The organism is Amycolatopsis stemonae, assembly GCF_054781455.1.
Map to the genome: position 1 here is coordinate 107429 of NZ_BAAGUJ010000001.1, position 55730 is coordinate 163158.

The window sequence follows — 55730 nt, forward strand, 5'->3', positions numbered from 1 at the left end:
TGCGGCAAGCGGGTAAACCTCGCCGCGGGGCAGAACCGGGACAGCGCGGCTCAATACGGTCGATCACCGGGAACCACCATCCCCGTGGGTTCCCAGTGAAGGAGCCGCAGATGCGCCCCAGAACCCCGAAAGCGCTCGCCCTGCTCGCCGCCGTCACCGTCCTCACCGGGCTCGGCACCGGCACCGCCGCCGCCGAACCGCTGACCCGTGGGTGGCCGGCCCCGATCGACGCCGCGCACTGGGAGAACCAGGACCACATGACCTGGTCGGACTACACGAAGGTGCCCGGCACGAACTGGGCGGACCCGAACCTCAAGCCGACGCAGCGCACCTTCAAAGGTGCCGTCGTCCTCGCCGACTACCCGGACCAGGACTTCGTCGTCACGAAGCCCGCGAACTCGACCATCTTCGGCAACCCCGGGCCCGCCGCGGCGAACATCCCGCGGGCGAACGTCGCGAAGTACTACCAGGACTTCCTCAACAAGCCCGAAGCGCTCAACAACGGGCACACCATCAACGAGTACTGGATGGAGGACTCCGGCGGCCGGTTCGGCGTGCAGCTGACCGCGTTCGGGGCGTACCGGATGCCCGGGAAGTCCTACGAGTACGGCATGGAGTTCCAGCCGAGCGCCTGCCCGCCGTCGGCGAACTGCACCCGCGACCTCCGCAAGGACGCCGGGGACGCGTGGCGCGCCGACGTCGGCGGCACCGCGAACCAGTTCGACTTCGTCTTCTACCTGTCGGCCGGCCAGGACGAAAGCTCGACCTGGCAGGAGTTCGGCGAGATGAAGTTCGGCACCAAGGAGAACGTCCCGGACAGCTTCGGCCCGCCGAACCACGACCTGCCGAACTACGCCGCGACGCGGTACGTGCCGTGGACGTCGTGGGCGTCGGCCGCCAGCATCTGGCCGAACGCCGAGAACGGCAGCTCGGTGCAGGCCGAGAGCTCGGGCCAATCCACCTACGCCCACGAGTTCAGCCACATCCTGGGCATCGGCGACAACTACAACAACCCGTTCGGGGTGCCGCCGTCGCGCAGCTACAGCGGACCGTGGGACATGCTTTCGCGCGGCACGTTCAACGGCCCGGGCGGCCCGCACACCCGCTGGCAGATCCCGGCGACGCAGGGCAGCTCGATGGGTGCCCAGCACCAGCTGCGCAACAAGCTGAAGCTCGGCATCGTCGACCCGGCGGACGTCCTGCAGCTGGACCGCGACGCCCTGGCGTCCTCCGGCCCGGTGTCGGCGCGCATCACCGCGCGCGAGGCGGCGGCGCAGCCCGGCGCGTTCACCGGGCTGAACATCAAGCTGACCGGCGGTGACAGGAGCCCGAAGTGCGACCGCGCCAAGGACCCGTTCTGCGACGGGGGCGGCTACGACAACTACACCGTCGAGGTCGTCGACCGGATGGGCTCGGACTCCTTCGCCCCCGACTCGGGCGTGCTGATCACCAAGACGAAGAACAAGGACAACGCCCCCTTCGACTGGGTGATCGACGCGAACCCGCAGGACATCGGCATCACCGACTACACGAAGCCGGACGGCACGCCGGTGAAGATCACTGTCGGCGACTACCGGCAGCTCAACGACGCGCTGTTCAAGGCGGGCACCGAAGCGGCGAGCCCGTACGAGTACACCGACCAGGCGAACCGGCTGCGGTTCCTGATCACGGACGTGGCCCGGGACCGCCGCGGCATCCTGTCGTACACGGTGACGGTCGCGTCCCTGGACGGCGCGGGCAGCCAGGCCCGCGGCGCGGCGGTGACCCCGGCCCCGCCGGCGTTCGCCCGCGGCGGCCTCGCGACCTGCGACTTCGGCCTGCTCAACACGGGCTCGGCCCGCGGCGCGCAGGCCCCGTACGACACGGACACCTACCGGCTGAGCGTGTCGACGGACGCCCGCGGCTGGGAGGTCCGGCTGCCGAACGAGCTGGCAACGGCGAAGTTCGGCGGTCACGTGAAGGTGCCGGCGTACGCGAAGCGGGGGTCGAACGGTGACCTGGCGGCCAGGGTGAAGCTGACGGCGACCTCGGTGAGCGACCCGTCGAAGACCGCGACGGCGAGCTGCACGGCGTTCGGTTTCTAGCCCGCTTTCGGAGGGGGCCGCTCACGCGGGTGGTCCCCTCCGCTCAGCCCAGCCGTCGAGCTGTCACGAACCGCGCCCGCCCGGTCAGGTCGGCGTGGTCCTCGACCCCGGTCAGCACCCGCCGGGCCCGCACCAGTGCCGGCACCGCCGAACCGTGCGTGTCGTCGTGTTCGATCGCCAAGCCGCCGCCCGGGCGCAGCAGGCGGGCGCCCGCCGCGATCGCGTGGCGGATCACCGCCAGGCCGCTCTCCTCGGCGAACACCGCTCGCGGTGGGTCGTGCTCCGCGACCTCCGGCGGCACCGGGGTGCCCTCCGGGACGTACGGCGGGTTGCACAGCACCAGGTCGACCAGGCCGTCGAGCTCGGCGAACATCGTCGGGTCGCCGATGTCACCGGAGTACAGGCGGATCGGGGTGTTGCCCGCGTCGGCGTGGACGTCGGCGTTGTGGCGGGCCCAGGCCAGCGCCTGCGGGTCGACGTCCACCGCGTAGACCACCGCGTCCGGCCGCGCGTGCGCCATCGCCAGGGCCAGCGCCCCCGAGCCGGTGCACAGGTCCACCACGACCGGGAACTCCCGGCCCTGCAGGAACTTCACGCCCCATTCGAGCAGCAGCTCGGTCTCCGGCCGCGGCACGAACACGCCGGCGCCGACCGCGACCGTGATCTCCCCCAGCGCCGCCCAGCCGGTCAGGTACTGCAGCGGGATCCGCTTCGCGCGCTGCTGGACGAGCTGCCCGATCGCCTCGATCACCGGCGGGTCGACCAGCGGCACCATCGGCAGCCGCCCGCGCTCGACGCCCAGCACGTGCGCGGCGATCACCTCGGCGTCGAACCGCGGTGATGCGACGCCCGCGCGTTCGAGGATGCGGGTGGCCTCGATGATGGCCAAGCGCAGCGGCTGCCGATTCACTCGTCGTCCTTCACCTCGTCGAGCCTGGCACACCAGGCGGAGCTCCCCCGTCAGGACACGCGCCGGTCCCGCTCCGCTCAGCGTATCGAGCCCCCCTCACCCGCGTGACAAACAGCCGCGAAACACGGGTCACGGCCAGAATGGATCCGCACGGGGACCCCGCCGGTGCCGCCCCGCGTGGATATCCTGACCGGGGCGCCGCCGATCTTCACGACGCCCGAGACGCCGACCACCCGGGAGCGCCAGTGCCGACCGAGCCGACCACGCGCCGCCGGGTCGCGTTCATCTTCCCCATCTACAACGAGGAAGCGAACATCGACCTGCTGCACCGCACGGTCGACGAGGTCACCGCGCCCCTGGGCGAGCGGTACGAGTTCAGCTTCGTCTACGTCGACGACGGCAGCCGGGACGCCTCCCTGGAGCGGCTCACCGAGCTGGGCGCGCGCGACCCGCGGGTCACGGTCGTGGAGCTGTCCCGCAACTTCGGGCACCAGATGGCCGTCACCGCGGGGCTCGACCTGGTCGACGCCGACGCCGCGATCATCATGGACAGCGATCTGCAGGACCCGCCGCGGGTGGCGCTCGAGCTGCTGGAGAAGTGGGAAGAGGGCTACGAGGTCGTCTACGCGCAGCGCCGGTCGCGCCGCGATTCGCCGTTCAAGCGGTTCACCGCGAGCGCGTTCTACTGGTTCCTGCAGAAGATGGCCGCGGTCGAGATCCCGAAGAACACCGGCGACTTCCGGCTGGTCGACCGCAAGGTCGTCGACGAGCTGCGCAAGTACCGCGAGCGCGACCGGTTCCTGCGCGGCCTGGTCAGCTACGTCGGGTTCAGGCAGACGGCGGTGCTGTTCGACCGCGACCGGCGCCACGCGGGCGTCACCGGCTACCCGCTGACGAAGATGATGCGCTTCGCCGCCGACGGCATCCTCGGGTTCTCGACCACGCCGCTGCGGATGATCACGCGCATGGGGTACCTGATCTCGCTGCTGAGCTTCCTCGGCGTGCTCTACGTGATCGGTGTGAAGCTGTTCGCGCCGCAGACCGCGGTGCCCGGCTGGGCGTTCATCACCATCGCGATGTTCTTCCTCGGCGGCATCCAGATCATCATGCTCGGCGTGCTCGGCAGCTACATCGGCCGCACGTACTCGCAGGTGCAGAACCGGCCGCTGTACACGGTCGCGTCGGTGCGCACCGGTGCCGGCGAGCGGAGCGCCGCGCGATGAGGCTCGTCACGGCCACGCAGCTGCGCTTCGGGATCGTCGGCGTCGGCAACACGCTCGTCGACGCGCTCGGCTACGCGATCCTGGCGTCGGCGGGCGTTCCGACATTCGTCGCCAATTTCCTTTCGACGACGGCCGGCATGCTGCTTTCGTTCACGTTGAACCGGAACTTCACGTTCCGCGCGAAGGACGGCGACATCCGCCGTCAGGCGCTGCTTTTCTTCGCCGTCACGGCGTTCGGGTTGTGGGTGGTGCAGTTCGGGGTCATCACCCTGGTCAGCGCCCTGTTCCCGGGGGTGGGCCTGCTGGTGCCGAAGGGCGCGGCGATCGTCGTCGGGCTGTTCTGGAATTACCTGCTCTACCACTACGTCGTGTTCCGCCACCGGCCCGTTTCGCCGGTTCCCGGTGCACCGCCCGCCGACTCGGCGTGATCTCGTACGCTGGCCGCGTGCGACCCCGTGAACTGCGTTTCGGCCTGGGCGTCTTCGTCCTTTCCCTGGGCGTGCTGCTGATCCGGTTCCTCGTGCCACGACCGGTCGGGATGGCCGACAACGGCGACGGGTGGCGCCTGCTGTGCGACCTCGGCGGCCGGCACCCGGAGCTCGCGTCCGAGTACTACGTGCACTTCAGCTACGGGCCCGGGTCGGCGTGCCGGAGCGACTACATCTCGAGCCAGGCGTGGCTCGACTGGCTCGCGAGCAAGCTGGGGAAGGTGCTCGGCTCGCCGGCGGAGCTCAACCTGCTGGTGCTGGGCGCGATCACGTGCGTGCTGGTCGCGGCCGGCGTCGCGGCGACGGTCCTCGGCCTGGACCTGAGCCGCCGCAACCGCGTCATCGCGGCGGTGCTCCTGCTGCTCGTGATGGCCGACTCGGCGTTCTTCGGCTACTTCGCGTCGGTGCTGAGCGAAGGCGCCGGGTTCGTCGGAATGCTGCTGACGGCGGGCGGCCTGCTGCTGATGAGCCGCACCGGCGCGTGGCGCCACTGGGGTGCGGCGCTGACCGTCGTGGGCGCGCTCATCGGCATCAACGCGAAGTCGCAGACGCTGCTGCTGATCCCGCTGTTCGTGCTGGCGCTGGCCCTGGTCCGCCCGCTGGGCGCACGCGGCCGGGCGCGGTGGCTGCTGCCGCTGGGTGTGCTGGTGGTCGTCGGCGCGGGCACGGCGGCGGTGCAGGCCCACGGCGACCCGGCCAACGCGGAGTACCGCGAGGCGAACATGTTCCACGTCGTGTTCGACAGCATCGTCGACGGAAAGCACGACACGGACGCCGACCTGACGGCCCTGGGCCTGCCCCCGAGCGCGAAGAAGTTCATCGGCAAGGGCTGGTGGGAGGTGAGCCCGTGGACGGACGCGGACTACACCGGCTTCCGGGACAAGATCAGCCGCCGCAACGTCCTGCAGTACTACGCCTCGCACCCGGCGCGCACGCTGCAGATCCTCCAGCAGGGCGCGGTCGACACCCTGACGGCGCGGCCGTCGCGCCTGGGCAGCTTCGCGGAGTCGGAGGGGCTGCCGCGGATGGCCAAGGAGTACCGGGTGCCGGTGTTCTCCGGGCTGTCGGCCCTGGCGGCCCCGCTGGGGCTGTTCGCGCTGGTGCCGTTCTGGCTGCTGATCGGCTGGGCGGGGGTCCGCGCGTTCCGCCGCCACCGGCGCGAGTACGGGATCGTGGTGTTCTTCCTGCTGCTGTTCGCGGTGGGCCAGTTCGGGTTGTCCGCGCTGGGCGAGGGCGTCGAGGGCGTGAAGCACCAGCTGCTGACGCTGTTCCCGACGGTCCTGGCTTGCGTTTTCGCGGTGCTGAGCTTCTTCCCGCGGCCGGCTCGGCCCGTTCCGGAGGAAGACGAGCCGGAACCGGTCACGGAAGTCTTCGACGCGTTCCGCGAGCCGGAGTCACCCGCGGTCCACTGAGCCGCGGCTCAGCCCGCCGAGGCGGCCAGCCGCTCTTCTCGGTCCGCCGTCGCCAGTGCGTCCAGGACGCCGTCCAGGTCGCCGTCCAGGACCTGGTCCAGGTTGTACGCCTTGTAGTTGACGCGGTGGTCCGAAATCCGGTTCTCCGGGAAGTTGTACGTCCGGATCCGCTCGGAGCGGTCGACCGTGCGGACCTGGGACTTGCGGGCGTCGGACGCCTTGGCCGCCGCCTCCTCCTCCGCGATCGCCTGCAGCCGGGCCTGCAGCACCTGCAGGGCCCGCGCGCGGTTCTGGATCTGGGACTTCTCGTTCTGGCACGACACCACGATGCCCGTCGGCAGGTGCGTGATCCGGACCGCCGAGTCGGTCGTGTTGACGCTCTGGCCGCCCGGGCCCGACGAGCGGAAGACGTCGATGCGCAGGTCGTTCGGGTCGATCTCGACCTCGACCTCCTCCGGCTCCGGGTAGATGAGCACCCCGGACGCCGACGTGTGGATCCGGCCCTGGGACTCCGTCGCCGGCACGCGCTGGACGCGGTGCACGCCGCCCTCGAACTTCAGGCGGGACCAGACGCCGTCGACGACGGCCGACTTCGTCTTGATCGACAGCGTGACGTCCTTGAAGCCGCCCAGGTCGGAGTCCACCGAGTCGAGCACTTCGGCCTTCCAGCCGTGGCGCTCGGCGTAGCGCAGGTACATCCGCAGCAGGTCGCCGGCGAACAGGGCCGACTCCTCGCCGCCCTCGCCGGACTTGATCTCCATCACGACGTCGGAGCCGTCGTACGGGTCGCGCGGCAGCAGCAGCTCGGTGAGCTTCGACTCCAGCTCGGGGATCTTCGCGCTCAGCTCTTCGGCTTCCGCGGCGAACTCCGCGTCCTCCGCGGCCATCTCCCGTGCGGCCGCGAGGTCGTCGCGGGCGGTGTCGAGCTCGTGGACCGCGCGGATCACCGGCGTCAGCTCGGCGTAGCGGCGCCCGAGCTTGCGGGCGCGCACCTGGTCGGCGTGCACCGCGGGGTCCGCCAGCTGCTGCTCCAGCTCGGCGTGCTCGGCGAGCAACCCCTTGAGCGAGCTCGAATCCACCTCTGCCACCTCTCAGCCCGGGTCCGTCCAAAACAACGGCGCCCACCCGCGCGTGCGGGTGGGCGCCGTGGAAAAAGCTACTTGGCGTCGGCCTTCTTCTGGCGCTTGCCGTAGCGAGCCTCGAAGCGCGCGACCCGGCCACCGGTGTCCATGATCTTCTGCTTGCCCGTGTAGAACGGGTGGCAGTTCGAGCAGATCTCGACGTGGATGTTGCCGCTGGTCTTGGTGCTGCGCGTGGTGAAGCTGTTGCCGCAGTCGCAGTTCACGTTCGTGACCACGTACTCGGGGTGAATACCGCTCTTCATGGTGTCCTCTCTCGTTGGCTCCGGGTCCCCAGTCGTTCCGCGGGGTGAACCGGTGCCGGACTTCAGCGGGTAATTCTGCCAGACGGGCAGACGGTCACTGGAACGCACCCCGCTGACCAGCTATTCCCGGTGGTTGAAGCGTCAAGTTTGTACGGATCTTGTACACGGCCGGCGCACCCTGGCGATCCTTCGTGATTATCTCACCGCCAGGAGGAGTAATGCGAAATATCTTCACTGCTTTGGCCGTCGCCGCCACCATCGGCACGGCCGCGGTGGTGGCCGCCCCCGTCGCGACCGCGGTACCCGCCGCGTCGATCCAGGCCGCGGGCGACGGCACCCCGGCCGGCGCGGTCCAGTGGTACAAGAACCACCTGGGCAGCACCGCCTACCAGGGGCTCTGCGAGAAGGCGGCCGAGAACGCCTACGGCACCACCGGCGTCTGGGCCTCGGCGAACGCGCACTGGAACGGCGCGAGCCCGAAGCACACCACCGGCACGCCGCCGGCCGGTTCGTTCGTCTACTGGAACATCAGCGCGTACGGGCACGTCGGCATCGCGGACGGCAACGGCGGCTTCTACGCCTCCAGCGTCGGCGGCGCGATCGGCCACGGCTCCAGCGTGAGCTACTTCAGCAACTACCGCGGCTGGACGCCCGCCGCGGTCCCCCACCAGTAACGCGAAAGGGCCCTCCCGGGCGAACCGGGAGGGCCCTTTCTCGGAACGAGACTCAGTCGTCTTCGCCGCCGCCGAGGGCGGTCTTCGAGACCTGCATGAGGAACTCGACGTTCGTCTTCGTCTTGCGCAACCGCGAGATCAGCAGGTCGATGGCCTGCTGCGAGTCGAGCGCGTGCAGCACCCGGCTCAGCTTCACGGTGACCGCGAGCTCGTCCGGCGAGAGCAGCAGCTCGTCCTTGCGGGTACCCGACGGGTTGACGTCGACGGCCGGGAACACCCGGCGCTCGGCGATCTTCCGGTCCAGCTTGAGCTCCGCGTTACCGGTGCCCTTGAACTCCTCGAAGATGACCGTGTCCATCGTCGACCCGGTCTCCACCATCGCCGTGGCGAAGATGGTCAGCGAGCCGCCGTTCTCGATGTTGCGCGCCGCGCCGAGGAACCGCTTCGGCGGGTACAGCGCGGTCGAGTCGACACCACCGGACAGGATCCGGCCGGACGCCGGGGCCGCCAGGTTGTACGCGCGGCCCAGCCGGGTGATCGAGTCGAGCAGCACGACGACGTCGTGGCCCATCTCGACCAGGCGCTTGGCCCGCTCGATCGACAGCTCCGCGACCGACGTGTGGTCCGACGGCGGCCGGTCGAAGGTCGAGGCGATGACCTCGCCCTTCACCGAGCGCTGCATGTCGGTGACCTCTTCCGGACGCTCGTCGACCAGGACGACCATCAGGTGGCACTCGGGGTTGTTCGTGGAGATCGCGTTCGCGATGTCCTGCATGATCGTGGTCTTGCCGGCCTTCGGCGGCGACACGATCAGGGCGCGCTGCCCCTTGCCGACCGGCATGATCAGGTCGATCACGCGGGTCGTGAGCTTGTGCGACTCGGTCTCGAGGCGCAGCCGCTCGTTCGGGTACAGCGGGGTCAGCTTGGTGAAGTCCGGGCGGCGCTTGGCCTCGTCCGGCTCCAGGCCGTTGATGGAGTCGACACGCACCAGCGGGTTGAACTTCTGCCGCTGCTGCTCGCCCTCGCGCGGCTGGCGCACGACACCGGTGATGGCGTCACCGCGGCGCAGGCCGTACTTGCGGACCAGCGAAAGCGAGACGTACACGTCGTTCGGGCCGGCGAGGTAGCCGGAGGTGCGCACGAACGCGTAGTTGTCGAGCACGTCCAGGATGCCCGCGACGGGCAGCAGGACGTCGTCCTCGCGGATCTCGGTGTCCGGCGAACCGCCGTCGCGCTGGCCGCCACCACTGCCCCGGCGGCGACGGTCGCGGAAGCGACGGCCGCGGCGGCCGCCTTCCTCGTCGTCGTCCTGCTGCTGGGCGCGGTTGTCCTGACCGCCGCCGCGGTTGCCGCCCTGCTGGCGGTTCCCGTCCTGCTGGCGGTTGTCGTTGCGGTTGTTGCCGCCCTGGCCCTGCTGGCGGTCGCGGTTGCCCCCGCCGCTCTGGCCCTGCTGGCGGTCGCCCTGCTGCCGGTCGCCCTGCTGCCGGTCGCCCTGCTGCCGGTCGCCCTGCTGGCGGTCACCGCCCTGGCCGTCGCCGGCGGCGCGGTTCGACCCGCGGCGACGCCGGCCGCGGCCGCCCTCTTCGGGCTGGCCGTCCTGGCCCTGCTGGCCGTCCTGCTTGTCCTGCTGCGGGCGCTCGGCCTGCGGCTGGGTGTCCGCCGGCGCGGCGGCCTCGGCCTTGGGCTCCGGCTTGGTCTCGACCGGGGCGGCGGCCGCCTCGGCCTTGGGCTCGGCCTTCGGGGCCGACGCCTTCACCGGCTCGCCGACGCCCTCGAGGGGCAGCGTTTCGGCGGCCGGGCGCTTGCGCGACTTGCCCTGACGCTCGCGGATCGCGGCGATGAGATCGCCCTTGCGCATGCCCGTCGTCTCGCCGACGCCGAGCTCCCCAGCCAGCGAACGCAGTTCCGCCACGGTCTTCCCGGTCAACCCGCCGACCGTCTTCTTGGGGGCGGGGGTGGTGCCGTTCGACTCCGCGGCGCTGCTACCCACGTCGCTCAAAAGATCGGTGTTGCTCACACATGTCCTTCCTGACCGATCCACGCCTCCAGGCGGATCAGCGGACTGCCGCTCGCTTCTGATCGCGAACCGGCGTAACTGCCCCCCGATACGGGAGATGAGCTCTTCGGCCGTGCGAAACACAGCTGGAGCGCCTCCACCACAGGGGTTTGCGTCCTCCATTCGGAGGACACGGAATTCGGCACCGCCGAGACCGGAAACCCGCCTACGTTCCTCCGCGTTACCCCGCTTGCCAGGCGGTGCGGATTCGGCGGATCAACGAAGGATGCGATCCGGAGACCGGCATCGGGTGCGGAAACGCACGGTGATCGAACGCCCCCGAGGGTAGACCGCGCCGGTGCCGGGTGCAACAACCACCCCCCGCGTGGCGGGACCGGCCGCTGCCACGTGACCCAGCCTTTACTGAGCCGCAACCTGCACACCCGTGAGATCCACGGGCAGCTCGAAGACGTCGAAACCGTCAACGTCCACGCCGGGCGGGAGTATTCCCGTGGTGGTCAGCGCGAGCACCGTGGGACCCGCGCCGGAGACGGCGGCGGCCACGCTGCGTGCACGCAGCGTCGCCACCAGCTCGCCGCTCGCCGGGTACGCGGGGGCCCGGTAGTGCTGGTGCAGGCGGTCTTCGGTGGCCGCGAGCAGCAGCTCCGGCTTCGCGGTCAGCGCGTGCACGGCGAGCGCGGCGCGGCCGGCGTTGTGCGCGGCGTCGGCGTGGGGCACGGTCGCGGGCAGCAGGCCGCGGGTGGTCGCGGTGGCCGAGCGCACCGCGGGGACGGCCACGACCGGCCGGATCGACGCGTGCGGCGCGAGCCGCTCGGCGTGGAACTCGCCGCCTTCGCACCAGGCCACGACGAGCCCGCCGAACAGGCTCGCCGCGGCGTTGTCGGCGTGGCCCTCGAAGCCCGCGGCCAGCTGCAACGCGCCGAACGCGTCGATTTCACGGCCCGCCAGCGCGTACCCGGCGGCGACACCGGACACCACCGCGGCCGCCGACGAACCGAGCCCGCGGGCGTGCGGGATCGCGTTGAAGCAGCGCAGGTGCAGGCCGGGCGGTTCGACGCCGAGGTGCGCGCAGGTCCGCCGGATCGCGCGGACCACGAGGTGCGTCTCGTCCGTCGGGACGTCCGCGACACCGCCCGCGCCCGCGTCGATCACCTCGACCTTGAGGCCGGTGTCGGTGACCCGCACCTCGACGACGTCGTGCAGGGCCAGCGCCATGCCGAAGGCGTCGAAGCCCGGCCCGATGTTCGCCGTCGACGCCGGGACGGTGACCTTGAACGCGGTCTTCACCGCAGGTCCAGCGCCGCCGCGACCGCCGAGGGGTCGACGGCCAGCGGCTCGACCTCGACGTTGCCCGCCAGCGCCGTCTGCGGGTCCTTCAGGCCGTGGCCGGTGACGGTGCACACCACGCGGGACCCGCGCGGCAGCCGGCCGTCGGCGGCCGTGGCCAGCAGGCCGGCCACGCTGGTGGCCGACGCCGGCTCGACGAACACGCCCTCGCGCCCGGCGAGCAGCCGGTACGCCTCGAGGATCTTCTCGTCGGTGACGGCGTCGAAGAGCCCTTCGGACTCGTCCTTCGCCTTCACGGCGGCGGTCCACGACGCCGGGCTGCCGATCCGGATCGCCGTCGCGATCGTGTCCGGGTCGCGCACCGGCTCGCCCAGCACGAGCGGCGCCGCGCCGGCGGCCTGGAAGCCGAACATCCGCGGGGTGTTCTTCACCACACCGTCGGCGGCGTACTCCGAATACCCCGCCCAGTAGGCGGTGATGTTCCCCGCGTTGCCGACCGGCAGGCAGTGGATGTCCGGCGCTTCGCCGAGGACGTCGCACACTTCGAAGGCCGCGGTCTTCTGGCCGGCGATGCGCACCGGGTTCACCGAGTTGACCAGGGTGACCGGGTAGTCGTTCGCGGTCTTGCGGGCCAGCTCGAGGCAGTCGTCGAAGTTGCCGTCGACCTGCAGGATCCGCGCGCCGTGCAGCACGGCCTGGGCGAGCTTGCCCAGCGCGATCTTCCCCTGCGGCACCAGCACGGCGCAGGTGAGGCCCGCGCGGGCGGCGTACGCGGCGGCCGAGGCGGAGGTGTTGCCGGTCGACGCGCAGATCACGGCCTTGAGCCCGCTGGCGAGCGCGTGCGTGATGGCCACGGTCATCCCGCGGTCCTTGAACGAGCCCGTCGGGTTCGCGCCCTCGACCTTGAGGTGGACCTCGCAGCCGGTCAGCTCGGACAGGTGCCGCGCGGGCAGCAGCGGCGTGTTGCCCTCCCCGAGCGTCACGACCTGCGCGCCGTCCGGGACCGGGACGCGGTCCCGGTAGGCCTCGATGAGTCCCGGCCAGGGGTGCCTGATCACTGGTCTTCGCCTTCCACCCGCATGACGCTGACAACTTCGTGGACGACGTCGAGCTTCGCGATCTCGTCCACAGTGGACTGCAGGGCCGCGTCCGGGGCCTGGTGCGTCACGACGACCAGGCTCGCGCGGTCGCCGACGTCGCTCTGCCGCACGGCCGCGATGCTCACGCCGTGCGCGGCGAACGCGTTCGCCACCTGCGCGAGCACCCCGGCGCGGTCGGCGACGGAAAGGCTTACGTGGTACCGGGTCGGCGTCTGGCCCATCGGCCGGACCGGCAGCGCGGCGTGCGCGGATTCGCGCGGGCCGCGGCCGCCGGCGACGCGGTTGCGCGCCACCGCGACGAGGTCGCCGAGCACCGCGCTCGCGGTCGGCGCACCACCCGCGCCCTGGCCGTAGAACATCAGCTCGCCCGCGGCGTCGGCCTCGACGTAGACGGCGTTGAACGCGCCGCCGACGCCCGCGAGCTGGTGGCTGCGCGGGATCATCACCGGGTGCACGCGGGCGGAAACCGACTCGACGCCGTCATCGTCGGCCACCCGCTCGCAGATGGCCAGCAGCTTGACCGTGCGGCCGAGCATGCGGGCCGCGGCGAGGTCGGCGGCCGTGACGTCCGCGATGCCCTCGCGGTGCACGTCCGACGCCGTCACGCGGGTGTGGAAGGCCAGCGACGCCAGGATCGCGGCCTTGGACGCGGCGTCGTAGCCGTCGACGTCGGCGGTCGGGTCGGCCTCGGCGTACCCGAGGCGGCTGGCTTCGTCGAGCGTCTCGGCGTAGCCGGCGCCGGTGGTGTCCATCGCGGACAGGATGTAGTTCGTGGTGCCGTTGACGATGCCCATCACGCGGGTGATGCGGTCCCCGGCGAGGGACTCGCGCAGCGGGCGCAGCAGCGGGATGGCCCCGGCCACCGCGGCCTCGAAGTAGAGGTCGGCGCCCGCGGCGTCGGCCGCCTCGAACAGGTCGGCGGAGTGCTCGGCCAGCAGCGCCTTGTTCGCCGTGACCACGGACTTGCCGGCCTTCAGCGCGGCGAGCAGCCAGCCGCGGACCGGCTCGATGCCGCCGACCAGCTCGACCACCACGTCGACGTCGTCGGACGTGACGAGCTTCTCGGCGTCGGCCGTCAGCAGCTCCGGCGGCAGCTCGGGGTGCTTGTCCGGGCGGCGGACCGCGATGCCGGCCAGCTCGACCGGCGCGCCCGCCCGCGCGGCCAGCTCACCGGCCTGCTCGGTGAGCAGCCGGGCGACCTCGCCGCCGACGGTTCCGCAGCCGAGCAGGGCGACCCTGATGGCCTTCTCCTGTGGGGCAGCCACTGTGTTCAGACCTCCAGGCGCAGCATGTCGTCGGTCGTCTCGCGGCGCAGCAGCAGCCGGGAGCTGCCGTTGCGCACGGCGACCACCGCCGGGCGCGGCTGCCGGTTGTACGTGCTCGCCATCGAGTAGCAGTAGGCGCCGGTCGCCGCGATCGCCAGCAGGTCGCCGGGAGCCAGGGTGTCGGGCAGCCAGCAGTCTCGTACGACGATGTCGCCGGATTCACAGTGTTTTCCCACGACCCGGGACAGCACGGCCGGGACCGGCTGGTCGTTGTCGGCCGCGGAGCGGGACACCAGCCGGACGTCGTAGACCGCGTCGTAGAGCGCGGTGCGGATGTTGTCGCTCATCCCGCCGTCGACGCTGACGTACCGGCGCGCCGACTCGTCGCCGAGCGAGACGTCCTTGATCGTCCCGACCTCGTAGAGCGTGATCGTGCCGGGCCCGGCGATCGCGCGGCCCGGCTCGCCCGCGATGCGCGGCACCGGCAGGCCCGCGTACGCGCACTCCTTGCGGACGATCTCGCGGATCTGCGTGATCATCTGCGCCGGCGGGGGCGGGTTGTCCTTCTCGGTGTAGGCGATGCCGAACCCGCCGCCGAGGTCGACCAGGCTCAGCTGGTCCAGCAGCTCGGGCCCGTGCTCCTTGGCCAGGTCGGCGAGCAGCCCGACGACGCGGCGGGCGGCGACCTCGAAGCCGTCGGCGTCGAAGATCTGCGAGCCGATGTGGCTGTGCAGGCCGACCAGCTTGAGCGAACGCGCGTTGAGCACCCGGCGCACCGCTTCGGCGGCGTCGCCGCTCGCGAGGGAGAAGCCGAACTTCTGGTCCTCGTGCGCGGTCGCGATGAACTCGTGGGTGTGCGCCTCGACGCCGACCGTGACCCGGATCAGCACCGCCTGCACGACGTCGTGGCGCGCGGCGATGTCGGCCAGCCGGGCGATCTCGTAGTAGGAGTCGAGCACGATCGTGCCGACCCCCGCGACGACCGCGGCTTCGAGCTCCGCGGGCGACTTGTTGTTGCCGTGGAAGGTGATCCGCTCGGCCGGGAAGTTCGCGCGCTGCGCCACGGCGAGCTCGCCGCCGCTGCAGACGTCGAGGCTCAGCCCCTGCTCGGCCACCCAGCGGGCGATCTCGATGGAGAGGAACGCCTTCGACGCGTAGTGCACGAGCGTCGGGTCGTCGAACGCCTCGGCGTAGTCCGCGCACCGGGACTTGAAGTCGGCCTCGTCGACCACGAACAGCGGCGTGCCGTGCTTCTCGGCGAGCTCGCGGACGTCGACCCCGGCGATCCGCACGACGCCGTCGGCGGCGCGGAAGGTGTTGCGGGGCCACACCTTCGCGGGCAGCTTGTCGAGCTCTTCGGCCCCCGAGGGCTGGAGCCCGGAGGTGTCGGCGTGGGGGTAGACGTCGGCGTGCCTGGGGCCCGCGGGGTGCGCCATTTCTTACATCCGTTCCGGAGCGGAGACACCGACCAGCGCGAGACCGTTGGCGAGCACCACGCGCGCCGCCTCGCAGAGCGCCACCCGGGCGTGGTTGGCCGGCGTGGCCTCCTCGTCGCCCTTGGGCAGCACGCGGGCCTCGCGGACCGCGTAGAACTTGTGGAGCGCGCCCGCCAGCTCCTCCAGGTAGCGCGCGATCCGGTGCGGCTCCCGCATTTCGGCGGCGCGGCGCACGGTCTCCGGGAACTCGCCGATCGTGCGGATCAGGTCGCCTTCGACCGGCAGCGTCAGCAGGCCCAGGTCGACGTCCCCGGCGGACTTGAGGCCGAGGTCGTCGGCCCCGCGGAGCATCGTGCACAGGCGCGCGTGCGCGTACTGGACGTAGTAGACGGGGTTGTCGTTGGAGTGCTTGCGCAGCAGGTCCAGGTCGACGTCCAAAGTGGAGTCCACCGAGTAGCGGATCAGCTCGTAGCGGGCCGGGTCGACGCCGACGGCCTCGACGAGGTCCTCCATGGTGATCACGGTGCCCGCGCGCTTGGACATCCGCACCGGCTTGCCGTCGCTGACCAGGTTGACCATCTGTCCGATGAGGACCTCGACCGTCGCCGGGTCGTCGCCGAACGCGGCGGCCGCGGCCTTCAGCCGGGCGATGTAGCCGTGGTGGTCCGCGCCGAGCATGTAGATGCACAGGTCGAAGCCGCGGTTGCGCTTGTCCTTGAAGTAGGCCAGGTCACCGGCGATGTAGGCCGGGTTGCCGTCCTGCTTGATGACGACGCGGTCCTTGTCGTCGCCGTACTCCGTCGACTTCAGCCACCAGGCGCCGTCTTCGAAGTAGAGGTTGCCGGAGTCCTTCAGCTCCTGGACGGCGGCGTCGACGGCGCCCGACTCGTGCAGCGAGTTCTCGTGGAAGAAGACGTCGAAGTCGGTGCCGAACTCGTGCAGGCTGTCCTTGATCTCGGTGAACATCAGCTCGATGCCGATCCGGCGGAACGTCTCGTGCCGCTGCTCTTCGGGCAGGGAAAGCGCGCTCGGCTCGGCCTTGATGACCTCGGCGGCGATGTCGTTGATGTAGCCGCCCGCGTAGCCGTCCTCCGGGGCCGGCTCGCCCTTCGCAGCGGCGATCAGGGACCGGACGAAGCGGTCGATCTGGGCGCCGGCGTCGTTGAAGTAGTACTCGCGGGTGACGTCCCCGCCCTGCGCGGCCAGCACCCGGCCCAGCGCGTCGCCGACCGCGGCCCAGCGCGTGCCGCCCAGGTGGATCGGACCGGTCGGGTTCGCCGAGACGAACTCGAGGTTGATCTTCGTGCCGGCCAGCGCGTCCCCGCGGCCGTACGCGGCGCCGGCGTCGAGCACCTGGCGCACGATGTCGCCCTGCGCGGCCGCGGCGAGCCGGAAGTTGAGGAAGCCGGGGCCCGCGACCTCGGCCGAGTCCACGCCGTCGTCCGCCGAGACCGCCTCGGCCAGCGCCTCGGCGAAGTCGCGCGGCTTCAGGCCGGCCTTCTTGGCCACCTGCAGGGCCAGGTTCGTCGCGTAGTCGCCGTGGTCGGGGTTGCGCGGGCGTTCGATGGTCACCTGCTCCGGCAGCACGGCGTCGTCGATGCCGCGTGCGGCGAGCACCTGCACGGCGGAGCTGCGGACCAGGTCGGCGAGAGCGGCGGGAGTCACTCGTCGAATTCTAGGTGTGCCCTGGTGGGGCGCTTTCATCGGTCTCGGCCACGTCACGGCGCGCATCCCCGTGAGGTGTTAACGGTGATCAGACGGGTGGTCTCTACACTGGCCGGGGCGGGAATCCGTCCGCAGCCACCAGAGGGAGAACGCGGGAGCCATGGCGAACGGGACAACTCGGAAAAAGGGGTCGGCGGTGAAGGCGGCCCGCGGTTCCGTGGTGAGCAAGAAGGGCACGCCGTGGGGCACCATCATCGCCGTCGTCGCCATCGTGGCGCTGGCCGCCTCGGTGATCACCTACTACATGGTGAAGTCGGCGCCGAAGCGCGACCAGGCCGACCGTGAAGCCGCCGCCGCCGCGTTCGCGCCCAGCGCGCAGGACCCGGACCCCTCGAAGCGCATCCCCGGCGTGATCACCGCGACCTACACCGGCAGCGTCCACGTCCTCCCGACCGAGCGCGTCGCCTACGACCACTCGCCGCCGTTCGGCGGCCCGCACGACCAGACGTGGGCCACCTGCACCGGCATCGTGTACCCGAACGCGGTCCGCACCGAGAACATGGTGCACGCGCTGGAGCACGGCACCGTCTGGATCGCCTACAACCCGCAGCAGATCACCGGTGACGCGCTGAACCTGCTGAGCGTGCGTGTCAAGGACAAGCCGTTCACGATCATGTCGCCCTACCCGGGCCTCGACAAGCCGATCTCGCTGCAGTCGTGGGGTCACCAGCTCAAGCTGGACGACGCGAACGACCCCCGCATCGACGAGTTCATCGCGGCCCTGCGCAGCAACCCGAACGGCGTGTACCCCGAGGTCGGCGCGTCCTGCGACGCGGTCCCCGGCCAGTTCGACCCGGACAACCCGCCGCCGTTCGACCCGTCGAAGCCCGGTCCCGACGCCAAGCCGATGGACTACAAGGGCAGCACGTCCGCCCAGGGTGAAGGCGGCATGAGCCAGCAGCCGTCCGCCCCGGCGCCGTCGGGCAAGCCGTCCCAGTGAGCACCGAAGCCGACCTCGACGCGGAAGAGGCCACCGAGCAGCCGACCTGGTCGCGCTGGGTGATCATCGGCGGGACGCTGCTGGCGGTCCTGCTGATCGGCGCGACGGCCGGGATGTTCATCACCCGCGCCGTCGACGAGCCGGCCACCGCCACCCCGGCGGCCGGCTCGGTCGAGGTCGGCTTCGCGCAGGACATGTCGACGCACCACCTCCAGGCGGTCACGATGGCGGGCATCGCCCGCGACCGCACGACCGACCCGGAGATCAAGCAGCTGGCGTTCGACATCGAGCGCACGCAGCTCGAGCAGGTCGGCCGCATGAAGGGCTGGCTCATGCTGTGGGACCAGCCGGAGCAGCCGATCGGCGCGCCGATGCAGTGGATGACGGAACCGATGCCGGGCCACGACGGCATGTCGATGGCCCCGTCGTCGGTCAACCCGGCGGGCGGCGCGCTGATGCCGGGCATGGCGACCGACAAGGAGCTGGCCAAGCTGCGTTCGCTGTCGGGCCGCGAGTTCGACGTCTACTTCCTGCAGCTGATGCTCCGCCACCACCAGGGCGGCACGTCGATGGCCCAGTACGCGTCGGCGCATTCGACGCTGCCGGCGTTGAAGGCCCTGGTGAACAGCATCCTGACGTCGCAGGGCGCGGAGATGGACCAGATGAAGCTGATGCTTTCGGGCCGGGGCGCCCAGCCGCTGCCCGCCTAGCTACCAGCTGAGCTCTTGGCAGCGCCGCGCGCACTGCGGCGCTTCCACCTGCAGCGTCGCGTGCTCGATGGCGTACCGCGAGGCCAGCAGGTTCTGCGCTTCCGTCAAGACGTCCGATTGCTGTGCGGGCGGCGCGAGCGTCAGGTGCGCCGAAGCCACCTCCATGCCCGAGGTCAGCGTCCAGACGTGCAGGTCGTGCACGTCCGCGACCCCCGGCAGGGCGGACAGCTCCGCGCTGATCGCCCCGACGTCGACCCCCCGCGGCGCGTGCTGGAAGAGGATCCGCAGCGCCCGCCGGGCGAGCGTCCACGTGCGGGGCAGCACGAACAGCCCGATCGCGACACCGATGATCGGGTCGGCGTAGCGCCAGCCCGTCAGCAGCGTCAGCGCGCCGCTGACCAGCACGCCGACCGAGCCGATCAGGTCGGCCAGCACCTCGAGGTACGCGCCGCGGACGTTCAGGCTCTCCTTAGCACCGGAGCGCAGCACGGCGAAGGACACGATGTTGGCCGCGAGCCCGGCCGTCGCGGCCAGCAGCACCGGCAGGCCGGGCACCGCGGGCGGGTCGCCGATCCGGCCGATGGCCTCGACCAGGACGTACCCCGCGACACCGAACAGCAGGACGGCGTTCGCGAGGGCGGCCAGCACCTCCGCGCGGTACAGCCCGAACGTGCGGCTGACGGTGGGCCCGCTGCGGCGCGCCAGGACGATCGCGGTGAGCGCCATGCCGACCCCGAGGACGTCGGTGAACATGTGCGCGGCGTCCGAGATCAGGGCCAGTGAGCCAGTCGTGAAGCCGACGACGAACTCCAGCACCATGAAACCGGCGCCGATGCCCAGGGCGATGGTCAGGCTCCGCACGTACCGGCCCGACGCGCTCGCGGGCGCGCTCACGTGCCCGTGTCCGTGGCCGTGTCCCATTTCGCCTCCGCTCCCGGTTCTGCGTCCGGGCCAAACATATAGTCGAATGCGCATATATGCAACAGAGGGCAGCCTAAGTTCACCCACCCGAAAGCTACTCCGCGGGCCGATGCCGACCAATCCACCAGCCGGGGTTTCCCGCCAGGCGGACTCGTTACGCTTCGCCGCCGACCATCCGCCGCAGCAGGTCGCGCAATCGGACACGATCTTCGGGACCGAGCGCCGCCAGGGGTTCCGCCGCGAACCCCAGCGAGCGGCGGAAGTCGCGCGCCAGGACCGCACCCGCGGGCGTGGCCACGATGTTCTTGATCCGCCGGTCGCGCTCGTCGGCCCGGCGTTCGACCAGGCCGCGCGCCTCGAGGCGGTCGATGATCCCCGTCACGTTCGAGCGCTCGGACTTCAGCTTCTCGGCGATGCGGTGCATCGGCAGCGGCTCCCCCAGCGCTTCGAGCACCTTGGCCTGCACCGTCGTCAGCCCCTGCGCGGCCGCCGCGGACTCGTAGGAGCCGACGAACCGGTCGACGATCCGCGCGAGCAGGGCGACGACGTCGTCAGTGATCGGATCAGCGGTCATCCACCGAGTGTAGGCCGATAGTTGACGACATGAACCATCCATGCCTATAGTGGTTTTAGTTCACTACATTAACCATCATCTCTCTCAACCACATCGAGGTGCTCCCGATGAGCAACGACCGCGTCGCCCTGATCACCGGCACGTCCACCGGGATCGGGCTCGCCCTGGCGGTCCAGGCGGCCCGCGCGGGCTTCCGGACGGTCGCCACCCTGCGCGACCCCGCCCGCGCCGGCCGCCTGCGCGAAGCCGCCGGCGACCTCGAGCTCGACATCCGCCGGCTCGACGTCACCGACGCCGAGTCCGTCCGCACGACGGTGGAGGGCGTCCTCGCCGACTACGGCCGGCTCGACGTGCTGGTCAACAACGCCGGCGCGGGGCACGTCGGCACGATCGAGCAGGAGCCGGTCTCCGCTGTCCGCGCGACCATGGAGGTCAACTTCTTCGGCGTCGTCGAGATGACGAAGGCCGCGATGCCGGCGCTGCGCGCGAGCGGCGGCCGCTTGCTCACGGTGACCAGCATCGGCGGCGCCGTCGGCCAGCCCTTCAACGAGGCCTACTGCGCGGCGAAGTTCGCCGTCGAAGGCATGATGGAATCCCTCGCGCCGGTCGCGGCGGCCCAGGGCGTCAAGGTGTCCGTCATCGAGCCGGGCGCGGTCGCCACCGAGTTCGTCGCCAACATCGGCGTCGGCGAACAGCTCTTCGCCGAAGCCGGCCCCTACGCGGAGTCCCTGCAGAAGTACGTCGAGAACGTCTCGAAGTCGTTCGAGGGCGCGCAGACGGCCGACGAGGTCGCCGAGGTGATCCTGGACGCGATGACGGCCGACGCGCCCGCGTTCCGCATCCAGACGTCGAAGCAGGCCGAGGCGTTCACGGGCCTCAAGTTCGCCGACAACGACGGTTCGGCCGTGCAGCGCCTGACGACCGGCTGGCTCGCCTAGCGCACCAGCCGGAAGAAGCCGCGGACCTGCTCGACGAACAGCTCCGGCTGCTCCAGCGCGGCGAAGTGGCCGCCGACGGGCAGCTCCTCGAACCACCGCAGGTCGGTGTAGCGCTGCTCGGCCTGCCGCCGCGACGGCCGCACGATCTCCTTGGGGAACACCGAAACCCCGGCCGGGACGTCCACTGTGGACCGGTCGCCGTCGGTGTTCTCCCAGTACATCCGCGCCGACGAGGCCGCGGTCGCGGTGAACCAGTAGACGGAGACGTCGTCGAGGATCTTCTGCCGGTCGACCGCGTCTTCCGGGTTCCCCTTGTGGTCGGTCCAGGCCCAGAACTTCTCGGCGATCCAGGCGGCCTGCCCGGCGGGCGAGTCGGTGAGGCCGTAGCCGAGCGTCTGCGGCCGCGTGCCCTGCTGGCCGGAGTAGCCGCTGCCGGTCCGCCGGAACTCCTCCAGGTCGGCGAGCGCCCGGCGCTCCCCGGGCGTCGGGTCGTCGGAGGTCAACCGCACGGGCGCGAAGTTGACGTGCACCCCGACAGCCCGCCCGAACCGCGCGAGCGAGTTCGTGATGGCGGCACCCCAGTCTCCACCCTGCGCGCCGTAGCGCTCGTAACCGAGCTCCTGCATGAGCAGGTCGAAGAGCTCCGCGACCCGCGGGATCTTCAGCGCGGGCTTGTCACTCCACCCGAACCCGGGCAGCGACGGAGCGACGACGTGGAAGGCGTCGGCCGGATCCCCGCCGTACTTCGCGGGATCGGTCAGCGGCCCGACGACGTCGAGGAACTCCACCACGGACCCGGGCCACCCGTGCGTGAGCACGAGCGGCAACGCCCCCGCCTCCGGCGACCGGACGTGCATGAAGTGCAGCCCGACCCCGTCGACCTCGGCCCGGAACTGCGGAAAGGCGTTCAGCCGCGCGGCGAACCCGAAGTCGTACTCCTCACCCCAGTCCCGGCACAGCTCCCGCACGTACTCCAGCGGCACCCCCTGCGACCAGTCCCCAACGGTCTCGGCCTCCGGCCACCGAGTCCGCCGAAGTCGCTCCCGCAGGTCGGCGACATCGGCCTCGTCGAGAGGCACCAAGAACGGCTTGACCATCTCGGACTCCTTCAGGTGGGCTTCCCACGCTAGCGACTCCCGCTCGAATCGATCAACAAACACCGTTCTGACCAGCGGAACCTTGCGTGGACCCACCTGCCCGCGAAGGTCCGGAGTGATGCGCTAAGCTTTGGTGGTCGCCCAGCGATGGGCCCTTGTAGCTCAGGGGATAGAGCACTGCCCTCCGGAGGCAGGTGTCGCAGGTTCGAATCCTGCCAAGGGCACCCGAGACGCCCGAGGTGTGTTCGTGGAGTGCACGAACCTTGCCTCGGGTTCTTTGTTTTTGGGGGCCGAGCCCCCAAGCCCCCGCCGGGGGCGCGCCCCCGGACCCCCAGCGTGTGGTCGGGTTGGGTGTTATGGCTCGCCTTGCCAGCGCCAGCCTGACTGGCTTGGGCGGTTCGGGAGTTCTCTGCGGTCCATTGCCCACAGCAGGGCCGTCCACGGGTCCAGGTCCGAGACGTCGCCCAAGTGCGGGAAGAGGCGGGCCAGTGTTCGGGTGCAGATTTCTGGTGGGGGGTTGAGCTTTGCGCCCAGGGCTCGGGCCATGTCTTCGCCGTGGACCAACACCTCTGCGCAGCCCATTGCCGCGAAGCCGGCCGGGTCCGAGGTGCCTGTCGGGTGGTAGGCGCGGGACTCGGCTGGGGACGAGCGGACCACAGCTGCCAGGATTGCCGCCGCTGTCCGGGCGAACTGCAGGGCGTCCGCCGGGGAGGCGTCCTTTTCCAGTGTGGCCAGGAAAGGCACGAAACCGCTGGGGCGCCCGGAAGCCAGCTGGGCCGCGTACGACAGCAGGCAGTCGCCGATGTGCTCGGCCGTCTGCCAGGCGGTCAGGTCGCCCGTGCCCGGTGCCGACGTCCAGTCTTCGGAAGTGGCCGGGTTCAGGGCTTCGGCCAGGCATGCCGCTGCTGCGTCGAGGTCGTCTGCCGGCACCTGCGTCATGATCGTGAGCCTAGCCGGTAGGTCCCCGGGGCGACGCCGAACTGGCGCTTGAACGCGTGGGAGAACGCGAAAGGCGAGCCGTAGCCGATCTTCGCCGCGATCGACGGCAGGGGCAGGTCCGTGTCCTGCAGGAGCCGCGCCGCCGTCGTCAGGCGCCACCACGTCACGTACGCCATCGGCGGCCGGCCCGTCGACGTCGTGAACCGGCGGGCCAGGGTCGCGCGCGACAGGCCCACCCGGGCGGCCAGATCTTCCGTGCGCCACGGTGCTTCCGGGTTCGCGTGCACCGCCTCCAGCGCCGCCGCGATCGGCGGGTCGCGCAACGCCTGGGGCCAGCCCGCGGCCGGGTTCTCCGTCAGCCACGCCCGGATCAGGTAGACCAGCAGCAGGTCCAGCAGGCCCGTCAACGCCGTCGCCGAGCCCGGGCGGTGCGCCGTCACCTCGCCGCCCAGCAGGTCGATCGCCGCGCGGAGCTCCGGGAACGCACCGACGCGTGCCGGGATGTGGACGACCTCCGGGAGGCTCTCCAGCAGCGGGTGCCGGCGGGCGTGGGCCAGGCGGTACTTGCCGCACAGGAACTCCGTTGCGCCGTCCGGGTCGGCCACCGCCGCTTCGAACGGCACCGCGCCCGACGCGTCCGGCCGGGACGAAAGCGTGTGCGCGCCGCCGTGCGGGACCAGGACCACGTCGCCCGGGCCCAGCCGCACCGGCTCGCCGCCGTCCGGGACCAGCCAGCCGGTTCCGCGCAGCAGCACGTGGAAGCCCGCGCCCTCGTACGGCGCGAAGCGGTAGCACCACTCGGCGCCCGCACGCAGCCGGTTCGACGTCGGCTGCCCGATCCGCACCGCCGCAATCGCGTCGCTCAGCAAGTCCACACTCAAGACGATCGCGCATCAGAACGAGCATTACAAGCATTGAGAAGCTCAGACGTGAGCGTCACAGTGAACGTATGCACATCGGTGACGTCGAAGTCGTGAAGGTGCTCGAGTGGCAGGGCGAGATCGCCCCGGCGCGGACCATCGTCCCGAGCCCGCCCGAGCTGTGGCAGGACAACGCGGACTGGCTCGCGCCCGACCACTGGAACCCCGGCACCGTCGGCTACCGCGGCGCGGTCCAGACCTGGGTGCTGCGCAGCGAAGGCAAGACGATCCTCGTCGACACCGGCGTCGGCAACGACCGCGACCGCCCCCAGATCCCGCTCTTCGACCACCTGGCCACGCACTTCCTCGCCCGCCTCGCCGACGCCGGCGTCCGCCCCGAAGACGTCGACGTCGTCGTCAACACCCACATCCACTACGACCACGTCGGCTGGAACACCGAACTGCGCGACGGCGACTGGGTCCCCACCTTCCCCAACGCCACCTACCTCATCCCGCGCGCCGACCAGACCTACTTCGACCCGCGCAACGCCCACCGCCGCCCCGCGCCGCGCACCGAACACGACCAGCTGCGCCGTGAAGGCAGCCTGCTGGTCTACGCCGACAGCGTCGCGCCCGTGCTCGGCAAAGCCGTTCTGTGGGAGGAAAACCACCGCATCGACGGCAACCTCACGCTCGAAGCCGCCCCCGGCCACACCCCGGGCTCGTCGATCGTCCGGCTGGCTTCGGGCGGCGACCGCGCCGTGTTCGTCGGCGACCTGCTGCACAGCCCGGTCCAGATCCTCGAACCCCGGCACAGCAGCTGCTTCTGCGAAGACGAGACGCAGGCCGCGATCACCCGGCGGCGCGTGCTGGCACGCGCCGCGGACGACCACGAGCTCGTCGTGCCCGCCCACTTCGCCGGGCCCGGTGCCGCCGAAGTCGAGCGCGACGGCAGCCGGTTCGCCATCCGGCGTTGGGCGGGCGATTCTGTTGAAAGCCTGTGAATCGGACAGATCTGGCACTCCCCGCGGCTCCCCCGCGTTCACCGGGTAGGGAGAACGGAGGAACCATGGGTGCGCTGTGGACGTTGCTCGGCTTCGCGCTGAGCCTGTACCTGCTGGTGCTGATCGCGCGGATGGTGCTGGACTGGGTCGGCATGCTGGCCGACAGCCCGCCGTGGGCGCGGCGGGCCCGCAGCCTGGCCTACTCCGCCACCGAGCCGGTCATCGGGCCGGTCCGGCGGGTGGTGCGGCCGGTGCGGATCGGCGGGATCTCGCTCGACCTCGCCTTCACGCTCGTGTTCATCGGGGTGGTCGTGCTGCGCGGGATCGTCTTCGCGCTCTAAAGGGTGCCGCGGAAGCCCGCGGACAACCGGTCGATGCCGCTCTCCAGTTCGGCGCGCAGACCGCGCAGGTCGACGCCGTCGGGGTCGATGAGCGCCTGCATCGAGATCCCGCGCAGCTGAGCCAGCAGCGCCGAGGCGTACGAATCCGCGTCGCGGACGCCGGTGATCGTGCCGTCCGCGACGCCGCTGGCCACGGTCTGGGCGATGGCGAACCGGAACCGGCGGTCGGCCTCGGTCAGCGCGCCGCGCAGGGCCGAGTACTCCGCCGCGCCGTCGCCCCAGAGCGCCAGGAACGCCTGGTTGAGCGTCGGCATCGTGCGGACCAGCTCGAAGATGATGTCCAGCAGCGCGCGCAGCATGTCCATCGGTGTCGCGGTGGCCGCGCCGGTCCGTGCCGCGACGGCCTCGCTGTAGGCGACGGTGAACTCCTCCACGGCGTACTCGACGAGCCGTTTCCCCAGGCCGTCCTTGTCGCCGAAGTGCTGGTAGATCACGGACCTCGCATACCCGGACCGGGCGCAGACCGCTCCGAGCTTCAGCCGGCCGAACCCCTCGTCGGCGATGACGTGCGCGGCGGCGATCAGGATGCGCGCTTCGACCGCGGCATCATCGCCGTCCTGCGGGATCCGGCCTGCGGCGGACTGGTCCACCGCGCCATGCTAGCCACTCGAACCGGGCCCCACCGGCCGAGCGGCGATTCGCGGCCGTCAGCGAACCGTGCGAGAACCGTCAGCGGCGGCGCGCAGTCTCGGAGGCACACCGACCGAGAGGAACCTCCGATGACCGCCAAGACCGTGCTCGTGTCCGGGGCCGGCATCGCCGGCCCGTCCGCGGCGTACTGGCTGCACCGCCACGGCTACCGCGTGACCCTCGTCGAGACCGCGCCCGCGCTGCGGCCCGGCGGCCAGGCCGTCGACTTCCGCGGCGAGCAGGTGAAGCTGCTGCGCGCGATGGGCGTCCTCGACGACATCCGCCGCCACGAAACCGCGATGGGCGACCAGACCGTGCTCGGCCTCGACGCGCGGCCGGCGCTGACCGTGCCGGGGGCCGCCTGGAGCGGCGAGGTCGAGATCCTGCGCGGCGACCTCGCGCGGATCCTGTACGACCACACCAAGGACGCCACCGAATACGTCTTCGGCGACCGCGTCACGAGCCTCACCGAGGTCGCCGACGGGGTCGAGGTCACCTTCCGGCGCGGCGCGCCGCGGAAGTTCGACCTCGTCGTGGGAGCCGACGGCGTGCACTCCGGCGTCCGGGCGGCCGCGTTCGGGCCCGAGACGGACTTCCGCCACGACCTCGGCTTCGGCATCGCCGGGTTCACCGCGCCCAACCACCTCGGCCTGGACCACACGAGCGTGATGTACAACGAACCGGGTCGCGGCCTGACCGTGGGCAGCCACCGGCTGCCGGACCGGCTGCACGTCAGCCTGGTCTTCGCGGCCGACGGCGTCGAAGTCCGCCACCGCACCCCGGAAGAACAGCGCGCGCTGGTTTCGCAGCTGTTCGCGGACACCGGCTGGGAGACGCCGAAGCTGCTCGAAGCCCTGCCGCACGCGACCGACCTGTACGTCGACTCGATCAGCCAGATCCACCTGGACCGCTGGTCGAAGGGCCGCGTCGTGCTGCTCGGCGACGCCGCCTGGTGCGCCGGGCCGGGCGGGTCCGGCACCGGGCTCGCCATGATGGGCGCCCAGGTGCTGGCCGGCGAGCTCACGGCGGCCGGCGGCGACCACGTGAAGGCGTTCGCGAAGTACGAAGAACGGCTGCGCAAGCCGGCCACGGTCGGCCAGAAGAACGGCAAGGGCTCGGGCAACTTCCTCGCGCCGCGCACGGTCGCGAAGATCCGCAGCCGCAACCGCGCCTACAAGATGATCAGCACGCGGCTGTTCGGCCGGGTGTTCACCTGGATGACCGACCGGGCGGCCAACGCGCTCGAATATCGCGAGTACCCGGCGCTGACCTCGGCGTGACGCTACGATCTTCGTCTCATCGGGGGACTCGGCTGGCGGCCGGACGTGAGGTGCGTCACTCTTGACGCCATGTCAATACGCCGGGCCGCCGACGCCCCGGTCAGGACGGCCCTCGCCGGACTGGCCGTGCTGGCCCTGGGCGTGTTCGCCGCCCTGAACGCGCGCTCGCTCCCCATCATCGGCGACGGCACGACCTACTCTGCCGAATTCAGCGAGGCGGCCGGGATCTTCGAAGGCAACGACGTCCGCGTCGCCGGCGTCGAAGTGGGGCGCGTCTCGGACGTCGAGCTGCGCGGTGACCACGTGCTCATTTCCTTCCGCGTCAAGGGCGCGTGGCTCGGCGACGCGACGGGCGCGGCGATCCGGCTGAAGACCGTGCTCGGCCAGAAGTACCTCGCGCTCGACCCGCAGGGCGAGGGGACGCTCGACCCGGGGACGCCGATTCCGCGTTCACGCACCAGCGTTCCCTACGACGTCCTCGCGGCGTTCGGGAAACTTTCGTCCACTGTGGACACCATCGACACGGCTCAGCTGGCGAAGAGCTTCGACACGCTGTCGGCGACGCTGGCGAATACGCCGCAGAGCGTCCGGGCCGCGCTCAGCGGGCTGTCCCGGCTTTCGGACACCCTCGCCACGCGCGACAACCAGCTCGCCACCCTGCTCGGCAACACGCGGGTCGTCTCCCGGACGCTCGTCGACCGCGACGCCGCCGTGCAGCAGCTCCTGAACGACGGCAACGAACTGCTCTCCGAGGTCAGCAACCGGGAGCAGGCGATCAGCACACTGCTCGACGGCTCGCGGCAGCTCGGCGCCGAGCTGTCCGGGTTGATCGACGACAACCAGGCGCAGGTCGGCCCGCTGCTCACCCAGCTCGACCAGCTGACCTCGATGCTGCAACGCAACCAGGACGCGCTCGCCGCCGGCATCAAGGGGTTCGCGCCGCTGGTCCGGCTCGCCACGAACCTCGCCGGGAACGGCCGGTTCATCGACGGCTACCTCTGCGGGCTGCTGCTGCCGTCGATCGGCCCGCTCAACGAGGAAGGCTGCCACGGCTGAACCGCGCGTGGCATGCTGGCGCCGTGCGATACCTGCTCCTGCTGTGCGGGGACGAGGCCGCGGGCGCGGCGGCCGGCCCGGAGATGGCGCGCCGCTGCCACGAGTGGGCGGCCGAAGCCGAGCGGCGCGGCGTCCGGCAGGCCGGTACCGGGCTGCGCCCGCCCGCCGAGGCGAAGACGGTGCGGGTGCGCGACGGCGCGGTGCTGCTGACCGACGGCCCGTTCGCCGAGACCAAGGAGCAGATCGGCGGCTACAACGTCCTCGAGTGCGCGGACCGCGCGACGGCCGTCGAGGTCGCCTCGCGCCACCCGTGGGCCGAGGTCGGCACGCTCGAGTTGCGGGAAATCCCCGAAGGGCCGCCTACGGCTCCGTGAGCTTCACCGTCACCTGGTCGTCGACGCCGGACTCCAGCGCCGTCCCGCCACGATGAGCCGGAATCCCGCGTCCCACTCCGGGAGGTCCAGCAGGTCCGCGTGCTCCGCTTGCCACCGGCCGGACTCCAGGTCCGCCCGCAGCCGCGCCATGCCGCGCGCGACGGCGTCGGGCGCGGTCTGCGCGAGCGCCGAGCACGACTGCCGCACGGCCGGGTCGAGGTAGGCCTCCGGGCGTCGCCAGTAGGCCGGGAAGACGCCGTCCGTGAAGTCCCACGGCACCGGCAGCTCCACCACCGAGGACGCGCCAAGGTGAGCCGCGATCTCCGGCGCCGACGGGCGCGACTCCTCGAGGGCCGCCACTTCCGGCACGTACTCGCGCACGAGCCAGAAGTCGTTGTGCCGCGCGGTGTCGTAGGCCAGGACGACCTGGCGGCGCGAGACCCGGCGCAGCTCGTCGAGGCCGCGGCGCCAGTCGGGCCAGTGGTGCACGGTCAGCACCGCCAGCGCCGCGTCGAACGCCCCCGCGGCGAACGGCAGCGCCTCCGCGACCGCGCGCACGACCGGCGCCGCTCCGGGACCGCGCTGCCGGATCATCTCCGCCGACGGCTCCACGGCGACGACCCGGCGCGCGGGCGGCTCGTAGGACCCCGTCCCGGACCCGACGTCGACGACCGAGCCGGCGGCGCCCAGCGCGTCGAGCACCGGCGCGAGCCACCGTGGGTCGGTCCGCCGCCCCCGCGCGTAGCCGACGCCGATCTCGTCGTAGCGGGTCATCCCCGCTCGGTGCCGTCGCCGCCGTTCTGCTCGGCCAGGAACCGCTCGAACTGCGAGCCCAGCTCCTCCGCGGTCGGCATGTGCTCGACCGATTCCGCCAGCAGCGAACCCCGCTCCGAGGCCTCGACGAACGTGTCGTACTGGCGCTCCAGCGCGCGGACGACGTCGGCGACCTCGTCGGACTCCGCGACCTGGCGGTTGATCTCCGCGTCGGCGAGGTCCGCCGCCTCGCGCAGCTCGCCCTCGGCCAGGTTCAGCCCGGTCGAGCGGCTCAGCGCGTCGAGCACGATCAGGGACGCGGCCGGGTACGTCGACTGCGCCAGGTAGTGCGGCACGTGCGCGGCGAACCCGAGGGCGTCGAAACCCCACTCGCCGAGCCGGTACTCCAGCAGCGCGGCCAGGCTGCCCGGCACCTGCAGCCGGTTCGGCAGCGGCTGGTGCTCGCCGACGAGGTCCTTGCGCGTCGCGTGCGCGGTGACGCCGAGCGGGCGGGTGTGCGGGGCGCCCATCGGGATGCCGTGGAAGCCGGCGGTCAGCCGGACGCCCCAGCGTTCGACGAGGTTGCGCACGGCGGCGCAGAACCGCTCCCAGTCGTGGTCCGGCTCCGGGCCCGACAGCAGCAGGAACGGCGTCCCGTCGGCGTCGTGCAGCAGGTGGACGACCAGCTCGGGCGCGTCGTAGTCCTCCCAGTGGTCCACCGCGTAGGTCATCGTCGGCCGCCGCGAGCGGTAGTCGATGAGCCGATCGACGTCGAAGCGGGCGATCACCCGGTGCTCACCGCCGAGGAGGTGTTCGGCCAGCAGACGGCCCGCCGAGCCGGCGTCCATGAACCCTTCGAAGTGGTGCAGCAGCACCGCCCCGGTCAGGTCGGGGACGTCCGAGTCCACCTCGTACAGGTCGTCGGGATCGAATCCCACCGGATCCTCCTGCTTGCTCCTGGCTGACGCGTCAATCCGTCAAGCACAACACACTCGTCCGGGGAATCCATTCCGCCGACGGTGTCGCCGATCGTAACGGCACGCGATCGAGTCCGGACGGGATCGGCATCGTGACACATGTCGTGGGCGCGCAAGGCGCCGATCGGGCACGCTTGACCCGTGAGCGAACACACCACGAACACGACCGCCCTGCGCCTGCGGCCGCCCGCGCACCGGGTCAGCCGCCGGGCCATCGGCTACTGGACGGCGACCGCGGCGATCCTCTGGGTCCTGCTGATCGGCCTGCAGACGGTGATCGTGGTGACCAGCGACGACGCGCCGTCGTTCCTCACCGTGACGCTGGTGGTCTCCTGCGTGCTCGGCCCGCTGCACCTGGTCGTGATGCCGCAGTGGCGCTACCGCGTGCACCGCTGGGAGGTCACCGGCGAGGCCGTCTACACGCAGGCGGGCTGGCTGAAGCAGCAGTGGCGGATCGCGCCGGTGTCGCGGATCCAGACCGTCGACATCGAACGCGACCCGGTGGAGCAGCTGTTCGGCCTGGCGAAGATCACCGTGACGACGGCGTCCGCGGCGGGCCCGCTGCGCATCTCGGGCCTGGCGCACGACCGCGCGCTCGCGCTGGCCGACGAGCTCACGAAGACGACCCAGGCCGTTCGGGGAGACGCGACGTGAGCACCGAAACCGTCACGTTGCCCGCCGAGGGGACGCAGGACGCGCCCTGGCACCGCCTCGACCGGCGCATGCTGCTCATCCGGCCGGTCCTCGACCTGGTCCGGTCGCTGCCGGTGCTGCTGGGCGCGCTCCTGGTCGGCCACGGCGAGCCGTGGCAGTGGATCGGCCTGGTCTTCACCGCGATCGCCATCTGCACCGGCGTCTCGCACGTGCTGACCTCGCGCTACCGGATCACCGAATCGCAGGTCGAGTGGCACACCGGGCTGCTGCTGCGCAAGCAGCGCGCCATCCCCCGCGACCGGATCCGCACGGTCGACGTCACCTCGGAGCCGAAGCACCGGCTGTTCTCGCTGGCGGCGGCGCGGATCGGCACCGGGCGGCACTCGCACGGCAAGGGGCCGGGCAAGGACGAGCTCGTCCTCGACGCCGTGACGATCGCGGAAGCGCAGCGGCTGCGGACGCTGCTCCTGCACCGCAAGGCCGTGGCGACGGAGGAAGCCGCACCGCCGCCCGAACAGCTCGTCGCGGCCGTCGACAAGAGGTGGCTGCGGTACGCGCCGTTCACGCTCTCGGGCATCGCGGTGGTCGGTGCCGTGCTCGGCACCGTCTACCACTTCGCGCACGAGCTGCACTTCGACCCGGTGCAGTTCTCCCTCGTCCAGGCGGTCGTCGGGCACTTCGCCGAGACGCCGGCGTGGCTGAGCCTGGTGCTCGCCGCCGCCGCGCTGCTGGTGCTCGTCTCGCTGCTTTCGGTCGGCGGGTACGTGCTGTCGTTCTGGAACTTCCGGCTCACCCGCGAGCCCGCCGGCACGCTGCACATCCGGCGTGGCTTGATCACCACGCGCTCGGTGTCGATCGAGGAGGACCGCCTGCGGGGCGTGGAAATCCGCGAGCCGCTGCCGTTGCGGCTCGCGGGCGGCGCGCGCTGCGTCGCCATCGCCGGCGGCCTGCGCGAGGGCAAGAGCGCGGACAAGGGCGGCGGCCTGCTGCTGCCGCCCGCGCCGCTGAAGCGGGCGCACGAAGTCGTCGCGGAGGTGCTCGGCGAGGACCCGGTGGCGGCGCCGCTGACGCGCCACCCGCGTCGCGCGCTCTACCGGCGGATCTCCCGCGCGGTCGCCGGCGTGCTGCTGCTCGCCGCGGCGCTGTACGCCCTGGCGTGGCTCGCCGGCTGGCCGGACTGGCCGTGGCAGGTCGCGCTCGTGCTGCTGCCGGTCGCCGCGCTCGTCGGCTGGGACCGCTACCGCGGCCTGGGCCACGCGCTCACCGGCCGCTACCTGGTGACGCGCTCGGGTTCCCTCGACCGCGCCACCGCGGCGGTCCGCTGCGACGGGATGACCGGCGTCGTCGTCGAGCGCTCGTACTTCCAGCGCCGCGCCGGCCTGGTCACGGTGATCGCCCCGGTCGCCGCGGGCAAGGGGCACTACCGCGTGCTGGACGTCGGGGAGTCCGACGGGCTCGCCCTGGCCGACCAGGCCGTGCCCGGCCTGCTGACGCCGTTCCTGACCGGTCAGCGGGACCGCGGTTGACGCCTCACCGGCGCTGCTCGTAGCGTGAAATCCGCCGTCCGAAACGCACCTCCCATCGCGTTCACGAGAGGACGGCAGGATGTTCCGGAAGCTCCTTGGCGTGCTGGCCGCGGGGATCGTCGTGGCTTCGGGGTTCGCCCCGGCCGCGCAGGCGGCGGACAACCCGTACGGCGACCCGAACCTGGTCCCGATGTTCGACGGCACCGACCTGACCGCTTGGACGTCGTCCAAACCGGGCCTCTGGTCGGCGAAGGACGGCGTCATCCACGGGAATGGCACCGCCCGCGGCTGGTTGTACTACAACAAACAGCAGGTCGGCACGTTTCGGTGGATATTCAATGTGCGCCAGGTGAAGGGCAACCACAAACCGACCGTGCTGATCTGGGGCACCACCGACCCGATCCGCGACGCGCTGAGCGCCATCCAGTTCCAGCCGCCGAACGGCGGCCACTGGGACTACCGGCCGGGGCACAACGACGGCGGCGGGAAACTGTTCCAGCAGCTGTCCCACCCCGCCATCGACATCAAGAAGTGGGCGCAGTGCGAGCTGATCGGGGACCTGGCCACCGGCGTCGCGCGGATGGCGTGCTGCCCGCTGACCGGGACGGCCGTGACCTGCAAGGGCGTCGAGGTCCTGCGGTTCACCGACAAGACGGCCGGCCGCGTCGGCCCGCTCGCGCTGCAGGTGCACAACTCCGGCATCCAGGACGAGTACCGCAATCTCTACGTCGAGTCACCCGTGGTGACGAAACCGGGCGAGTTCCTCACGCTCTGAGCCGCGGCTATTCCCGAATGGTGGGGCCGTCGACACAATACTGGCCTTCGTTTAACACAACGTGCTAATTTATTCACCCCGTGTGATAGCGAAGGTCGTTTTTGTCTCACCGAGAGGTCATGATGACGCCTGCCGTCAGTGCCGTCGACGGTTCCGCCACCACCGCACCGCGCCGGACCCCCGGTGCCAGCAGTTCCCGCAAGGTCCTCCAGCTGCTGCTCGCGTTTTCGGAGCGGCGCTGGGAGGCCAGCGTGGCCGAGCTCGCCGCGACGATCGGCACCCCGGTCGCGACGACCTACCGGTACGTGGCGCTGCTCAAGGAGCTGCAGCTGCTCGAGGAGGGCCGGGCGGGGCACTACCACCTCACCAGCCAGGTGATGCCGCTCGCCCGGGCCGCGCAGCTGGCGAACGACCTCGTGCGGCTGGCGAAGCCGGCCATGGAGGAGGCCGCGCGGGAGCTCGGCGAGACGGTGATGCTGTTCCAGCAGTTCGGCGACGCCGCCGTGTGCGCCGACCGCGTCGAGTGCGACCGCGCCATGCGGTTCACCTTCGAGCCGGGGCATTCGCTGCCGCTCGGCGTCGGCGCGTCCGGCAAGATGCTGCTCGCGCTGCTGCCCGAGATCGAGCGTGACCGGCGGCTGGCGCCCGTCGTGGAGCAGCGCGGCACCTTCGTGCGCGACGAGCTCAAGCACGCGCTGGAGAACCGGTACGCGGTCAGCTCCGGCGAAATCGACGAGGGCGTCTGGGCGTGTTCCGTGCCAGTACCCGCGTACGGGCGGCGGCCGACCGTGCTGACGATGGCCGGCCCGGCGGCGCGGATCACCGAGGGCGCCCGCGACACCGCGATCACGGCACTGCGGGGCTACGCGACCCGGATCGAGCGGACGATCTCGTCCTATTCGCTGTGATCCGGCTCGCGCGTCCCGACGACCTGCCGGCACTGATCGACGTCGAGCGCGAGGCCGGCCACCTCTTCCGCGCCCTCGGCATGACCGCGATCGCCGACGACGACCCGGGGTCGGTCGCGGAACTGGCGGTGTACCAGTCCGACGGCCGCGCGTGGGTGAGCGCCGACGACGGCGACCGGCCGGTGGCGTACCTCGTCGCGGAGGTCGTCGACGGGTGCGCGCACATCGAGCAGGTCTCGGTCCGCCCGAGCCACGGGCGGCGCGGGCTGGGCAGCGCGCTGATCGAGACGCTCGCAGCGTGGGCGGGCGCCCGGGGGCTGCCGGCCCTGACGCTGACGACGTTCGCCGAGGTGCCGTGGAACGCGCCCTACTACGAGCGGCTGCGGTTCCGGGTCCTGGCGGACGGCGAAATCGGCGACGGCCTGCGGGCGATCCGCCGCGCGGAAGCGGCCCGCGGCCTGGACGCCTGGCCGCGCGTCGCGATGATCCGACCGCTCTGACCTGCGCTTTCCCGTTTTCCTCCCCTGAGCGGGGGATCCACTGGCGCGACGGGTCGAACATGTGTTCTACTGTGCTCGCCGGCTCCGGAGGGGGAAGCTCCGCGGGCCGGCCCACAGACTTCGGGAGGTTGTCATGGCGGTCAAGATCACCCACCTGACGAACGGCCAGCAGGTGCGTTTCGCCAACGCCGACGGCGCCCGCCGGTACGCGGAGATCATGGGCGGCGGCGTGGACAAGTGGCGCTTCACGGTCGTCCCCGAGGACCCGATGCTCCGGAAAATGTCGGACTCGGTCGTTAACGTGCCCGTATGGCGCATGACTTCCAGGTAGTGATCGACACGACCGACCCGCACGTGCTCGCCGACTGGTGGGCGGAAACGCTCGAGTGGGCGGTCGAACCGACCGACGCGGACTTCATCCGCGAGATGATCGCGAAGGGGTACGCGAAGGAGGAGGAAACCCGGACCTACAAGGGGGAACTGGTGTGGAGAACCGGGGCGGGCATCCGCCATCCGGACTCGCCACCTGAGGGCCCGCCCCGGCGGATCCTCTTCCAGGAGGTACCGGAACCGAAGACCGTCAAGAACCGCGTCCACATCGACGTGTGGGTGGGCGCGGACAACGTCGAGGCGACGCTGGAGAAGCTGCAGGCGCGCGGGGCGAAGTTCCTGTGGCGCGGGCGCCAGGGGCCGCACAGCTGGGTGACGATGGCGGATCCGGAGGGCAACGAGTTCTGCATCTCCTGAGCCGCGGTGGCCGGCTCTTTCCTGCCGTCGGAGGACAGGAAAGAGCCGTTCACCGCGTCAGCGCTGCGCCGCCAGCCTGTCCAGGGCCTTGGGCAGCGCGGCGGCCAGCAGGTCCAGCTCCGGTTCCGCGGCGATCAGCGGCGGCGACACGGCGACACCCCGGCCGAGGTTCCGCACGATCACGCCCTCGTCCCGGCAGGCGCGCTGCAGCTTCACCGGCGCGCCCGGGTCGGCGTCCATGACCTCCGCCGTCAGCTCGACCGCGGCGAGGAAGCCCAGCCCCGCGCGGACTTCCGCGACGAGCGGGTGCCCGACGACTCCGGAAACCGCGTCGGCCAACGGCTTTTCCAGCTCACGACCGCGCGGGATCAGGCCGTCGCGCTCGTAGATGTCGAGCGTCGCCAGGCCGGCCGCGCACGCCACGGGGTGACCCGAGTACGTCGCGCCGTGCCGGAAGATCGGGGCACCAGGCGCGCCGGTGAAGAACGGCTCCGCGACGCGCGGGGCCACGATCAGCGCGCCCAGCGGGATGGTGCCGCCGGTGATGCCCTTGGCCGTCGTGATCAGGTCCGGCTGGACGGCCCAGCGGTCGACGCCGAACCACGTGCCGAGCCGGCCCCAGGCCGCGATCACGCAGTCGGCGACGAACAGCACGTCGTGCCGGCGGCAGATCGCCGCGACCTCCTCGATGTACCCGTCCGGCGGCAGCAGCACCCCGCCCGCGCCGATCACCGGCTCGCAGAAGAAGGCAGCGACCCGGTCCGCCCCGACCCGGCTGATTTCGGCTTCGAGCGCCGCGGCGCTGTCGAACGGCACGTGCGAAAAGTCCGGCGGCTGCGGCCCGAAGCCGACGGCGTTGACCGGGATCCCGCCGACGGCCGTGCCGAAGCCGTGCGTGCCGTGGTAGCCCTGCGCCCGCCCGATGACGTGCACCTTCTCGGGCCGCCCGGTGTGCGCGAAGTAGGCGCGCGCGAGCTTGACGGCGGTGTCGATGACGTCCCCGCCGCCCGAGCCGAAGAAGACCTTCGACCCCGGCGTCGGCGCCAGCCCGGCAACCCGGTCGGCCAGCTCGATCGCAGGCTCGTTCGCGTTGTAGCCGAAGGTGTTGTAGGTGTCGAGCGTCCGCAGCTGCTTGGTGACGGCTTCGGTGATCTCGGGCCGCCCGTGCCCGAAGTTGGCGTACCAGAGCGACGCGGTGGCATCGAAGTACCGCCGCCCCGCGTCATCCCAGACGTAGGAGCCCTCACCACGGGTGATGACCATCCGGTCGCCGTCGACGGCCCCCATGTCGGCGAAGGGGTGCCAAAGGGCGTGCTGTGCTGACATCGGTCCTCCTCAGTCCCGCCCCCATCCTTACCAGGGCGAAGCACCCCGCGCGAACACTCCATCGTGCACAGTTCACAAGGCGGCGCTGTCCGGAACGGCACGGCAACCGCCGCCGGCTGAACGTCAGTCCAGGAACTCCGCGATCTCCTCCGCCGAATACCCCAGCTCCGCCAGCACCTCCGAGGTGTGCTGCCCCAGCGTGGGCGGGGCCGACGTCGGGCGCGCCGGGGTCTCCGAGGCCTTCACCGGGAAGCCCGTCCCCAGGTACGTGCCCACCGTCGGGTGCGGGAGGCGGACCACCTGGTCGCGCGCGGCCGTCCACGGGTCCGCGTACACGTCGTCGATGTCGTTGATCGGGGCCGCCGGGATGCCCGCCGCGTCGAAGGACTTCAGCCAGTCCGCCGCCGTCCGGGTGAGCAGGACCGGCTCCAGCAGTGCGTTCAGCTCGTCGCGGTTGGCCGCGCGCGAAGCGTTCGAAGAGAAGCGAGGGTCCGAAGCGACGTCCAGCTGCAGCACGCCGCAGAACGCGTGCCACAGCTTTTCGCTGCCCACCGCGATGATCAGCCAGCCGTCCGAGACGTGGTACGCCTGGTACGGGACGATGCTCGGGTGCGCCGAGCCCATCCGGCGCGGGCGGGGCGCGTCGTAGAAGTGCGCCCCCGCGGCATACACGTGCCAGGCCAGCTGACTGTCCAAAAGGGACACATCGAGGTACTGCCCGCGACCGGTGGTGTGCCGCGCCTGCAACGCCATCAGCACCGCGATGATCGCCCACGTGCCCGCGTTGAGGTCCGCCACCGGCAGCCCGACCTTCGCCGGCGCGCCGTCGGGCTCACCGGTCAGCGACATCACGCCGCCGAGGGCCTGCGCGACGAGGTCGTAGCCCGCGCGGTCGCGGTACGGCCCGGTCTGCCCGAACCCGGTGATCGACACGTGGATCAGCCGCGGGTTCAGCTCCGACAGAACCTGGTACCCCAGTCCCCACTTCTCCAGCGTCCCCGGCCGGAAGTTCTCGACGAGCACGTCGGCGTCCGCCACCAGCCGTCGGAGGGCTTCCCGTCCGCGGTCGCTCTTCAAGTCGAGCACGATGCCGCGCTTGTTCCGGTTCGCCGCGAGGTAGTACACGGCTTCGTCGCTCTCGCCGACGAACGGCGGTCCCCAGCCGCGGGTGTCGTCGCCGTGCCCCGGCGGCTCCACCTTCACCACGTCGGCGCCCATCTCGCCGAGGTACTGCGTGCAATACGGCCCGGCGAGGATGCGGGACAGGTCGACGACCTTGATCCCGTCCAGCGGGCGGAACCCGGCGTGGTCAGCGGGCATCGATGGCTCCTTCGGTCACCGGTCTTCGACGCTCAGTTCCAGCAGCCGGGCTTCGGCGTCGCGGAGGTAGCGGTCCAGCGAAGCCTCCGCGACGTCGAACCGGCCGCGGCGCAGGTCCTCCAGGATCTGCTCGTGGCACTCCAGGAACGGCTCGTAGAACTCCCTCGTGTTTTCGTTCAGCACGAAGAACAACCGCGTCTCGGCGAGCACCTGCCGCATCGTCGACGAAATGCGCTCGCTCCCCGCCAGGTCGACCAGTGCCTGGTGGAAGTGGATGCTCGCGGTCCCGACCGCGGGCCAGTCCTCTTCCCGCGCCGCTGCGCGGCCGTCGCCCAGGGCCCGCTCGACCATCGTGAGGTCCACAGTGGACAGTTCGGCCGCCCGCCGCAGCGCACCGCATTCGGTGGCCCGGCGGACGACGTACAGGTCTTCGATGTCCTCGGCGGTCAGCTCGCGCACGAACACCCCGCGGTTCAGCTCGTGCACCGCGAGCCGCTCGTGGGCCAGCAGCTGGAACGACTCGCGCAGCGTGTTGCGCGAGACACCGAGCGCCGCGCTGATCACCGGCTCGGACAGCCGCTCACCGGGGGCGAACACGCCGTCGGTGATGTACTGGCGCAGGATCGCGGCCACCCGCTCGGCCGTCCCGCTGCGCTCCAGCTGGTGCCGTTCGCTCGAAAGCCCCGAAGCGTCGACGGACAAGGCGCTACCTGACGCCGAGTTCGAAATCGAGGCTGTAGCGGTTGCCCGGCATCGCCCCCGCGGCCTTCGCGCCGTCGACCGGCAGCACGACGCCGTTGACGAACCGCGACTCGTCGCTCGCCAGGAACACCACCGCCTTCGCGACCTCCCACGCCTCGCCGACGCGGGCGGCGGGCGTGCTCGCGACGAGCTGGTGCTGCTTGGTCTCGAACTCCTCCGGCGAGTTCAGCGTGCTGCGCAGCATGTCGGTGTCGATCGCGCCGGGGCTCACCGTGTTGGCGCGGATGCCCTGGTGCGCGTGCGCCACGGCGATCGACTTCGTGAGCCCGACCAGCGCGTGCTTGGTGGCGTTGTACACCGGGTCGCCGGGGCGGCCCATCACGCCGCCGTTCGACGACGTCGTGACGATGCTGCCGGCCCTGCGCTCGATCATGTGCGGCAGCACGGCGCGGGTGCCGAGGAAGGCGGCCCGCACGTTGAGCGCGAAGATGTTGTCGAACTCGGCCAGCGTCGTCTCGGCGAGCGGCTTCCCGAGGTGGACGCCGACGTTGTTGAACAGCACGTCGATCCGGCCCGTCTCGGCGATGACATCGTCCACAAAGGCGCCGACCGCGGCTTCGTCCGTGGCGTCCACTATGGAGTGCCGGCAGCCGTCGACCGGTTCGGCGGGCTCGCGGATGTCGGAAGCGAACACCGTCGCGCCCTCGGCGACGAACTCCTTCACCGTGGCGAGACCGATGCCCCGCGCGCCGCCGAAGACGACCGCCACCTTGCCGGCCAACCGACCCATGTCACTTCCCCGCTCTCAGTCGTGCTGTCTGTTCTTCGTCCACGGCGTAATCCTCGGGAAGCCGGACGAGCGCGTCCGCGTCCCCGAGGTACCGCACCGCGACGCCGTACACCTCGCGCGCCGCCTCGATCGAGACATAGCCCTCGACGACGTCCGCGAGCACCGCCGCCACCGGACGCTCGTGCGGCGGCCCGTAACCGCCACCGCCGGGCAGTGTGACGTCCACAACGGACTCCGCCGCCAGGGTAACCCGGCTCTTCACCGGAAGCGCGCTTCCGCCGCGCAAGCCGAACCGTCCGGGTGCCCCGGGGTTTCCGCCGTCCACACCGGACGCCGCGGCGCGCACGCGGTCGACGTTCCCGTTGACGCTCCAGGAATCCCCGGTCCGTGCCCCCATCGTGGTCACCTGTCCGAGGCCGCCACGCCACCGGCCCGCGCCCCCGGAGTCCACTCGCAACTCTCGCGAATGCTGGACGAGCGGGGCCATGGTCTCGATGACCTCGGTCGGCGTCGACCGCAGTCCACTCGGGAACCCCGTGGTGGTCAAGCCGTCCTTGCCGGCGCGCGCACCCATGCCACCGGTCTGGAACACGTTGAGCATGAACCCGGGCCCGCGCCAGATGGTCATCCACAGCGCGTCGGCGCTCGGCGCGATCGCCGCGCCCGGCAGCGCACCGATCAGCAGCGAAGGCAGGAAGTGCCCGATCAGGTGCCGTGACGCGACCGGCGACGGCGGCCGGCAGTTCAGCACCGAACCTTCGGGCGCGGTGACGTGCACCGGCCGGAACGAACCCGCGTTGTGCGGTACCTCCGGCGAGATCGCGGCCTTGACCGCGAACGACGCGTACGCCCGCGTGTAGTTCAGCACGACGTTGATCCCGCGGCGGCTCTGAGGCGACGAACCCGCGAAGTCGAGGTGGATCGAGTCACCGTCCACAGTGGCCGTCACGCGCAGCACGACGTCTTCGTCGTCGAAGCCGTCGGTGGCGATTTCGTTGGTGTAGACGCCGTCCGGGAGCTCGCGCAACGCGTCGCGCAACGCCTTCTCGGACCGGTTCATGATCTCGGCGGCGACGTCGTCGAGCGAGTCCAGGCCGAACTCGTCCAGCAGCCGCAGCAGGCTCGCCGCGCCGACCTCGTTGCCGGTGACCTGCGCGTACAGGTCGCCGATGGTCTCCTCCGGCGTCCGCACGTTGGCGCGGATCAGCCGTTCCAGGTCGGCGTCGACCTCGCCCGCGCGGAGGAATTTCATGATCGGCAGGCGAAGGCCTTCTTCGAAGACCTCGTGGGCCTCGGCCGACACGAGCCGGCCGCCGATGTCCGGCGCGTGGCAGCACGACGCGAACCACGCGACCAGCCGGCCGTTCCGGAACACCGGCGTCGCCACCGTGATGTCGTTGATCTGCCCGGCGGTCTGCCACGGGTCGTTGGTCAGCAGCACGTCGCCGGGTTCGAGGGTCTCCGGCGGGTACGCGGCGGCGAAGTGGTGCATGCCGGTGGCCATCGCGTTGATGTGCCCGGGCGTGCCGCCGACGGACTGGCCGATCATCTCGCCGCGCGAGTCGAACACCGCGCAGGCGAGGTCGAGCGACTCCCGCACGACGGCCGAGAAGGCCGTGTTGACCAGTGCGTTCTGCTGCTCGGCGAGGATCGAGTGCAGCCGGTTGCCGAACAGCCCGACGACGATGGGGTCGACGCTCACGCCGTCACCTCCAGCGCCGCGTCGTCCCGGACGACGCAGTGCGCGCCCGGCGGGACGACCACAGTGGACTCGCGTTCCTCCACGATGGCCGGTCCGTCGATCCGCGCGCCCGCTTCGAGCCGGTACCGGTCGAACACCGCCGTGTCGACAAATCCCCCTGTCGACGGGAAGTAGGCCTTGCGCGTGCCCTTCCGCGCGTCACCGCCGGTGACCTGCGAGTTCAGCCGCAGCGTGACGTCCGGCGCCGGGCCGCTCGAAACGACCCGCCAGTTCAGCACCTCGACGCCGACCTCGGGCCCGGTACGCCGGTAGAGCGTCCGGTAGGTGCGGGTGAACTCGTCGATCAGGGTCTCGGGCCAGCGGCCTCCGTGCACCGGGACGCGGATCTCGTAACCCTGCCCGGCGTAGCGCATTTCGGCGATCCGGCGGTGGGTCACATCGTCCACTCCGGACTTCGCGAGCAGTGCCGCGCCTTCCGCTTCCATCTCGGCGAACAGCGCGTCGACCTGCTCCCACGCCAGTTCGTGCACGGCCGCGCTTGCCGACCGGACGAAGTCGAACGCCAGCGGCGCGGTCAGGAACCCGGCGGCGCTGAGCACCCCCGCGGCGGGCGGCGCGACGACCGACGGCGCCCCCAGCGCCCGCGCGACGCCGACGCCGTGCACCGGGCCCGCGCCGCCGAACGTGTACATCGGCAGCTTCGCCGGATCCTGCCCCCGCTCGACGGCGTGCACGCGCGCGGCGTTCGCCATGTCTTCGTTGACGCTCGTGTGGATGCCCCACGCGGCTTCCTCGACGCTCAGCCCGAGCGGACCGGCGATCTTTTCGCGGAGTACCGCTCTCGCGGCATCGGCGTCCAGCTCCATGCCGCCGCCGAGGAAGTAGCCCGGGTCGAGGTAGCCCAGGACGAGGTCGGCGTCGGTGACCGTGGGTTCGGTGCCGCCGCGGCCGTAGCAGACCGGACCGGGCTCGGACCCGGCCGAGTCCGGTCCGACGGTCAGCAGGCCCAGCGCGTCGATGCGGGCGATCGAGCCGCCGCCCACGCCGATCTCGATCATGTCGGTGACCGGCACCTGCACCGGCAGCCCGGAACCGGGCAGCAGCCGGTACTTGCGGTCCACTTCGAACTGGTGCGTCACGAGGGGCGCGCCGCCGGCGATCAGGCACAGCTTCGCCGTCGTGCCACCCATGTCGAAGGCCAGCAGGTCGGCCGGTCCGATCGCGGCCGCCGCGAGGGCACCACCCGCGGGGCCGGACTCCAGGATCCGGATCGGGTGCCGGGCCGCGGTGTCCACAGTGGCCAGACCGCCGTTGGACAGCATGATGTGCGGCGCGCCGGTGATGCCGAGCCGTCTCAGGCGGTGTTCGAGGTCGCGCAGGTAGCGCTCGGTGAGGTCCTGGACGTAGACGTTCGCGACCGTCGTCGACGCGCGTTCGAACTCGCGGATCTCCGGGACGACCTCGGACGACAGCGCCACTCTGAGCGACGGCGCCACCTCGGCCAGGATCCCGGCGACGCGCCGCTCGTGCGCCGGGTTCGTGAACGAGTGCAGGAAGCAGACCGCGACCGCCTCGATCCCGCGTGCCGCGAGCTCCCGCCCCAGCCGGGCGACGTACGCCTCGTCGAGTCCGATGTGGATCGATCCGTCGGCGAGGATCCGTTCCGGGACGTCGAACCTCAGGTGCCGCGGCACGAGCGGCGCGGGCAGCTCGAGGTTCAGGTCGTACAGCTCGTAGCGGTGCTCGCGGCGCATCTCCAGGACGTCCCGGAACCCGGCGGTCGCGAGGAACGCGGTGCGGGAGCCCTTGCGTTCGATGAGCGCGTTCGTGACCAGCGTCGTCCCGTGCACCACCTGCCCGACGTCGTGGCCGGCTTCGGCCAGCAGCGCGGCCAGGCCTTCCTCGACCGCCCGCGCGGGCTCGTCGTGCGTGGTCAGCACCTTGCCGACGGCGACGATCCCGGTGTCGTCCACCGCGCAGAGATCGGTGAACGTGCCACCGATGTCGACGCCGATCCTCATTTCCGGTACCACCGCGGCGAAGTGTTCAGCGGCGGCTTCAACCGCGCGCGCACGACCAGGACGTTCGGCTCGTCCGACTCGACGAACTCGCCGAGCAGCCGGCGGAACGCCCGCCCGAACCCGGACACGCGGTCGGCGTGCACCCCGAACGACCGGGCCAGGCCGACGAAGTCCGGGCTGTCCCAGTCGACCCCGCGGTGCGGCAGGCCCTCGCGGTCCTGGTCGTAGCGCAGCATGCCGTAGCCGCCGTCGTCGACGAGGACGACCGTGACCGGCAGCTGCTCCTGCGCGAGCGTCGCCAGATCGCCGCAGCCGTAGAGGAATCCGCCGTCGCCGGTGATGCAGATGGCCCGTCCGGTGCCCGCGGCGGCGGCGCCGAGCGACGCCGGGAAGCCGTAGCCGAGCGTGCCCCAGCCCATCGGGTAGGCGAGCTTGCGCGGCGCCCGCACCCGGTGGAAGCCGCCGACCCAGTAGCCGGCGACGCACATGTCCGACACCAGCACGGCGTCGCGCGGCAGCACCTCGTCCAAAGTGGACAGGAAGTCGAGCGCCTGCGGTTCCTCCTCGCGGATCCGCTGGCGCACCTTGCGGCCGATGGCGGCCAGGCGCGTCGCCGTGTCGTGCAGGCCCGGCCGTTCCTTGGGCAGCAGGCGCTCGACGATCGCCCGCGCGTCGCCGACCAGCGTCAGGTCGGGCCGGTAGTTCTTCGCGGCGTCTTCGGCGTCGACGTTGACCGCGATCAGCGTCGGCGGCTTCGGCATGGCCCAGTTCTGCGTCATCAGGCCGTCGAAGTCCGTGCCGACCGCGAGGACGACGTCGGCCTCGTCCCACAGCTCCCCGACTTCCGGGGCGTGCACCGGGTTCGGCGCCAGGCAGGGGTGGTCGAGCGGGAGCAGGCCGCGCGCCGCGAACGTGGTGAGCACCGGCGCGGCCAGCTTGTCCGCGAGCACGCCGATCGCCTCGCCCGCGCCCGACCGCAGCGCGCCACCGCCGGCCCAGATCAGCGGGTGCTTCGCGTCGGACAGCAGCGCCTCGGCCCGAGCGAGGTCGGGGACGTCGCCGTCGGGCTTGCGGTGCGGTGCGGGCGGGCGCCGGTGCGGGACGGTCTCACGCAGGTAGTCGGTGGGCACGCCGAGGTAGACCGGGCCACTCTGCGGCTCCAGCGCGAGCCGCGCCGCGCGGTGCACCGTGGTGCCGATCTGGTCGGCGGCCCGCACGGTGAAGACGCCCTTGGTCACCGGCGCGAACATCGCCTGCTGGTCGGACGTCTCGTGCAGCACGCCGCGAACGACGCCGGGACGCCGCAGCTTCGAGGGGATGTCGGTGGCGACGACGAGCACCGGAGCCGCGGACGCCATGGCCTCGCCGACCGCGCCGAGGGTGTTCGCGGCACCCGGACCGGTGGTGACCAGGGCGACGCCGAGCTTCCCGGTGGCGCGCGCGTAGCCGTCGGCGGCGTACCCGGCGGTCTGCTCGTGGCGGACCCCGACGACCTTGATGCGGGTCCGGGCGAGCGCCTCCCACAACGGCAGGTTGTGCACCCCCGGGAGGCCGAAGACGATCTCCACGCCGAGCGCTTCCAGCGCGTCCACCAGCTCCCGAGCACCACTCACAGCCACGGCGCGGATACTGCCAGATCGTTGAACGATCTGGCAATCGGCCCTAGACGATGTTGTGCTCGGCCGGTGCGGTACCGGCGCTGTCGAACCGGCGGACGTCCAGGTCCGCGATCTCCACGGCCGTCGGACGGCCCAGGTAGAGGTCCCGGACCAGCTCCCCGGTGGCCGGGCCCATCTGGAACCCGTGGCCCGAGAAGCCGGTCGCGTAGAAGAACCGCGACAACAGGACGCTTTCCCCGATGATCTGGTTGCGGTCCGGCGTCACTTCGTACAACCCGGCCCAGGCCGTCCGGATCCCGGCGTCGAGCACGGCCGGGATCCGGCGCCCGGCCAGCTCGGCCAGCCGCGGCAGCCAGTCACCGGCTTCGTAGTGGGTGCCGAAGCCCGGGAAGCCGTCGTCCTCGCAGAAGGACATCGCGAGCCCCGCACCCTCGCGGTGGAAGTAGAACGCGGACGACATCTCGATGGTCAGCGGCACCCGCTCGGGCAGCCCGGGCACCGGCCCGGTGAACACGACCTGCCGCCGGAACGGCCGCACGGGCAGGTCCAGCCCGGCGAGTTCGCCGAGCTGCCCCGACCACGCGCCCGCCGCGCACACGACCGCGCCCGTCCGGACGAACCCCGCCGTCGTGTTAACGCCGGTTAACGTATCGCCGTCGCGTTCGATGCCGGTGACCTCGACACCGGTACGCAGCTTTGCGCCGCACGCGCGGGCCGCCTTCGCGTAGCCCTGGACGACCGCGTCCGGCGTCGCCTTCGCGTCGTCCGGCGACCACAGCGCGGCGACCACGCCGTCGGTCTCCAGCAGCGGGACGATCTCGCGGGCTTCCGCCGGGTCGAGCAGGTGACTGCGGACGCCGTACTCGCGCTGCAGCTCCGCGCAATGTCCGATTGCGGACACGTCGGCCGGGTCGGTCAGCAGGTAGAGGTAGCCGTCGCGGCGGAAGTCGATCTCGACGCCGAAGTCGCGTGAGAATGCGCTGTACGCGGCGAGCCCGCGCAGGCCCAGTTCGACGTTGACGCGGCTGGTGAACGACGACCGGACGCCGCCCGCGGCCTTCGCCGTCGAGCCCTCGCCCAGCCCCCCGCGTTCCAGCAGCAGGACGTCGACCCCGGCCTCGGCGAGCCGGAAAGCGCAGCTCACGCCGATCACCCCGCCGCCGACCACGACGCACTCGGCCATCTGTGGCAGGGACGTTTCCCCCGGGCCCCGGAAGGTCATACTCGCCAATGTAGAACGTGATCCACCCACGGCCGCCGAGCGCGTAGAGTCGGCGTGCCGAGTGCGGAAGGTGATGTCCCATGGCGATGATGCCCGTGACCGACTCGATGTTCCTCCTCGTCGAAACGCGCGAGCATCCGATGCACGTGGGCGGCCTGCAGCTGTTCAAGAAACCCGACGGCGCCGGCCCGGAGTACCTGCGCGACATCCGCCGGAACCTGCTCGAATCGGACAACATGCGCACGGTATTCCGGCGCCGCCCGGCCCGGCCGGTCAACACCGTCGGGCACGTCGCCTGGACGACCGACGCCGAACTCGAGCTCGACTACCACTTCCGGCACTCGGCGCTGCCGTCGCCGGGCCGCATCCGCGAGCTGCTGGAGCTGACCAGCCGCTGGCACAGCACCCTGCTCGACCGGCACCGGCCGCTCTGGGAAACCCACCTCATCGAGGGCCTGGCCGACGGCCGGTTCGCCGTCTACACCAAGGTCCACCACGCGCTGATGGACGGCGTCTCGGCCCTGCGCCAGCTGCAGGCCACGCTGTCGGACGACCCGGCCGACCTGGACTGCCCGCCCTGGTGGGGCACCCGGCGCAAGCCCGGCGAAGGCCGCGTGAAGCGCCCCGGGTCGTTCCTGCAGAGTGCGGGCAAGACGGTCAACCAGCTCGCCGGGCTCGCGCCGGCCGCGCTGAAGGTGGCGCGGGAGGCGTTCGGCGAACACACCCTGACCCTGCCGGGGCAGGCGCCGCGCACGATGTTCAACGTGCCGATCGGCGGCGCGCGCCGGTTCGCCGCGCAGTCCTGGTCGCTCGACCGCGTCCGCAAGGTGGCGACGGCGGGCGGGGTGTCGCGCAACGACGTCGTGCTCGCGATGTGCTCGGGCGCGCTGCGGGACTACCTCATCGAGCAGCGCGCGCTGCCGGACGCGCCGCTCGTCGCGATGGTCCCGGTGTCGCTGCGCCGCCAGAACGACCCCGGCGAGGCAGCCGGCAACAACATCGGCGCACTGCTGTGCAACCTGGCCACCGACCTGCCGGACGCGGGCAAGCGGCTCGTCACGATCCACCAGTCCATGCGCAACGGCAAGCGGCTGTTCTCGGAGCTCACGCCGTTGCAGACGCTGTTGTTATCGGCCGTTAACGTCGCGCAGCTCGGCGTCTCACCGATCCCCGGCGTCGTCAACAACACGCGGCCGCCGTTCAACCTGGTGATCTCGAACGTGCCCGGGCCGCGCAAGCAGATGTACTGGAACGGCGCGCAGCTCGACGGCATCTACCCGGCGTCGGTGCTGCTCGACGGCCAGGCCGTCAACATCACGCTGACCAGCAACGGCGACAACCTGGACTTCGGGGTCACCGGGTGCCGCCGCAGCGTGCCGCACCTGCAGCGGATCCTGACGCACCTCGACACGGCGCTGGTGGAGCTGGAAGCCGCGGTCAAATAGCGTCCTGGTCGGCGGTGTGGATCGCCACCGGGCGTGACGTTCCAGAGCTTGCCGGACGAATTTCCCGAGCCCGCTCGGGGTGCCTCGGATGTGGCCACTTCCCGAACGGGTCGGGACGTGGCTTCCTCCCCGGCCCAGTGGGATAGAAACACACCGTCATCCGTTCGAGACACCACTGAACGCGCACGGGAAAGCGCATTCAGCGGGACACTGAACACCGCTGAGTGATCATCGCTGCGCCATCGGAAGGAATATTTACGAAGGGATGGCCATTTACTCCTCCCGCCTTTTATGGTGACGCCGTCCGGCACCCCCGACGGGAGGAGTTACCGATGACCGAAACCCTGGAGTCCTGGTCCACTCCGGACTTCGTCGAGTACGAAACCCCCATGGAGGTCACCGCATACGCGGCCCGCATGGAGGACTGACCGAGGGTGGCGGGACCGGGAAACCGGTTCCGTCACCGCGTTTCCCGCTCATCGAAACATTTCCGACCAGGGGAGCCCCGGATGTCCGAGCCACTCGCGGAGACGGAATTCATCGACGCCCTGCGCGGCCTTTCCCACCGGTACTGGGGCACGCACCCGTTCCACAAGCGGCTGCACGCGGGCGAACTCGACGCGCACGGGCTGCGGATCTGGGCGGCCAACCGCTGGTACTACCAGTGCGTGCTGCCGCAGAAGGACGCGGCGATCATCGCCGCCTGCCCGCTGCCGGAGATCCGGCGCCAGTGGCTCGACCGGATCGTCTACCACGACGGCCCGCAGGCCGGCACCGGCGGGATCGAACGCTGGCTGCGGCTCTGCACGGCGGTCGGCCTGTCCCGGGTCGAGGTGCTCGACGAGCGGCACGTCGCGCCCGGCGTCCGGTTCGCCGTCGACGCCTACGTCACCTTCGCGCGGACGAAACCGTGGTGGGAGTCCGTCGCGTCCGGGCTCACCGAGATGTTCGCCGGGCACCTGATGCAGCAGCGCGTCGCGGACATGCTCGCGAACTACCCGTGGATCGCCCGCGAAGACCTCGCCTACTTCACCAACCGCATCGACAAGGTCTCCGGCGAAGGCAAGGACACGCTCGACATCGTGGTCCGCCACTGCGTCACCCGCGAGCAGCAGGACCGCGCGATCGCCGCGCTGTCGTTCAAGTGCGACGTCCTCTGGTCGATGCTCGACGCGATCGAGCGGGCGGCGGGGTGATCACCGTGGGTTCCGTCCCCCGGCTGCGCCGCGGCGTGCGGCTGTCCTTCGACCACGTCCGGGAGACCCACGTGCTGTTGTTCCCCGAAGGCGTCCTGGTGCCGAACGCCACCGCGGCCGCGGTGCTCGAACTCTGCGACGGCGCGCGGACCGTCACCGAAATCACCGCGGTGCTGGGAAAGCGCTACTCCGGCGTCCGCGAGCAGGACGTCCTCGACGTGCTCGACCGGCTGGGCGGACGGCGGGTCGTCGCATGGACGTGACCCCGCCCCTCGGCCTCCTGGCCGAGCTGACCCACCGGTGCCCGCTGCACTGCCCGTACTGCTCCAACCCGGTGGACCTGACCACCCGGGAGGCCGAACTGTCCACAGCGGACTGGCGGTCCGTGCTGTCCCAGGCCCGCGAACTGGGCGTCCTCCAGGTGCACCTGTCCGGCGGTGAGCCGCTGGCCCGGCCGGACCTGCCCGAACTGGTGACGCACGCGAGCGAACTCGGCTGCTACGTCAACCTCGTCACCTCCGGGCTGGGCCTGACCCCGGCGCGGCTCGACGACCTCGTCGAGCGCGGGCTGGCGCACGTCCAGCTGTCGGCGCAGGGCGCGACGCGGGAGCGGTCCGACCTCCTGGCCGGCGCGAAGGCGTTCGACCGGAAGCTCGCCGCGGCCGCCGCGATCAAGGCGTCCGGCCTTCCGCTGTCGCTGAACGTGGTGCTGCACCGGCGAAACCACGACCAGCTGGCCGGGATCATCGAGCTGGCCGAGCGGCTGGGCGCGGACCGGCTGGAACTGGCGAACACCCAGTACTACGGCTGGGCGCTGCGCAACCGGGACGCGCTGATGCCGACCCCGGCGCAGCTCGCCGCGGCCGAGCCGATCGTTCGCGCGGCGGTTGCGCGACTGCGTGGCACCATGGAAATCGTGTACGTCGTCGCGGACTACCCAGAGCCGTACCCGAAGCCGTGCATGTACGGCTGGGGCGCGCGGCAGCTGACCGTGGCGCCGGACGGCACCGTGCTGCCGTGCCCGGCGGCGTCCGCGATCGCGACGCTCGAGCTGGACAACGTGCGCGAGACACCACTGGCCGAGATCTGGTACGAGTCGTCGTCCTTCAACGCCTACCGCGGCGAAGCCTGGATGAGCGAGCCGTGCCGCACGTGCGACCGGCGCGGGATCGACTTCGGCGGGTGCCGCTGCCAGGCGTTCCTGCTCACGGGCGACGCCTCGGCGGCCGACCCGGTGTGCTCGCGCTCGCCGCACCGCGAGGTCGTCGACCTGGTCCTCGCCCGGCCCGCGACGTCCGGCCTGGTGATGCGCCGGTGAAGGTGATCCTGCTCGGCACGGCGGCGGGCGGCGGGTGTCCACAGTGGAACTGCGCGTGCCGGCTGTGCACGGCCGGGCTGACCCCGCGCACCCAGGACTGCGTCGCGGTGAGCGCGGACGGCGCCGGCTGGTACCTGCTCAACTGCTCGCCGGACATCCGCGCCCAGATCCTCGGGACGCCGGCGTTGCGGGCCGGGCCGGGCCCGCGCGAGATCCCGCTGCGCGGAGTGCTGCTCACCGACGCCGAGCTCGACCACGCGATGGGCCTGCTCATGCTGCGCGAGGCCGGCGGCCTCCCGGTGTTCGCGCCGGACGCGGCCCGGCACGCGCTGGCTCCCTTCCGCGCGATCGTCGACGGCTACGGTGGCTGGGACTGGCTGCCGCCCGCCGACCTCCCCGGGCTGCGCGTGCGCGTTCTGCCGGTGAGCGACAAGAAGCCGAAGTACGTCACGTCCGCGCACGACGGCCCGTGGGTGGTCGCCTACCGGATCGAAGACCCCGCGACCGGGGGTGTGCTGGTGTACGCACCGTGCCTGAAGAGCTGGCCCACCGGGTTCGACGCGCTGGTGGCGGGCGCCGACCTGGTGCTGCTCGACGGGACGTTCTTCGCGCCGGACGAGATGGCCGGCGTCGGCGGACCGGACCAGCTCGCGATGGGGCACCTGCCGATCACCGCGAGCCTGTCCCGGCTCGCCGGCCGGCCGGGCCGCTGGGTGTTCACGCACGTTAACAACACCAACCCGGTGCTGGACCCGGCGTCGCCCGAGCACGCCGCCGTCCTGGCCGGCGGCGCGTCGGTACCGCCGGACGGCACGGAGTTTTCGCTCTAGGCGATCCCCTCGGGAGCGGCGCCGGCGACCTGGACGGCGCCTGCGGCGATCCGGTCGATCTCGGCCAGGTCATCCGACGTCAGCTCGACGTCGGCCGCGGCGATGCTCGCCTCGATGTGCCGGGGCTTCCGCGCCCCGACGATCGCGGCGTGCACGCCGGGTCGCGCGAGCGCCCAGGCGATGGCGAGCTGGCCGACTTCCAGGCCTCGGCTCGCGGCGAACGCCCGCAGCTCGTCGACGATCTTGAGGTTGCGGCGCAGGTTGTCGCCCTGGAACGCGCTCGACTTCGAGCGCCAGTCCGCGGGTTCGAACGTCGTGTCCGGCGTGAGCGCACCGGTGAGCAGGCCGCTGCCGAGCGGGCTGTAGACGAAGACACCGATGTCGTGCTCGCGCGCGTACGGCAGCGGGTCGGTCTCGATGCCGCGCCGGAACAGGTGGTAGGGCGGCTGCAGCGTCTCCGCCACGCCGAAGTCCGCCAGCTGGTCCGCGGTGTAGTTCGAGACACCGACGTGCCGGATCTTCCCGGCGTCGACGAACTCCCGCATGAGCCCCGCGACGTCGGCCGCCGGGGTGTCGGGGTCGGGCCAGTGCACCTGGTAGAGGTCGATGTGGTCGCGCTGCAGGTTCCGCAGGCTCTGGTCGAGCCCCTGGGTCAGCCAGGCGCGACGGGAGTCGCGCGGCCGCTCGGCACGCGGGTTGATGCCGCCCTTGGTGGCGACGACGACGTCGTCCCGGCGCTTCAGGGCGCGCCCGAGCAGCACCTCGGAGCGGCCGCGACCGTAGGCCTGGGCGGTGTCGAAGAAGGTGACGCCGAGGTCGCGCGCGTGGTGGATGGCCGCGACGGCGGTGTCCTCGTCGAACGCGCCCCAGTCGCCGCCGAGCTGCCAGGTGCCGAAGGCGATCTTCGACACTTCGAGGCCGCTGCGGCCCAAGATCGTCCTGCGCATGCGTCCAGCACAGCACAGACATCGGACGACTGGCGCGTTAATCCCGGTTAACGAAACCCCCAAATAACTCTTTGACGGTCGTGGCAGACTGGCGCCATGCCCCACGACAACCTGCGAGTGCTGGCGCACCCGCTCCGCATGCGCATCCTGTCGCTCCTGACCGGTACGGCTCTGAGCGCGGCCGAAGCGGCGCGCGAACTGGGCGAGACGCAGGCGAACACCAGTTACCACGTGCGCCGCCTGCACGAGGCCGGCCTCCTGGAGGTCGCGGAGGAGGTGACGATCCGCGGCGGCCGCGCCAAGCGCTACCGCCACGACCCGGAATCGGGCAAGCGGCTGACCACCCGCGACCCGGCGGAGACGGTCCTCCTGACGAAGGCGATCGCGGAAGAGTTGCTCCGCCGTGCCGCGCAACGCGCGCCGGAGCAGCCGGCGTCGCTGACGGACGCGGAGCTGTGGGTCGACCCGGAGGTATGGGCCGGGCTGCTGAAGCAGGCGTCCGCACTGAGCGGCGAACTCCACGCCGCGGCCCAGCCCCCGCGCACCCCCGGGACGGTCCGCGTCAGCGCGAGCGTCGCACTGTTCGAGCTGGCCGAGGCCGGTTCGTCGGTGGACAGGTCGCCGTGAGCACTACGTCGAAGGCACTCCCCGCCGGAACCCGCACCCCTTCGCAGCCAGATCCCCGACGCCCCGGAGCCGCCGTGAGCACCCCGCGGAACGCGCACCTCGGCCCGTCCCACTCCCCGGAGCCACTGCCGTGAACACCCCGCTTTTCGCACCGCTGAGAGAGGCGCGCTTCCGCGCCCTCGTCACCGGCCGTACGTTCGCCGACTTCGCCAACGCCGTCGCCCCCTTCGCCCTGGCCTTCGCCGTCGTGGACCTGACCGGCTCGGCCGTCGACCTCGGGATCGTCGTCGGGGCGCGATCGCTCGCCAACGTGCTGCTCGTGCTCTTCGGCGGGATGCTCGCCGACCGGTTGCCGCGGTCGGTCATCCTGCAGGGCACCGAGACCGCCGCCGCGCTCACGCAGGCCGCCATCGCCGCGAGCGTCCTCTGCGGGTTCGCGTCCGTGCCGCTGCTGGTCGGGCTCAGCCTGGTCAACGGCGCCGTCTCGGCGATCTCGCTGCCCGCGGCCGCGTCGCTGACACCGTCGACCGTGCCCGCGCCACTGCTCGGCCAGGCGAACGCGCTCGTCCGGCTGCTCTCCAACGCGGGCCGCATCGCGGGGGCCGGGCTCGCCGGCGTCCTCGTCGCCTTCGCCGGCTCCGGGTGGGCGCTCGGCGGCAACGCCGTCCTCTTCCTCGCCGCCGCGCTGTCGTACCGCCGCATCCGGCTGCCGCGCGGCGAACGCATCCCCGGCAGCCGTCCGATCGCCGAACTGGCCGAAGGCTGGCGGGAGTTCCGCGCCCGATCGTGGGTCTGGCTGGTGGTGCTGCAGTTCATGATCGTCAACGCGGTCAACGCCGGCGCGCTGCTGGTCGTCGGCCCGCTGGTCGCCGACGACACCTTCGGCCGCACCGGCTGGGGCCTCGCGCTGGCCGTGCAGACGGCCGGGTCGCTGCTCGGCGGCGTCATCGCGGCACGCTGGCAGCCCCGGCGGATGCTGCTGATCGGCGTCGCGCTGGTCGTGGTCGACGCGCTGCCGATGCTCGCCCTCGGCCAGACGCCCTACCTGCTGCCGTTGCTGTTCGCGATGTTCCTCGCGGGTGTCGCGATCGAGCAGTTCGGCGTCGCCTGGGACGTGTCGCTGCAGGAGAACATCCCGCCCGAGAAGCTCGCGCGCGTCTACTCCTACGACATGCTCGGCTCGTTCGTCGCGATGCCGCTCGGCCAGATCGCCGCCGGCCCGCTGGCCGAGCACGCCGGCCGCTCGGCGACGCTCGTCGGCGGCGCGGCCCTGGTCGTCGGGGCGACCGCGGTCGTGCTGCTCAACCCGCAGGTGCGCAGGCTGGTCCGCCACGCGCCGGTCAGTTCGGCCGCACCAGCATGAGGTTGAGCGCACTCGCGCTGAAGACGACCTCGTCCTCCGCGTCGACGAACTCGATGCGCGTGCGCACCAGCCCCCGGTCCGGCTTCGAGCGCGAGAGCCGGGCCTCGACGACGGTCGCCCGCAGCCGCAGCACCGCACCCGGCCGCACCGGGCGAGGCCAGCGCAGCTCGTCGATGCCGGGACTGCCCAGGCTGGACACCGCGGACAGGTAGTGGTCGGCGAAGAGCCGCATCATCAGGCTCGCGGTGTGCCAGCCGCTCGCGATCAGCCCACCGAACGGCCCGGCCGCCGCGGCGGCCGGGTCGACGTGGAAGCTCTGCGGGTCGTAGCGCCGGGCGAACTCGAGGATCTCGGCTTCGGTCACCTCGACGTTGCCGCAGTCGTGGGTTTCGCCCGGGACGTAGTCCTCGAAGTAGCGCTCGCTCGTCATGGCCGCAGACTGCCACAGGCGCCTTCGGGCCGGAGGAGGCGCTAACGGCCGGCGCGGGGTTCCGGGGTCAGGTCGCGGTGACCGTCGATGCGCCACCAGCTCTCCAGCGTCTCCCGGAGCACCTTCAGCAGTTCGCCGCCCGTCTCCAACGGGACCAGCGCTGCCTGGCCGTCGCCCACGCGCAACGCCGCCGTCAAGCGGTCGCCCTGCTCGATCAGGCCGACCACCACGCTGGTCGGTTCGCCGGCGCTGTCCACGGTCGGAATGGCGCGCTCGTACCGCCAGCCTTCAGCGTTCACCCGGCCGACAGTGGCACAGCTTTCCCCGCCACGGCCCCGGTTTCACCCTCACGTGTGGTCAGGCGGGCGCCCAGGGCCGCACCTCTTCGAGCAGCTTCGCGACCGCCAGCACGAGGTCGTCCGAGTGCCGCGGGCCGACGATCTGCAGGCCCACCGGCAGCCCCGCCGACGTGTGGCCGGCCGGCACGCTGATCGCCGGCTGCTGGGTCATGTTGAACGGGTACGTGAACGGCGTCCACTCCGGCCATTCGCTCAGCCCGCTGCCCGGCGGCACGTCGTGACCGGCTTCGAACGCCGCGATCGGGACCGTCGGGGTGATCAGCACGTCGTAGCGCGTGTGGAACTCGCCCATCAGGATGCCCAGCGCGGCACGCTCGGCGGTCGCGTCGAGGTAGTCGCTCGCGCTCCACTTCTCGCCGAGCTCCCACACCTTGCGCAGGCCCGGGTCCGTCCGCTCCTCGGACCCCGGCGGGAACGTGCTCAGCAGCTTCGCCGCACCCGACGACCACAGGATGTCGAACGCCGGCTTCGGGTCGGCGAACCCGGGGTCGGTCTCCTCGATCTGCAGGCCCGCGTCGCCGAGCGCGCGGACCGCTGCCGCGACGACCGCCGCCACCTCCGGGTCGACGTCGACGTACCCGAGCGTCGGCGAGAACGCGGCGATCAGGCCGCGCACGTCCCGCCGGACCGCCTCGCGGAACGACGCCACGGGCGGCGCCAGCGCGGCCGGGTCGCGGTGGTCGGGGATCGACAGGACGTCCAGCAGCAGCGCGGTGTCGTCCACCGACCGCGCCATCGGGCCGGCGTGCGAAAGCGGGCCGAACGGGCTCGCCGGGAAGAGCGGGATGCGGCCGTGGGTCGGCTTGAGCCCGACGATCCCGCAGAACGACGCGGGGATCCGCACCGAGCCGCCGCCGTCGGTGCCGACGGAGAGCTCGCCCATGCCCGCCGCGACGGCCGCGGCGCTGCCGCCGCTCGACCCGCCCGCCGTCTTCGACGGGTCG

57 protein-coding genes and 1 tRNA gene (1 of these 58 cut by a window edge) are annotated in these 55730 nt (G+C 71.5%); 29 read left to right on the top strand and 29 right to left on the bottom strand.

Annotated elements, in window-relative coordinates:
• The first annotated feature begins 110 nt into the window (after positions 1–110).
• Entirely contained in the window at positions 111–2084 is a 1974-nt protein-coding gene (locus ACYVLJ_RS00640; RefSeq protein WP_460437397.1) for a metallopeptidase domain-containing protein, read from the top strand.
• A 43-nt stretch (positions 2085–2127) separates the two neighbouring features.
• On the opposite strand, the gene prmC is transcribed toward ACYVLJ_RS00640, so the two are convergent.
• Positions 2128–2994, bottom strand: a complete 867-nt coding sequence (prmC, locus tag ACYVLJ_RS00645) for a peptide chain release factor N(5)-glutamine methyltransferase (RefSeq protein ID WP_451967769.1) — start codon at positions 2992–2994, stop codon at positions 2128–2130.
• A 245-nt stretch (positions 2995–3239) separates the two neighbouring features.
• Between prmC and ACYVLJ_RS00650 the strand changes: the two genes are divergently transcribed.
• The 3 genes from ACYVLJ_RS00650 to wsfD are packed head-to-tail and all read left to right on the top strand — an operon-like array spanning position 3240 to position 6117.
• Positions 3240–4217 carry a glycosyltransferase family 2 protein gene (locus tag ACYVLJ_RS00650; RefSeq protein WP_460437398.1) on the top strand — a complete coding sequence of 326 codons (978 nt, stop codon included), beginning with the start codon at positions 3240–3242 and terminating at the stop codon, positions 4215–4217.
• Positions 4214–4645: a GtrA family protein gene (locus ACYVLJ_RS00655; RefSeq protein WP_460437399.1), complete on the top strand. Its 432-nt coding sequence runs from the start codon at positions 4214–4216 to the stop codon at positions 4643–4645. The genes ACYVLJ_RS00650 and ACYVLJ_RS00655 overlap by 4 nt, the downstream gene beginning before the upstream one ends.
• A 17-nt stretch (positions 4646–4662) precedes the next feature.
• Positions 4663–6117, top strand: a complete 1455-nt coding sequence (gene wsfD, locus ACYVLJ_RS00660) for a glycan biosynthesis hexose transferase WsfD (RefSeq protein ID WP_451967772.1) — start codon at positions 4663–4665, stop codon at positions 6115–6117.
• A gap of 8 nt (positions 6118–6125) precedes the next feature.
• Here wsfD and prfA read toward each other — a convergent pair whose 3' ends face one another.
• Positions 6126–7196, bottom strand: a complete 1071-nt coding sequence (prfA, locus tag ACYVLJ_RS00665; RefSeq protein ID WP_460437400.1) for a peptide chain release factor 1 — start codon at positions 7194–7196, stop codon at positions 6126–6128.
• Positions 7197–7273: 77 nt separating this feature from the next.
• The gene (rpmE, locus tag ACYVLJ_RS00670; protein ID WP_003102730.1) at positions 7274–7501 is read right to left on the bottom strand and encodes a 50S ribosomal protein L31; all 228 of its coding nucleotides are present in this window, start codon (positions 7499–7501) and stop codon (positions 7274–7276) included.
• A 218-nt stretch (positions 7502–7719) separates the two neighbouring features.
• Between rpmE and ACYVLJ_RS00675 the strand changes: the two genes are divergently transcribed.
• Positions 7720–8175 (top strand): CHAP domain-containing protein, encoded by a 456-nt coding sequence (locus ACYVLJ_RS00675; RefSeq protein WP_460437401.1) that lies wholly within the window; start codon positions 7720–7722, stop codon positions 8173–8175.
• 52 nt (positions 8176–8227) lie between these two features.
• On the opposite strand, the gene rho is transcribed toward ACYVLJ_RS00675, so the two are convergent.
• The 6 genes from rho to argS form a co-directional block, all read right to left on the bottom strand.
• Positions 8228–10192, bottom strand: coding sequence for a transcription termination factor Rho (gene rho, locus ACYVLJ_RS00680; protein ID WP_460437402.1), 1965 nt, complete (start codon positions 10190–10192; stop codon positions 8228–8230).
• A 399-nt stretch (positions 10193–10591) separates the two neighbouring features.
• Positions 10592–11479 (bottom strand): homoserine kinase, encoded by an 888-nt coding sequence (gene thrB, locus ACYVLJ_RS00685; protein ID WP_451967780.1) that lies wholly within the window; start codon positions 11477–11479, stop codon positions 10592–10594.
• Positions 11476–12537 (bottom strand): threonine synthase, encoded by a 1062-nt coding sequence (gene thrC, locus ACYVLJ_RS00690; RefSeq protein WP_460437403.1) that lies wholly within the window; start codon positions 12535–12537, stop codon positions 11476–11478. The genes thrB and thrC overlap by 4 nt, the downstream gene beginning before the upstream one ends.
• Entirely contained in the window at positions 12534–13844 is a 1311-nt protein-coding gene (locus tag ACYVLJ_RS00695; RefSeq protein WP_451967784.1) for a homoserine dehydrogenase, read from the bottom strand. The genes thrC and ACYVLJ_RS00695 overlap by 4 nt, the downstream gene beginning before the upstream one ends.
• Before the next feature lie 5 nt (positions 13845–13849).
• Positions 13850–15280 carry a diaminopimelate decarboxylase gene (gene lysA, locus ACYVLJ_RS00700; RefSeq protein WP_451967786.1) on the bottom strand — a complete coding sequence of 477 codons (1431 nt, stop codon included), beginning with the start codon at positions 15278–15280 and terminating at the stop codon, positions 13850–13852.
• 3 nt (positions 15281–15283) lie between these two features.
• Positions 15284–16945: an arginine--tRNA ligase gene (gene argS, locus ACYVLJ_RS00705; protein WP_460437404.1), complete on the bottom strand. Its 1662-nt coding sequence runs from the start codon at positions 16943–16945 to the stop codon at positions 15284–15286.
• Between the two features lie 196 nt (positions 16946–17141).
• On the opposite strand from argS, the gene ACYVLJ_RS00710 reads away from it, so the two are divergent.
• Both ACYVLJ_RS00710 and ACYVLJ_RS00715 read left to right on the top strand, forming a co-directional pair.
• Entirely contained in the window at positions 17142–17945 is an 804-nt protein-coding gene (locus ACYVLJ_RS00710) for a DUF3105 domain-containing protein (protein ID WP_451967790.1), read from the top strand.
• Positions 17942–18655 (top strand): DUF305 domain-containing protein, encoded by a 714-nt coding sequence (locus ACYVLJ_RS00715; RefSeq protein WP_451967792.1) that lies wholly within the window; start codon positions 17942–17944, stop codon positions 18653–18655. The genes ACYVLJ_RS00710 and ACYVLJ_RS00715 overlap by 4 nt, the downstream gene beginning before the upstream one ends.
• Here ACYVLJ_RS00715 and ACYVLJ_RS00720 read toward each other — a convergent pair whose 3' ends face one another.
• Together ACYVLJ_RS00720 and ACYVLJ_RS00725 are read right to left on the bottom strand one after the other, a co-directional pair.
• Positions 18656–19576: a cation diffusion facilitator family transporter gene (locus tag ACYVLJ_RS00720; RefSeq protein WP_460437405.1), complete on the bottom strand. Its 921-nt coding sequence runs from the start codon at positions 19574–19576 to the stop codon at positions 18656–18658.
• Between the two features lie 154 nt (positions 19577–19730).
• The gene (locus tag ACYVLJ_RS00725) at positions 19731–20150 is read right to left on the bottom strand and encodes a MarR family winged helix-turn-helix transcriptional regulator (RefSeq protein ID WP_460437406.1); all 420 of its coding nucleotides are present in this window, start codon (positions 20148–20150) and stop codon (positions 19731–19733) included.
• A 107-nt stretch (positions 20151–20257) separates the two neighbouring features.
• Between ACYVLJ_RS00725 and ACYVLJ_RS00730 the strand changes: the two genes are divergently transcribed.
• Positions 20258–21088, top strand: coding sequence for an SDR family oxidoreductase (locus tag ACYVLJ_RS00730; protein ID WP_460437407.1), 831 nt, complete (start codon positions 20258–20260; stop codon positions 21086–21088).
• Here the strand turns inward: ACYVLJ_RS00730 and ACYVLJ_RS00735 are convergent.
• Positions 21085–22185, bottom strand: coding sequence for an epoxide hydrolase family protein (locus ACYVLJ_RS00735; protein WP_451967800.1), 1101 nt, complete (start codon positions 22183–22185; stop codon positions 21085–21087). The two genes, ACYVLJ_RS00730 and ACYVLJ_RS00735, sit on opposite strands and share 4 nt — an antisense overlap.
• Before the next feature lie 151 nt (positions 22186–22336).
• Here ACYVLJ_RS00735 and ACYVLJ_RS00740 point away from each other — a divergent pair.
• Positions 22337–22409 (top strand) — tRNA-Arg (locus tag ACYVLJ_RS00740).
• 130 nt (positions 22410–22539) lie between these two features.
• Here ACYVLJ_RS00740 and ACYVLJ_RS00745 read toward each other — a convergent pair.
• On the bottom strand, positions 22540–23124 hold the full coding sequence (locus tag ACYVLJ_RS00745) for a DinB family protein (RefSeq protein ID WP_460437408.1): 585 nt from the start codon (positions 23122–23124) through the stop codon (positions 22540–22542).
• Positions 23121–23999 carry a cupin domain-containing protein gene (locus ACYVLJ_RS00750; RefSeq protein ID WP_460437409.1) on the bottom strand — a complete coding sequence of 293 codons (879 nt, stop codon included), beginning with the start codon at positions 23997–23999 and terminating at the stop codon, positions 23121–23123. The genes ACYVLJ_RS00745 and ACYVLJ_RS00750 overlap by 4 nt, the downstream gene beginning before the upstream one ends.
• Before the next feature lie 74 nt (positions 24000–24073).
• Between ACYVLJ_RS00750 and ACYVLJ_RS00755 the strand changes: the two genes are divergently transcribed.
• Together ACYVLJ_RS00755 and ACYVLJ_RS00760 are read left to right on the top strand one after the other, a co-directional pair.
• The gene (locus ACYVLJ_RS00755; RefSeq protein ID WP_460437410.1) at positions 24074–24988 is read left to right on the top strand and encodes an MBL fold metallo-hydrolase; all 915 of its coding nucleotides are present in this window, start codon (positions 24074–24076) and stop codon (positions 24986–24988) included.
• 65 nt (positions 24989–25053) lie between these two features.
• Positions 25054–25329, top strand: coding sequence for a YggT family protein (locus tag ACYVLJ_RS00760; RefSeq protein WP_451967806.1), 276 nt, complete (start codon positions 25054–25056; stop codon positions 25327–25329).
• Here ACYVLJ_RS00760 and ACYVLJ_RS00765 read toward each other — a convergent pair.
• Positions 25326–25979 carry a TetR/AcrR family transcriptional regulator gene (locus ACYVLJ_RS00765; RefSeq protein WP_451967808.1) on the bottom strand — a complete coding sequence of 218 codons (654 nt, stop codon included), beginning with the start codon at positions 25977–25979 and terminating at the stop codon, positions 25326–25328. The two genes, ACYVLJ_RS00760 and ACYVLJ_RS00765, sit on opposite strands and share 4 nt — an antisense overlap.
• 129 nt (positions 25980–26108) lie before the next feature.
• On the opposite strand from ACYVLJ_RS00765, the gene ACYVLJ_RS00770 reads away from it, so the two are divergent.
• The 3 genes from ACYVLJ_RS00770 (at position 26109) to ACYVLJ_RS00780 (ending at position 28729) form a co-directional block, all read left to right on the top strand.
• Positions 26109–27299 (top strand): Rossmann-fold NAD(P)-binding domain-containing protein, encoded by a 1191-nt coding sequence (locus ACYVLJ_RS00770; RefSeq protein WP_460437411.1) that lies wholly within the window; start codon positions 26109–26111, stop codon positions 27297–27299.
• Positions 27300–27368: 69 nt separating this feature from the next.
• Positions 27369–28355: an Mce/MlaD family protein gene (locus ACYVLJ_RS00775; protein ID WP_460437412.1), complete on the top strand. Its 987-nt coding sequence runs from the start codon at positions 27369–27371 to the stop codon at positions 28353–28355.
• A gap of 23 nt (positions 28356–28378) precedes the next feature.
• Complete coding sequence (locus ACYVLJ_RS00780; protein ID WP_451967814.1) at positions 28379–28729, top strand: YciI family protein; 351 nt, start codon at positions 28379–28381, stop codon at positions 28727–28729.
• A gap of 9 nt (positions 28730–28738) precedes the next feature.
• Here ACYVLJ_RS00780 and ACYVLJ_RS00785 read toward each other — a convergent pair whose 3' ends face one another.
• Positions 28739–29503, bottom strand: coding sequence for a class I SAM-dependent methyltransferase (locus ACYVLJ_RS00785; protein ID WP_460437413.1), 765 nt, complete (start codon positions 29501–29503; stop codon positions 28739–28741).
• Positions 29500–30420 carry a proteasome assembly chaperone family protein gene (locus ACYVLJ_RS00790; RefSeq protein WP_451967818.1) on the bottom strand — a complete coding sequence of 307 codons (921 nt, stop codon included), beginning with the start codon at positions 30418–30420 and terminating at the stop codon, positions 29500–29502. Before ACYVLJ_RS00790 ends, ACYVLJ_RS00785 begins: the two co-directional genes overlap by 4 nt.
• 180 nt (positions 30421–30600) lie before the next feature.
• On the opposite strand from ACYVLJ_RS00790, the gene ACYVLJ_RS00795 reads away from it, so the two are divergent.
• The 7 genes from ACYVLJ_RS00795 (at position 30601) to ACYVLJ_RS00825 (ending at position 35569) form a co-directional block, all read left to right on the top strand.
• On the top strand, positions 30601–31113 hold the full coding sequence (locus ACYVLJ_RS00795; protein ID WP_460437414.1) for a PH domain-containing protein: 513 nt from the start codon (positions 30601–30603) through the stop codon (positions 31111–31113).
• Positions 31114–31181: 68 nt separating this feature from the next.
• On the top strand, positions 31182–32639 hold the full coding sequence (locus ACYVLJ_RS00800; protein WP_460437989.1) for a PH domain-containing protein: 1458 nt from the start codon (positions 31182–31184) through the stop codon (positions 32637–32639).
• A gap of 79 nt (positions 32640–32718) precedes the next feature.
• Positions 32719–33414, top strand: coding sequence for a family 16 glycoside hydrolase (locus tag ACYVLJ_RS00805; RefSeq protein ID WP_451967822.1), 696 nt, complete (start codon positions 32719–32721; stop codon positions 33412–33414).
• Between the two features lie 122 nt (positions 33415–33536).
• Entirely contained in the window at positions 33537–34322 is a 786-nt protein-coding gene (locus tag ACYVLJ_RS00810; RefSeq protein WP_460437990.1) for an IclR family transcriptional regulator, read from the top strand.
• Entirely contained in the window at positions 34319–34822 is a 504-nt protein-coding gene (locus ACYVLJ_RS00815; protein ID WP_460437415.1) for a GNAT family N-acetyltransferase, read from the top strand. The genes ACYVLJ_RS00810 and ACYVLJ_RS00815 overlap by 4 nt, the downstream gene beginning before the upstream one ends.
• Positions 34823–34955: 133 nt before the next feature.
• The gene (locus ACYVLJ_RS00820; RefSeq protein WP_004561810.1) at positions 34956–35153 is read left to right on the top strand and encodes a hypothetical protein; all 198 of its coding nucleotides are present in this window, start codon (positions 34956–34958) and stop codon (positions 35151–35153) included.
• Positions 35153–35569, top strand: a complete 417-nt coding sequence (locus tag ACYVLJ_RS00825) for a VOC family protein (RefSeq protein WP_451969793.1) — start codon at positions 35153–35155, stop codon at positions 35567–35569. The genes ACYVLJ_RS00820 and ACYVLJ_RS00825 overlap by 1 nt, the downstream gene beginning before the upstream one ends.
• Positions 35570–35626: 57 nt before the next feature.
• On the opposite strand, the gene ACYVLJ_RS00830 is transcribed toward ACYVLJ_RS00825, so the two are convergent.
• The 8 genes from ACYVLJ_RS00830 to ACYVLJ_RS00865 all read right to left on the bottom strand — a co-directional run bounded on the left by ACYVLJ_RS00830 (position 35627) and on the right by ACYVLJ_RS00865 (position 46271).
• Entirely contained in the window at positions 35627–36895 is a 1269-nt protein-coding gene (locus ACYVLJ_RS00830; protein ID WP_460437416.1) for an aminotransferase family protein, read from the bottom strand.
• Positions 36896–37018: 123 nt separating this feature from the next.
• Positions 37019–38215, bottom strand: coding sequence for a CaiB/BaiF CoA transferase family protein (locus ACYVLJ_RS00835; RefSeq protein WP_460437417.1), 1197 nt, complete (start codon positions 38213–38215; stop codon positions 37019–37021).
• A gap of 15 nt (positions 38216–38230) precedes the next feature.
• Positions 38231–38917 carry a GntR family transcriptional regulator gene (locus ACYVLJ_RS00840; protein ID WP_460437418.1) on the bottom strand — a complete coding sequence of 229 codons (687 nt, stop codon included), beginning with the start codon at positions 38915–38917 and terminating at the stop codon, positions 38231–38233.
• A 4-nt stretch (positions 38918–38921) separates the two neighbouring features.
• Positions 38922–39707: an SDR family NAD(P)-dependent oxidoreductase gene (locus ACYVLJ_RS00845; protein ID WP_460437419.1), complete on the bottom strand. Its 786-nt coding sequence runs from the start codon at positions 39705–39707 to the stop codon at positions 38922–38924.
• Position 39708: 1 nt separating this feature from the next.
• On the bottom strand, positions 39709–41409 hold the full coding sequence (locus tag ACYVLJ_RS00850; RefSeq protein ID WP_460437420.1) for a hydantoinase B/oxoprolinase family protein: 1701 nt from the start codon (positions 41407–41409) through the stop codon (positions 39709–39711).
• Positions 41406–43430, bottom strand: coding sequence for a hydantoinase/oxoprolinase family protein (locus ACYVLJ_RS00855; protein WP_460437421.1), 2025 nt, complete (start codon positions 43428–43430; stop codon positions 41406–41408). Before ACYVLJ_RS00855 ends, ACYVLJ_RS00850 begins: the two co-directional genes overlap by 4 nt.
• Positions 43427–45049 (bottom strand): thiamine pyrophosphate-binding protein, encoded by a 1623-nt coding sequence (locus tag ACYVLJ_RS00860; protein WP_460437422.1) that lies wholly within the window; start codon positions 45047–45049, stop codon positions 43427–43429. The genes ACYVLJ_RS00855 and ACYVLJ_RS00860 overlap by 4 nt, the downstream gene beginning before the upstream one ends.
• 43 nt (positions 45050–45092) lie before the next feature.
• Positions 45093–46271 (bottom strand): NAD(P)/FAD-dependent oxidoreductase, encoded by a 1179-nt coding sequence (locus tag ACYVLJ_RS00865; protein ID WP_460437423.1) that lies wholly within the window; start codon positions 46269–46271, stop codon positions 45093–45095.
• Between the two features lie 80 nt (positions 46272–46351).
• Between ACYVLJ_RS00865 and ACYVLJ_RS00870 the strand changes: the two genes are divergently transcribed.
• From ACYVLJ_RS00870 to pqqB, 6 genes are all read left to right on the top strand, one after another.
• Positions 46352–47716 carry a WS/DGAT/MGAT family O-acyltransferase gene (locus tag ACYVLJ_RS00870; RefSeq protein ID WP_451967842.1) on the top strand — a complete coding sequence of 455 codons (1365 nt, stop codon included), beginning with the start codon at positions 46352–46354 and terminating at the stop codon, positions 47714–47716.
• A gap of 332 nt (positions 47717–48048) precedes the next feature.
• Positions 48049–48144, top strand: a complete 96-nt coding sequence (gene pqqA / locus ACYVLJ_RS00875) for a pyrroloquinoline quinone precursor peptide PqqA (protein ID WP_460437424.1) — start codon at positions 48049–48051, stop codon at positions 48142–48144.
• Between the two features lie 81 nt (positions 48145–48225).
• The gene (gene pqqC / locus ACYVLJ_RS00880) at positions 48226–48912 is read left to right on the top strand and encodes a heme oxygenase-like domain-containing protein (protein WP_460437425.1); all 687 of its coding nucleotides are present in this window, start codon (positions 48226–48228) and stop codon (positions 48910–48912) included.
• The gene (gene pqqD / locus ACYVLJ_RS00885; protein WP_451967847.1) at positions 48909–49175 is read left to right on the top strand and encodes a pyrroloquinoline quinone biosynthesis peptide chaperone PqqD; all 267 of its coding nucleotides are present in this window, start codon (positions 48909–48911) and stop codon (positions 49173–49175) included. The genes pqqC and pqqD overlap by 4 nt, the downstream gene beginning before the upstream one ends.
• Positions 49166–50230 (top strand): pyrroloquinoline quinone biosynthesis protein PqqE, encoded by a 1065-nt coding sequence (pqqE, locus tag ACYVLJ_RS00890; protein WP_460437426.1) that lies wholly within the window; start codon positions 49166–49168, stop codon positions 50228–50230. The genes pqqD and pqqE overlap by 10 nt, the downstream gene beginning before the upstream one ends.
• Positions 50227–51060, top strand: a complete 834-nt coding sequence (gene pqqB / locus ACYVLJ_RS00895) for a pyrroloquinoline quinone biosynthesis protein PqqB (protein WP_460437427.1) — start codon at positions 50227–50229, stop codon at positions 51058–51060. The genes pqqE and pqqB overlap by 4 nt, the downstream gene beginning before the upstream one ends.
• Here the strand turns inward: pqqB and ACYVLJ_RS00900 are convergent.
• Entirely contained in the window at positions 51057–52007 is a 951-nt protein-coding gene (locus ACYVLJ_RS00900; RefSeq protein ID WP_460437428.1) for an aldo/keto reductase, read from the bottom strand. The two genes, pqqB and ACYVLJ_RS00900, sit on opposite strands and share 4 nt — an antisense overlap.
• A 96-nt stretch (positions 52008–52103) precedes the next feature.
• Here ACYVLJ_RS00900 and ACYVLJ_RS00905 point away from each other — a divergent pair, with 96 nt between their 5' ends.
• Together ACYVLJ_RS00905 and ACYVLJ_RS00910 are read left to right on the top strand one after the other, a co-directional pair.
• On the top strand, positions 52104–52634 hold the full coding sequence (locus ACYVLJ_RS00905) for an ArsR/SmtB family transcription factor (protein WP_460437429.1): 531 nt from the start codon (positions 52104–52106) through the stop codon (positions 52632–52634).
• A gap of 130 nt (positions 52635–52764) precedes the next feature.
• Positions 52765–53997, top strand: a complete 1233-nt coding sequence (locus tag ACYVLJ_RS00910) for an MFS transporter (RefSeq protein ID WP_460437430.1) — start codon at positions 52765–52767, stop codon at positions 53995–53997.
• Here the strand turns inward: ACYVLJ_RS00910 and ACYVLJ_RS00915 are convergent.
• The 3 genes in view from ACYVLJ_RS00915 to ACYVLJ_RS00925 are tightly spaced (at most 58 nt apart) and all read right to left on the bottom strand, a layout consistent with a single transcriptional unit that may run on beyond the window.
• Complete coding sequence (locus ACYVLJ_RS00915; protein WP_460437431.1) at positions 53975–54427, bottom strand: MaoC family dehydratase; 453 nt, start codon at positions 54425–54427, stop codon at positions 53975–53977. The two genes, ACYVLJ_RS00910 and ACYVLJ_RS00915, sit on opposite strands and share 23 nt — an antisense overlap.
• A gap of 41 nt (positions 54428–54468) precedes the next feature.
• Positions 54469–54726 carry a hypothetical protein gene (locus ACYVLJ_RS00920; protein WP_451967855.1) on the bottom strand — a complete coding sequence of 86 codons (258 nt, stop codon included), beginning with the start codon at positions 54724–54726 and terminating at the stop codon, positions 54469–54471.
• A gap of 58 nt (positions 54727–54784) precedes the next feature.
• On the bottom strand, positions 54785–55730 hold the 3' portion of the coding sequence (locus ACYVLJ_RS00925) for an amidase (RefSeq protein WP_460437432.1). Its footprint extends 437 nt past the window's final position; 946 of the gene's 1383 nt are visible here — the last part of the coding sequence; its start codon lies beyond the right edge, outside the window — the gene reads right to left on this strand; it ends in the stop codon at positions 54785–54787.

Bases quoted from the DNA above. Each gene is read 5' to 3' on its own strand.
- ACYVLJ_RS00640 (WP_460437397.1), top strand. From the start codon at position 111: ATGCGCCCCAGAACCCCGAAAGCGCTCGCCCTGCTCGCCGCCGTCACC.
- ACYVLJ_RS00655 (WP_460437399.1), top strand. From the start codon at position 4,214: ATGAGGCTCGTCACGGCCACGCAGCTGCGCTTCGGGATCGTCGGCGTC.
- rpmE (WP_003102730.1), bottom strand. From the start codon at position 7,501: ATGAAGAGCGGTATTCACCCCGAGTACGTGGTCACGAACGTGAACTGC.
- ACYVLJ_RS00675 (WP_460437401.1), top strand. From the start codon at position 7,720: ATGCGAAATATCTTCACTGCTTTGGCCGTCGCCGCCACCATCGGCACG.
- lysA (WP_451967786.1), bottom strand. From the start codon at position 15,280: ATGGCGCACCCCGCGGGCCCCAGGCACGCCGACGTCTACCCCCACGCC.
- ACYVLJ_RS00720 (WP_460437405.1), bottom strand. From the start codon at position 19,576: ATGGGACACGGCCACGGACACGGGCACGTGAGCGCGCCCGCGAGCGCG.
- ACYVLJ_RS00725 (WP_460437406.1), bottom strand. From the start codon at position 20,150: ATGACCGCTGATCCGATCACTGACGACGTCGTCGCCCTGCTCGCGCGG.
- ACYVLJ_RS00730 (WP_460437407.1), top strand. From the start codon at position 20,258: ATGAGCAACGACCGCGTCGCCCTGATCACCGGCACGTCCACCGGGATC.
- ACYVLJ_RS00735 (WP_451967800.1), bottom strand. From the start codon at position 22,185: ATGGTCAAGCCGTTCTTGGTGCCTCTCGACGAGGCCGATGTCGCCGAC.
- ACYVLJ_RS00745 (WP_460437408.1), bottom strand. From the start codon at position 23,124: ATGACGCAGGTGCCGGCAGACGACCTCGACGCAGCAGCGGCATGCCTG.
- ACYVLJ_RS00755 (WP_460437410.1), top strand. From the start codon at position 24,074: ATGCACATCGGTGACGTCGAAGTCGTGAAGGTGCTCGAGTGGCAGGGC.
- ACYVLJ_RS00760 (WP_451967806.1), top strand. From the start codon at position 25,054: ATGGGTGCGCTGTGGACGTTGCTCGGCTTCGCGCTGAGCCTGTACCTG.
- ACYVLJ_RS00770 (WP_460437411.1), top strand. From the start codon at position 26,109: ATGACCGCCAAGACCGTGCTCGTGTCCGGGGCCGGCATCGCCGGCCCG.
- ACYVLJ_RS00775 (WP_460437412.1), top strand. From the start codon at position 27,369: ATGTCAATACGCCGGGCCGCCGACGCCCCGGTCAGGACGGCCCTCGCC.
- ACYVLJ_RS00785 (WP_460437413.1), bottom strand. From the start codon at position 29,503: ATGACCCGCTACGACGAGATCGGCGTCGGCTACGCGCGGGGGCGGCGG.
- ACYVLJ_RS00800 (WP_460437989.1), top strand. From the start codon at position 31,182: ATGCTGCTCATCCGGCCGGTCCTCGACCTGGTCCGGTCGCTGCCGGTG.
- ACYVLJ_RS00805 (WP_451967822.1), top strand. From the start codon at position 32,719: ATGTTCCGGAAGCTCCTTGGCGTGCTGGCCGCGGGGATCGTCGTGGCT.
- ACYVLJ_RS00810 (WP_460437990.1), top strand. From the start codon at position 33,537: ATGACGCCTGCCGTCAGTGCCGTCGACGGTTCCGCCACCACCGCACCG.
- ACYVLJ_RS00820 (WP_004561810.1), top strand. From the start codon at position 34,956: ATGGCGGTCAAGATCACCCACCTGACGAACGGCCAGCAGGTGCGTTTC.
- ACYVLJ_RS00830 (WP_460437416.1), bottom strand. From the start codon at position 36,895: ATGTCAGCACAGCACGCCCTTTGGCACCCCTTCGCCGACATGGGGGCC.
- ACYVLJ_RS00835 (WP_460437417.1), bottom strand. From the start codon at position 38,215: ATGCCCGCTGACCACGCCGGGTTCCGCCCGCTGGACGGGATCAAGGTC.
- ACYVLJ_RS00845 (WP_460437419.1), bottom strand. From the start codon at position 39,707: ATGGGTCGGTTGGCCGGCAAGGTGGCGGTCGTCTTCGGCGGCGCGCGG.
- ACYVLJ_RS00855 (WP_460437421.1), bottom strand. From the start codon at position 43,430: ATGAGGATCGGCGTCGACATCGGTGGCACGTTCACCGATCTCTGCGCG.
- ACYVLJ_RS00865 (WP_460437423.1), bottom strand. From the start codon at position 46,271: ATGACCTTCCGGGGCCCGGGGGAAACGTCCCTGCCACAGATGGCCGAG.
- ACYVLJ_RS00870 (WP_451967842.1), top strand. From the start codon at position 46,352: ATGGCGATGATGCCCGTGACCGACTCGATGTTCCTCCTCGTCGAAACG.
- pqqA (WP_460437424.1), top strand. From the start codon at position 48,049: ATGACCGAAACCCTGGAGTCCTGGTCCACTCCGGACTTCGTCGAGTAC.
- pqqC (WP_460437425.1), top strand. From the start codon at position 48,226: ATGTCCGAGCCACTCGCGGAGACGGAATTCATCGACGCCCTGCGCGGC.
- pqqE (WP_460437426.1), top strand. From the start codon at position 49,166: ATGGACGTGACCCCGCCCCTCGGCCTCCTGGCCGAGCTGACCCACCGG.
- ACYVLJ_RS00900 (WP_460437428.1), bottom strand. From the start codon at position 52,007: ATGCGCAGGACGATCTTGGGCCGCAGCGGCCTCGAAGTGTCGAAGATC.
- ACYVLJ_RS00905 (WP_460437429.1), top strand. From the start codon at position 52,104: ATGCCCCACGACAACCTGCGAGTGCTGGCGCACCCGCTCCGCATGCGC.
- ACYVLJ_RS00915 (WP_460437431.1), bottom strand. From the start codon at position 54,427: ATGACGAGCGAGCGCTACTTCGAGGACTACGTCCCGGGCGAAACCCAC.